Annotated in this window: 56 protein-coding genes and 1 pseudogene (2 of these 57 running past the window's edge); 37 read left to right on the top strand and 20 right to left on the bottom strand. The window is 72.3% G+C overall.

The features are described 5' to 3' along the window. The 5 genes in view from AB0B57_RS01085 to AB0B57_RS01065 are tightly spaced (at most 19 nt apart) and all read left to right on the top strand, a layout consistent with a single transcriptional unit that may run on beyond the window. A protein-coding gene (locus tag AB0B57_RS01085) for an urease subunit beta (RefSeq protein WP_357063684.1) crosses the window boundary here: on the top strand, window positions 1–227 show its 3' portion. 109 nt of this gene lie to the left of the window's left edge; the window shows 227 of its 336 coding nt (coding positions 110–336); its start codon lies beyond the left edge, outside the window; its stop codon occupies window positions 225–227. Continuing rightward, a complete protein-coding gene (locus AB0B57_RS01080) occupies window positions 224–1,927 on the top strand; it encodes an urease subunit alpha (protein WP_357063681.1) in 1,704 nt (567 codons plus the stop codon). Before AB0B57_RS01085 ends, AB0B57_RS01080 begins: the two co-directional genes overlap by 4 nt. Further along, window positions 1,927–2,625, top strand: coding sequence for an urease accessory UreF family protein (locus AB0B57_RS01075; protein ID WP_357063679.1), 699 nt, complete (start codon window positions 1,927–1,929; stop codon window positions 2,623–2,625). The genes AB0B57_RS01080 and AB0B57_RS01075 overlap by 1 nt, the downstream gene beginning before the upstream one ends. Window positions 2,626–2,644: 19 nt before the next feature. Then, on the top strand, window positions 2,645–3,397 hold the full coding sequence (ureG, locus tag AB0B57_RS01070; RefSeq protein WP_357064493.1) for an urease accessory protein UreG: 753 nt from the start codon (window positions 2,645–2,647) through the stop codon (window positions 3,395–3,397). Then, window positions 3,397–4,113 carry an urease accessory protein UreD gene (locus AB0B57_RS01065; protein WP_357063676.1) on the top strand — a complete coding sequence of 239 codons (717 nt, stop codon included), beginning with the start codon at window positions 3,397–3,399 and terminating at the stop codon, window positions 4,111–4,113. The genes ureG and AB0B57_RS01065 overlap by 1 nt, the downstream gene beginning before the upstream one ends. Window positions 4,114–4,365: 252 nt before the next feature. On the opposite strand, the gene AB0B57_RS01060 is transcribed toward AB0B57_RS01065, so the two are convergent. After that, window positions 4,366–4,845 carry a MarR family winged helix-turn-helix transcriptional regulator gene (locus tag AB0B57_RS01060; RefSeq protein WP_357063674.1) on the bottom strand — a complete coding sequence of 160 codons (480 nt, stop codon included), beginning with the start codon at window positions 4,843–4,845 and terminating at the stop codon, window positions 4,366–4,368. 96 nt (window positions 4,846–4,941) lie between these two features. Here AB0B57_RS01060 and AB0B57_RS01055 point away from each other — a divergent pair, with 96 nt between their 5' ends. From AB0B57_RS01055 to AB0B57_RS01005, 11 genes are all read left to right on the top strand, one after another. Then, window positions 4,942–6,024, top strand: coding sequence for a substrate-binding domain-containing protein (locus tag AB0B57_RS01055; RefSeq protein WP_357063671.1), 1,083 nt, complete (start codon window positions 4,942–4,944; stop codon window positions 6,022–6,024). A gap of 413 nt (window positions 6,025–6,437) precedes the next feature. Beyond that, a complete protein-coding gene (urtA, locus tag AB0B57_RS01050) occupies window positions 6,438–7,682 on the top strand; it encodes an urea ABC transporter substrate-binding protein (protein ID WP_357063669.1) in 1,245 nt (414 codons plus the stop codon). Next, window positions 7,661–8,644: an urea ABC transporter permease subunit UrtB gene (urtB, locus tag AB0B57_RS01045; RefSeq protein ID WP_357063666.1), complete on the top strand. Its 984-nt coding sequence runs from the start codon at window positions 7,661–7,663 to the stop codon at window positions 8,642–8,644. The genes urtA and urtB overlap by 22 nt, the downstream gene beginning before the upstream one ends. Next, the gene (gene urtC, locus AB0B57_RS01040; protein ID WP_357063663.1) at window positions 8,641–9,828 is read left to right on the top strand and encodes an urea ABC transporter permease subunit UrtC; all 1,188 of its coding nucleotides are present in this window, start codon (window positions 8,641–8,643) and stop codon (window positions 9,826–9,828) included. Before urtB ends, urtC begins: the two co-directional genes overlap by 4 nt. Beyond that, the gene (gene urtD, locus AB0B57_RS01035; protein WP_357063661.1) at window positions 9,825–10,601 is read left to right on the top strand and encodes an urea ABC transporter ATP-binding protein UrtD; all 777 of its coding nucleotides are present in this window, start codon (window positions 9,825–9,827) and stop codon (window positions 10,599–10,601) included. The genes urtC and urtD overlap by 4 nt, the downstream gene beginning before the upstream one ends. After that, window positions 10,601–11,293 carry an urea ABC transporter ATP-binding subunit UrtE gene (gene urtE, locus AB0B57_RS01030; protein ID WP_357063658.1) on the top strand — a complete coding sequence of 231 codons (693 nt, stop codon included), beginning with the start codon at window positions 10,601–10,603 and terminating at the stop codon, window positions 11,291–11,293. The genes urtD and urtE overlap by 1 nt, the downstream gene beginning before the upstream one ends. Before the next feature lie 17 nt (window positions 11,294–11,310). Further along, window positions 11,311–11,931: a hypothetical protein gene (locus AB0B57_RS01025; RefSeq protein ID WP_357063655.1), complete on the top strand. Its 621-nt coding sequence runs from the start codon at window positions 11,311–11,313 to the stop codon at window positions 11,929–11,931. Between the two features lie 175 nt (window positions 11,932–12,106). Next, entirely contained in the window at window positions 12,107–12,577 is a 471-nt protein-coding gene (locus AB0B57_RS01020) for a molybdenum cofactor biosysynthesis protein (RefSeq protein ID WP_357063653.1), read from the top strand. A 111-nt stretch (window positions 12,578–12,688) separates the two neighbouring features. Next, window positions 12,689–13,387, top strand: coding sequence for a nucleotidyltransferase domain-containing protein (locus tag AB0B57_RS01015; protein WP_357063650.1), 699 nt, complete (start codon window positions 12,689–12,691; stop codon window positions 13,385–13,387). A gap of 5 nt (window positions 13,388–13,392) precedes the next feature. Further along, the gene (locus tag AB0B57_RS01010; RefSeq protein ID WP_357064491.1) at window positions 13,393–14,166 is read left to right on the top strand and encodes a nucleotidyltransferase domain-containing protein; all 774 of its coding nucleotides are present in this window, start codon (window positions 13,393–13,395) and stop codon (window positions 14,164–14,166) included. Window positions 14,167–14,273: 107 nt separating this feature from the next. Next, window positions 14,274–14,795 carry an SUKH-4 family immunity protein gene (locus AB0B57_RS01005; protein WP_357063648.1) on the top strand — a complete coding sequence of 174 codons (522 nt, stop codon included), beginning with the start codon at window positions 14,274–14,276 and terminating at the stop codon, window positions 14,793–14,795. A 6-nt stretch (window positions 14,796–14,801) separates the two neighbouring features. Here AB0B57_RS01005 and AB0B57_RS01000 read toward each other — a convergent pair whose 3' ends face one another. From AB0B57_RS01000 to AB0B57_RS00985, 4 genes are all read right to left on the bottom strand, one after another. Then, window positions 14,802–15,179, bottom strand: a complete 378-nt coding sequence (locus AB0B57_RS01000) for a nuclear transport factor 2 family protein (protein WP_357063644.1) — start codon at window positions 15,177–15,179, stop codon at window positions 14,802–14,804. A 105-nt stretch (window positions 15,180–15,284) separates the two neighbouring features. Beyond that, the gene (locus AB0B57_RS00995) at window positions 15,285–15,704 is read right to left on the bottom strand and encodes an ATP-binding protein (RefSeq protein ID WP_357063642.1); all 420 of its coding nucleotides are present in this window, start codon (window positions 15,702–15,704) and stop codon (window positions 15,285–15,287) included. A gap of 335 nt (window positions 15,705–16,039) precedes the next feature. After that, window positions 16,040–16,876 (bottom strand): SDR family NAD(P)-dependent oxidoreductase, encoded by an 837-nt coding sequence (locus AB0B57_RS00990; protein ID WP_357063639.1) that lies wholly within the window; start codon window positions 16,874–16,876, stop codon window positions 16,040–16,042. A 29-nt stretch (window positions 16,877–16,905) separates the two neighbouring features. Continuing rightward, window positions 16,906–17,289 (bottom strand): nuclear transport factor 2 family protein, encoded by a 384-nt coding sequence (locus AB0B57_RS00985; protein ID WP_357063635.1) that lies wholly within the window; start codon window positions 17,287–17,289, stop codon window positions 16,906–16,908. A gap of 166 nt (window positions 17,290–17,455) precedes the next feature. Here AB0B57_RS00985 and AB0B57_RS00980 point away from each other — a divergent pair, with 166 nt between their 5' ends. Both AB0B57_RS00980 and AB0B57_RS00975 read left to right on the top strand, forming a co-directional pair. Further along, complete coding sequence (locus AB0B57_RS00980) at window positions 17,456–17,842, top strand: DUF2267 domain-containing protein (protein ID WP_357063633.1); 387 nt, start codon at window positions 17,456–17,458, stop codon at window positions 17,840–17,842. 164 nt (window positions 17,843–18,006) lie between these two features. Continuing rightward, window positions 18,007–18,978: a hypothetical protein gene (locus tag AB0B57_RS00975; RefSeq protein ID WP_357063631.1), complete on the top strand. Its 972-nt coding sequence runs from the start codon at window positions 18,007–18,009 to the stop codon at window positions 18,976–18,978. Window positions 18,979–19,029: 51 nt separating this feature from the next. On the opposite strand, the gene AB0B57_RS00970 is transcribed toward AB0B57_RS00975, so the two are convergent. Together AB0B57_RS00970 and AB0B57_RS00965 are read right to left on the bottom strand one after the other, a co-directional pair. After that, the gene (locus tag AB0B57_RS00970; protein WP_357063628.1) at window positions 19,030–21,435 is read right to left on the bottom strand and encodes a ricin-type beta-trefoil lectin domain protein; all 2,406 of its coding nucleotides are present in this window, start codon (window positions 21,433–21,435) and stop codon (window positions 19,030–19,032) included. A gap of 249 nt (window positions 21,436–21,684) precedes the next feature. Continuing rightward, a complete protein-coding gene (locus AB0B57_RS00965) occupies window positions 21,685–22,500 on the bottom strand; it encodes a copper resistance protein CopC (RefSeq protein ID WP_357063625.1) in 816 nt (271 codons plus the stop codon). 124 nt (window positions 22,501–22,624) lie between these two features. Here AB0B57_RS00965 and AB0B57_RS00960 point away from each other — a divergent pair, with 124 nt between their 5' ends. Genes AB0B57_RS00960 through AB0B57_RS00950 form a run of 3 tightly spaced genes read left to right on the top strand, consistent with a single transcriptional unit; the run spans window position 22,625 to window position 25,242 of the window. Then, window positions 22,625–23,089, top strand: a complete 465-nt coding sequence (locus tag AB0B57_RS00960) for a hypothetical protein (protein WP_357063623.1) — start codon at window positions 22,625–22,627, stop codon at window positions 23,087–23,089. A 5-nt stretch (window positions 23,090–23,094) separates the two neighbouring features. Beyond that, window positions 23,095–24,435, top strand: a complete 1,341-nt coding sequence (locus AB0B57_RS00955; protein WP_357063621.1) for a hypothetical protein — start codon at window positions 23,095–23,097, stop codon at window positions 24,433–24,435. A gap of 36 nt (window positions 24,436–24,471) precedes the next feature. Then, a complete protein-coding gene (locus AB0B57_RS00950) occupies window positions 24,472–25,242 on the top strand; it encodes a nucleotidyltransferase domain-containing protein (protein ID WP_357063618.1) in 771 nt (256 codons plus the stop codon). 41 nt (window positions 25,243–25,283) lie between these two features. On the opposite strand, the gene AB0B57_RS00945 is transcribed toward AB0B57_RS00950, so the two are convergent. After that, window positions 25,284–26,177, bottom strand: a complete 894-nt coding sequence (locus AB0B57_RS00945; protein ID WP_357063615.1) for a helix-turn-helix transcriptional regulator — start codon at window positions 26,175–26,177, stop codon at window positions 25,284–25,286. A 171-nt stretch (window positions 26,178–26,348) separates the two neighbouring features. Here AB0B57_RS00945 and AB0B57_RS00940 point away from each other — a divergent pair, with 171 nt between their 5' ends. Both AB0B57_RS00940 and AB0B57_RS00935 read left to right on the top strand, forming a co-directional pair. Beyond that, complete coding sequence (locus AB0B57_RS00940) at window positions 26,349–27,209, top strand: SDR family NAD(P)-dependent oxidoreductase (protein WP_357063612.1); 861 nt, start codon at window positions 26,349–26,351, stop codon at window positions 27,207–27,209. 116 nt (window positions 27,210–27,325) lie between these two features. Then, window positions 27,326–28,075: an alpha/beta fold hydrolase gene (locus AB0B57_RS00935; RefSeq protein ID WP_357063609.1), complete on the top strand. Its 750-nt coding sequence runs from the start codon at window positions 27,326–27,328 to the stop codon at window positions 28,073–28,075. An 18-nt stretch (window positions 28,076–28,093) separates the two neighbouring features. On the opposite strand, the gene AB0B57_RS00930 is transcribed toward AB0B57_RS00935, so the two are convergent. From AB0B57_RS00930 to AB0B57_RS00915, 4 genes are all read right to left on the bottom strand, one after another. Continuing rightward, window positions 28,094–28,273 (bottom strand): hypothetical protein, encoded by a 180-nt coding sequence (locus tag AB0B57_RS00930; RefSeq protein ID WP_357063606.1) that lies wholly within the window; start codon window positions 28,271–28,273, stop codon window positions 28,094–28,096. Beyond that, window positions 28,273–28,629, bottom strand: a complete 357-nt coding sequence (locus tag AB0B57_RS00925; RefSeq protein ID WP_357063604.1) for a hypothetical protein — start codon at window positions 28,627–28,629, stop codon at window positions 28,273–28,275. Before AB0B57_RS00925 ends, AB0B57_RS00930 begins: the two co-directional genes overlap by 1 nt. 58 nt (window positions 28,630–28,687) lie before the next feature. Beyond that, on the bottom strand, window positions 28,688–30,082 hold the full coding sequence (locus AB0B57_RS00920; protein ID WP_357063601.1) for an FAD-dependent oxidoreductase: 1,395 nt from the start codon (window positions 30,080–30,082) through the stop codon (window positions 28,688–28,690). Window positions 30,083–30,253: 171 nt separating this feature from the next. Beyond that, complete coding sequence (locus tag AB0B57_RS00915; protein ID WP_357063599.1) at window positions 30,254–30,985, bottom strand: methyltransferase domain-containing protein; 732 nt, start codon at window positions 30,983–30,985, stop codon at window positions 30,254–30,256. A 174-nt stretch (window positions 30,986–31,159) separates the two neighbouring features. Here AB0B57_RS00915 and AB0B57_RS00910 point away from each other — a divergent pair, with 174 nt between their 5' ends. Then, window positions 31,160–31,723, top strand: coding sequence for a GNAT family N-acetyltransferase (locus tag AB0B57_RS00910; protein ID WP_357063596.1), 564 nt, complete (start codon window positions 31,160–31,162; stop codon window positions 31,721–31,723). A gap of 66 nt (window positions 31,724–31,789) precedes the next feature. Here the strand turns inward: AB0B57_RS00910 and AB0B57_RS00905 are convergent, their stop codons facing one another. After that, window positions 31,790–33,409, bottom strand: coding sequence for a hypothetical protein (locus AB0B57_RS00905; protein WP_357063593.1), 1,620 nt, complete (start codon window positions 33,407–33,409; stop codon window positions 31,790–31,792). Between the two features lie 230 nt (window positions 33,410–33,639). Continuing rightward, window positions 33,640–35,214, bottom strand: coding sequence for a bifunctional NAD(P)/FAD-dependent oxidoreductase/class I SAM-dependent methyltransferase (locus tag AB0B57_RS00900; RefSeq protein ID WP_357063590.1), 1,575 nt, complete (start codon window positions 35,212–35,214; stop codon window positions 33,640–33,642). 75 nt (window positions 35,215–35,289) lie between these two features. Here AB0B57_RS00900 and AB0B57_RS00895 point away from each other — a divergent pair, with 75 nt between their 5' ends. Then, window positions 35,290–35,868, top strand: coding sequence for a helix-turn-helix domain-containing protein (locus AB0B57_RS00895; RefSeq protein WP_357063588.1), 579 nt, complete (start codon window positions 35,290–35,292; stop codon window positions 35,866–35,868). Between the two features lie 414 nt (window positions 35,869–36,282). On the opposite strand, the gene AB0B57_RS00890 is transcribed toward AB0B57_RS00895, so the two are convergent. The 4 genes and pseudogenes from AB0B57_RS00890 to AB0B57_RS00875 form a co-directional block, all read right to left on the bottom strand. Next, on the bottom strand, window positions 36,283–39,297 hold the full coding sequence (locus AB0B57_RS00890; protein WP_357064490.1) for a hypothetical protein: 3,015 nt from the start codon (window positions 39,295–39,297) through the stop codon (window positions 36,283–36,285). Window positions 39,298–40,017: 720 nt separating this feature from the next. Continuing rightward, window positions 40,018–41,004: pseudogene (locus tag AB0B57_RS00885) on the bottom strand (choice-of-anchor A family protein); the annotation flags it as partial. A gap of 303 nt (window positions 41,005–41,307) precedes the next feature. Continuing rightward, a complete protein-coding gene (locus tag AB0B57_RS00880; RefSeq protein ID WP_357063586.1) occupies window positions 41,308–41,637 on the bottom strand; it encodes a TraR/DksA C4-type zinc finger protein in 330 nt (109 codons plus the stop codon). 10 nt (window positions 41,638–41,647) lie between these two features. Further along, window positions 41,648–41,905, bottom strand: a complete 258-nt coding sequence (locus tag AB0B57_RS00875) for a hypothetical protein (RefSeq protein WP_357063583.1) — start codon at window positions 41,903–41,905, stop codon at window positions 41,648–41,650. Window positions 41,906–42,179: 274 nt separating this feature from the next. Here AB0B57_RS00875 and AB0B57_RS00870 point away from each other — a divergent pair, with 274 nt between their 5' ends. The 7 genes from AB0B57_RS00870 (at window position 42,180) to AB0B57_RS00840 (ending at window position 47,893) form a co-directional block, all read left to right on the top strand. Beyond that, a complete protein-coding gene (locus AB0B57_RS00870) occupies window positions 42,180–43,163 on the top strand; it encodes a zinc-binding alcohol dehydrogenase (protein WP_357063580.1) in 984 nt (327 codons plus the stop codon). A 2-nt stretch (window positions 43,164–43,165) separates the two neighbouring features. Continuing rightward, complete coding sequence (locus tag AB0B57_RS00865; RefSeq protein WP_357063577.1) at window positions 43,166–43,564, top strand: 6-carboxytetrahydropterin synthase; 399 nt, start codon at window positions 43,166–43,168, stop codon at window positions 43,562–43,564. Then, on the top strand, window positions 43,564–44,646 hold the full coding sequence (locus AB0B57_RS00860; protein WP_357064489.1) for a glycosyltransferase family 4 protein: 1,083 nt from the start codon (window positions 43,564–43,566) through the stop codon (window positions 44,644–44,646). The genes AB0B57_RS00865 and AB0B57_RS00860 overlap by 1 nt, the downstream gene beginning before the upstream one ends. Continuing rightward, window positions 44,643–45,461: a class I SAM-dependent methyltransferase gene (locus tag AB0B57_RS00855; RefSeq protein WP_357063574.1), complete on the top strand. Its 819-nt coding sequence runs from the start codon at window positions 44,643–44,645 to the stop codon at window positions 45,459–45,461. Before AB0B57_RS00860 ends, AB0B57_RS00855 begins: the two co-directional genes overlap by 4 nt. 66 nt (window positions 45,462–45,527) lie before the next feature. Further along, window positions 45,528–46,466 carry a lysylphosphatidylglycerol synthase transmembrane domain-containing protein gene (locus AB0B57_RS00850; protein WP_357063571.1) on the top strand — a complete coding sequence of 313 codons (939 nt, stop codon included), beginning with the start codon at window positions 45,528–45,530 and terminating at the stop codon, window positions 46,464–46,466. A gap of 57 nt (window positions 46,467–46,523) precedes the next feature. Next, window positions 46,524–47,189, top strand: coding sequence for a GTP cyclohydrolase II (ribA, locus tag AB0B57_RS00845; RefSeq protein WP_357063568.1), 666 nt, complete (start codon window positions 46,524–46,526; stop codon window positions 47,187–47,189). Continuing rightward, on the top strand, window positions 47,186–47,893 hold the full coding sequence (locus AB0B57_RS00840) for a dihydrofolate reductase family protein (protein WP_357063565.1): 708 nt from the start codon (window positions 47,186–47,188) through the stop codon (window positions 47,891–47,893). The genes ribA and AB0B57_RS00840 overlap by 4 nt, the downstream gene beginning before the upstream one ends. 25 nt (window positions 47,894–47,918) lie before the next feature. Here the strand turns inward: AB0B57_RS00840 and soxR are convergent, their stop codons facing one another. Beyond that, entirely contained in the window at window positions 47,919–48,377 is a 459-nt protein-coding gene (soxR, locus tag AB0B57_RS00835) for a redox-sensitive transcriptional activator SoxR (RefSeq protein WP_357063562.1), read from the bottom strand. An 85-nt stretch (window positions 48,378–48,462) separates the two neighbouring features. Here soxR and AB0B57_RS00830 point away from each other — a divergent pair, with 85 nt between their 5' ends. Next, a complete protein-coding gene (locus AB0B57_RS00830) occupies window positions 48,463–49,350 on the top strand; it encodes an NmrA/HSCARG family protein (RefSeq protein WP_357063559.1) in 888 nt (295 codons plus the stop codon). A gap of 5 nt (window positions 49,351–49,355) precedes the next feature. Here the strand turns inward: AB0B57_RS00830 and AB0B57_RS00825 are convergent, their stop codons facing one another. Then, window positions 49,356–50,885: an FAD-binding oxidoreductase gene (locus tag AB0B57_RS00825; protein ID WP_357063556.1), complete on the bottom strand. Its 1,530-nt coding sequence runs from the start codon at window positions 50,883–50,885 to the stop codon at window positions 49,356–49,358. Window positions 50,886–50,954: 69 nt separating this feature from the next. Here AB0B57_RS00825 and AB0B57_RS00820 point away from each other — a divergent pair, with 69 nt between their 5' ends. From AB0B57_RS00820 to AB0B57_RS00805, 4 genes are all read left to right on the top strand, one after another. After that, complete coding sequence (locus tag AB0B57_RS00820) at window positions 50,955–51,839, top strand: TetR/AcrR family transcriptional regulator (RefSeq protein ID WP_357064488.1); 885 nt, start codon at window positions 50,955–50,957, stop codon at window positions 51,837–51,839. 10 nt (window positions 51,840–51,849) lie between these two features. Then, window positions 51,850–52,311 (top strand): GNAT family N-acetyltransferase, encoded by a 462-nt coding sequence (locus AB0B57_RS00815; RefSeq protein ID WP_357063553.1) that lies wholly within the window; start codon window positions 51,850–51,852, stop codon window positions 52,309–52,311. A gap of 70 nt (window positions 52,312–52,381) precedes the next feature. Next, window positions 52,382–55,132, top strand: coding sequence for an Hsp70 family protein (locus AB0B57_RS00810; protein WP_357063551.1), 2,751 nt, complete (start codon window positions 52,382–52,384; stop codon window positions 55,130–55,132). A 37-nt stretch (window positions 55,133–55,169) separates the two neighbouring features. Further along, window positions 55,170–55,382, top strand: partial view of a nucleosidase gene (locus AB0B57_RS00805; RefSeq protein ID WP_357063548.1) — the 5' portion only. It continues 360 nt past the right edge of the window; the window shows 213 of its 573 coding nt (coding positions 1–213); it begins with the start codon at window positions 55,170–55,172; the stop codon falls past the right edge of the window.

Below are 55,382 nucleotides of genomic sequence, written 5' to 3'. Positions count from 1 at the left end.
GCTCGCACTACCACTTCGCCGAGTCCAACCCGGCGCTGACGTTCGACCGGCACGCCGCCTGGGGGCAACGGCTCGCCGTGCCGGCGGGCACCTCGGTCCGGTTCGAGCCGGGCATCAGCCGCAGCGTCGACCTCGTCCCGTTCGGGGGAGCGCGCGTCGTGCCGGGCCTGCGCGCAGAGTGCGCCGGGCCGCTGGACCCGCCGCCGGCCGACGGGTCACCGCGGTGAGTGCCGTGCGGCGGGACCGCTACATCGGCCTGTACGGGCCCACCACCGGTGACCGGATCCGACTGGCCGACACCAACCTGTTGATCGAGGTGGAGACCGACCACTGCGTGGGCGGTGACGAGGCGGTCTTCGGCGGCGGGAAGGTGATCCGCGAGTCGATGGGCCAGTCCCGTGCGACCCGCGCCGAGGGGGCGCTGGACACCGTCATCACCGGTGCCGTGGTGCTCGACCACTGGGGCGTCATCAAGGCCGACGTGGGCCTGCGCGACGGACGGATCGTGGCACTCGGCCGAGCCGGCAACCCGGACACCATGCCCGGCGTCCACCCCGACCTGGTCATCGGCCCGGCCACCGAGGTGATCGCCGGCAACGGGCGGATCCTCACCGCCGGCGCGGTGGACACCCACGTGCACTTCATCTGCCCGCAGATCGTCACCGAGGCGTTGGCCAGTGGCATCACCACGATGGTCGGCGGCGGCACCGGGCCGGCCGAGGGGACCCGGGCCACCACCGTCACCCCGAACGCCTGGCACCTGGCCCGGATGCACGAGGCCCTGGACACGCTGCCGGTCAACGTGCTGCTGCTCGGCAAGGGCAACACCGTGTCCACCGAGGCGCTCTGGGAGCAGTTGCGGGCCGGCGCGGGCGGTTTCAAGCTGCACGAGGACTGGGGCACCACACCGGCGGCGATCGACGCCTGCCTGCGGGTGGCCGACGCGTCCGGGGTCCAGGTGTCGATCCACACGGACACGCTCAACGAGGCCGGTTTCGTCGCCGACACCCTGCGCGCGATCGGCGGCCGGGCCATCCACTCCTACCACACCGAGGGCGCCGGCGGCGGGCACGCACCGGACATCATCACCGTCGCCAGCGAACCGAACGTGTTGCCGTCGTCGACGAACCCGACCCGGCCGTACACCGCCAACACCCTCGCCGAGCACCTGGACATGTTGATGGTCTGCCACCACCTCAACCCGTCCGTGCCGGAGGATCTGGCCTTCGCGGAGAGCCGGATCCGGCCGTCCACGATGGCCGCCGAGGACCTGCTGCACGACCTCGGCGCGATCTCCATCATCGGCTCCGACGCGCAGGCGATGGGCCGGGTCGGCGAGGTGATCATGCGAACCTGGCAGAGCGCGCACGTGATGAAGGACCGGGTCGGCGCACTGCCGGGCGACGGCGCCGCCGACAACCACCGGGCCCGACGGTACGTCGCGAAATACACCATCTGTGCCGCCATGGCCAACGGGTTGGAGGACGAGGTCGGCTCGGTCGAGCCGGGCAAGCTCGCCGACCTGGTGCTCTGGGACCCGGCGTTCTTCGGCGTACGACCGCACCTGGTCCTCAAGGGCGGCATGATCGCGTACGCCCAGATGGGTGACGCGAACGCGTCGATCCCCACGCCGCAGCCGATGTTGCCGCGGCCGATGTTCGGGGCGTACGGCGCGGCGGCCGCCGCCACCAGCCTGGCCTTCGTGGCGCCGGCGGCCCTGGACGCGGGGCTCCGCCTCGACGTGCGACGGCGGGTGGTGCCGGTGCGCGACGTGCGGTCGCGGGGCAAGGCCGACCTGCCGGAGAACAACGCGATGCCGCGCATCGAGGTGGATCCGGACACGTTCACGGTACGGATCGACGGGCAGGTGGTGGAGCCGGACCCGGTGACCCGACTGCCGATGGCCCAGCGGTACTTCCTGTTCTGATGGCGACACCGAGCCTGCTGTTGCTGTTGGCCGACGGACGCTTCCCGGCCGGGGCGCACGCGCACTCCGGCGGTCTGGAGGCGGCCGTCGCCGCGGGCCGGGTCACCGACCTGACCTCGTTGGCGGCGTTCCTGGCCGGGCGGCTGGCCACCGCCGGTCTGGTCGGCGCGGCCTTCGCGGCAGCCGCACACCGGGCAGCGCAGCCCGAAATCGCCGACGTGGCCGCGCGGTCGGGCATGCTTGCCCAGCTCGACGGGGAGCTGGACGCGCGTACCGCGTCGCCGACCCTGCGGGCGGTCTCCCGCCGGCAGGGCCGGGCGCTGCTGCGTGCCGGACGGGCCATCTGGCCGGATGCCTCGTTCGGCGACCTGCCCGCGACGCCGGGCGGCGCACACCAACCGTTGGTGCTCGGGCTGCTCTGCGCGGCGGCCGGGCTGTCCCGTCTCGAAACCGCCACGGTCGCCGCGTACGGGACGCTGACCGGGGCGGCCAGCGCCGGCGTACGGCTGCTCGGCCTCGACCCGTACCAGGTCCAGGCCCTGCTTGTCGGTCTTGCCGACGCCTGCGACGGCACGGCCGCCGAGGCGGCCCGGGCCGCCGACGATCCACCGGAGCGGCTGCCGGCCGCTGCCGCTCCACTCGCCGACATCCATGCCGAAATCCATGCCACCTGGGAGGTGCGTCTCTTTGCGTCCTGAGACTGTTGTGCCGAGCGCTGTGCCCGCCGTCGAGCCGACCACGCCGCCGGCCGACCCGTTCCACGACGAGAGCGTCCCGCACACCCACCCCGAACCGGGTGTCGACCCGCACCCGCCGCTGGCCCGGGCGGGTCGTGCCCTGCGGGTCGGCATCGGCGGCCCGGTCGGGTCCGGCAAGACGGCCCTGGTGGCCGCGCTCTGTCGTGCCTTCGCCGACGAGCTGCGGCTCGGCGTGGTGACCAACGACATCTACACGACCGAGGACGCCGACTTCCTGCGGCGGGCCGGAGTGCTGGATCCGGCCCGGATCCGCGCGGTGGAGACGGGCTGCTGCCCGCACACGGCCATCCGCGACGACATCGGCGCCAACCTGGACGCGGTGGACGAGTTGGCCGACGCGGTCGGCCCGTTGGATCTGGTCCTGGTGGAGAGCGGTGGGGACAACCTGACCGCGACGTTCAGTCGGGGGCTCGTCGACCGGCAGATCTTCGTGGTCGACGTGGCCGGAGGGGACAAGGTGCCGCGCAAGGGCGGGCCCGGCGTCACCGCCGCCGACCTCCTCGTGATCAACAAGACCGACCTGGCGCCGATGGTGGGGGCCGACCTGGGCGTGATGGATCGCGACGCGCGAGCCCGACGTGGCGACCTCCCGACCATCTTCCTGTCCATCGTGGGAGACCCGACGGCGAGCCGGGTCGCCGACTGGATCCGGCACGAGTTGGCCCACCACGCGACCGCGCACCCCCTCGCCGTACCGGTCGGTCCCGTCTGATGCGAGCGCTCGCCCGGCTGGTTGCCCGGGCCGACGGTCGGGGCGGGACGGTGCTCGTGGAGTTGCACGGCGAAACGCCGCTGCTGCTGCGCCAGACCCCGACCGACGCTGGCTTCGCCACCGTGCACCTCGTCGGCGGGGCGGCCGGCCCGATCGCCGGGGACGATCTGCGGCTGGACATCGAGGTGGGACCGGGGGCGGCGGTCCGGGTGCACACCGTCGCCGCGTCGATCGCCCTGCCGGGCCGGCCGGGTGCGGTGTCCCGGATGGCGGTGCGGGCGGTGGTGCGTACCGGGGCGACGTTGCACTGGCTTCCCGAACAGTTGGTCGCCGCGGCCGGCTGCGCGCACCTCGCCGAGTCCCGGATCGACCTGGCCGCCGGGGCGAGCCTGCGCTGGCGCGACGAGCTGATCTGCGGCCGGTACGGCGAGACGCCCGGCGGGGCGGTCGTGCACACCCAGGTCGACTACGCGGGCCGGCCGTTGCTGCGGCAGTCCCTGGCCGTGGGACCGCAGGCACCCGGCTGGGCCGGACCCGCCGTGCTCGACGGCGCACCGGCCACCGGCTCACTGCTGGTGGTCGACCCGTCGCGGCCCACCGCGCCTCCGACCGCCGAGGGCAGTGTCGCCCGGCTGCCGCTGGCCGGCGGTCCGGCGACACTGTGGACCGCCACCGCCCCGGACGCGCACACCCTGCGCGCCCACCTGACCGTCTAGGGAGGCGCGGTCGGGCCGTGTGCTGCCACCAGTAAGGCCGCTCCCGAGGCCAGGTTGGTGCCCAGAACGACGGTGCCGGGCCGGCGGGAACGCTGGAGAGCGTGATGCCGGTGAGTCATCATGGTGACTCACCGGCATCACGCTCTCTGCGGTGTGGGGGGCGGGCCGCGCTCAAGGCCGTGCCGAACGCCCGGAGCCGAACGCCCGGAGCCGGAAGGCCGGGGTGCGCGGAGGCCGGGGAGCGGGGGCGGGTCAGCGGTGTGGGCCGGCCGCGTCGGCGTGCTCCCGCTGCCGGGCCGGGTCGAGGCGGCCGATCAGGTCGTCGAGCTGGTGTACGAGGTTGGCGGTCGGTGGCACCCCCGGCTCCGGGATGCCCAGCTCGGCGAGGCTGGCGCGGACCCGCTCGTCCAGGCGGGCGTGCTCGCGGCGGCCACGAGCGGTCAGGTACGCCCGGATTCGTCGGCGGTCGATCGGATCGATCCGGCGGAAGACGAGGTTACGGTCGACCAACTGGTCGACAAGCTTGGTGAGAGTGCCGGGAGGCAGTGAGGCCTCGGCGGACACCTCGCTCATCGGGTGGCCCTGGCCGTCGGCGAGCAGGCAGAGCACCCGCCACGCCTCGATGGTCAGCGCGTCGTCGGCCAGGACGGCGCCCAGCCGGCGGGAGAGCAGCCGTTCGGCGCGGGTGAGCGAGCGCAGCAGGTCAGCTGGCGCCCCGGGCACATCTGACATGGAACTCCCTGGTCCGGTGGCTCTGTCATGCTACCCAGTCGTCCCGGTCCGTGGTGAGCTCTGGCCTTCCGTCGTGGGCCGGGCAATCATGTGCACATGTCCGCGCCGGCACCGCCGTGGCTGACCGTCGACCGTGCCGTGGTCAGCATCGCCCTGGTCTACCCGATGCGCGGGCCGGCCGGCATGTTCGGCCCGACCTGCGAGCTGTGTGCGCAACTCGCGGTCGAGGAGATCAACAGGTGTGGCGGGGTGCTGGGCCGGGAGGTGCGGCTGGTGCCGGTCGACGGCGGTGCGCCGCCGGCCGAGGTGGCCGCCGAGGTCGAGGCACTGGTGTCGGTGGGGGCCGTGCAGGGGGTGACGGGGTGGCACATCTCGTCGGTGCGCCAGGCGCTGGCGCCCCGCGTCGCGCATCGGGTGCCGTACGTCTACACCGCACTCTACGAGGGCGGTGAGCGTACCGAGGGGGTCTTCCTGACCAGCGAGACGCCGGATGCCCAACTGTGGCCGGCGATGCGGCTGCTCGCCGGCGAGCAGCGGGTGCGTCGCTGGTTCGTGGTCGGCAACGACTACGTGTGGCCGCGTCGTACGGCGCGGGCGGCCCAGCGGTACGCGCTGCGGTGCGGCGGGCAGGTGGTGGGCCAGCACTTTCTGCCGTTGGACGCGCACGACTTCGACGAGGTGCTGCGCCGCATCGAGCACAGCGACGCCGACGCGGTGGTGATGCTGCTGGTCGGTGCGGACGCGGTGCGGTTCAACCGGGCGTTCGCCCGATCCGGGCTGGACCAGCGGTGTCTGCGGCTGAGCACCCTGATGGACGAGAACATGCTGCTGGCCAGCGGTGCCGGCGCGACCCGGCGGCTGTACAGCACCGCGGGTTTCTTCGCCGGGCTGGTGACCCAGGAGAACCTCGACTTCCACGGCGAGTTCGCCAGTCGTTTCGGCATCGAGGCGCCGCCGCTGGGCAGCCTGGGGGAGTCCTGCTACGAGGGCGTGATGTTGCTCGCCGCGCTGATCGGCCAGGCCCGCACCCTCGACGTGCGGGCCATCGAGACGGCCGCCGACACCGTGGCGTACCACGGGCCCCGCGGGCGGTTGCGGCTGCGTCGGCGGCACGTACGTCAGCGCATCTACCTCGCCGAGGCCGACGGGCTCGACTTCACCGTGCTCGCCCAGCTCTGACCGCCGACCGGGCCGACGTGAGCCTTGACAGCCGTACCCGCTGCGGCCCTAAGATACTTCCTGCGTGAAGGATCTGCCCCTGCGGGCAGCCACCACCAATGTGCGTCCCCGATCGGCGAAAGCATTCGCCGACCATTGTGGTGGCAATTTTTCCGAGATTTCCAGCGGCCGACACCGTCTTTCCCTGACGGCGTCGGCCGTTTTTTGCTGACCGTGTCGCGCGGCCGGCGGGAAACACTCAATTAAGGGCCGGGAAACACGATCGCAATGATCCCGGTCGACGCTTTCCCTGCCCGTATCCGCTGCGGTGCCCCGGTGGCGTCCACCCGTCGACCGCGGCATCGCCCACCTCAGATCCACCGGACCGCACCGACCGTCCATTCGCCACTTGAGCGCACCGCAGGGGAGAATTGATGTCATTATTCCGGGGCCGCCGCATCCTGGCGGGTGCCATGACCCTGGTCGCCGCGGCCGCGATGACCGCGTGCGGCAGCAAGACCACCGACGCGGGAAGCGCGACTGGCGTCACCGCCGACGTCTCCGGCTCCACCGTCAAGGTCGGCCTGCTCAACTCGCTCTCCGGCACCATGGCGATCAGCGAGGTCACCGTCCGCGACTCCATCATGCTCGCCGTCGACGAGATCAACGCGGCCGGCGGCGTCCTCGGCAAGAAGATCCAGCCGGTCGGTGAGGACGGCGCCTCGGACTGGCCCACCTTCGCGGAGAAGGCGGAGAAGCTCATCTCCGAGGATCGGGTCGCCGCCGTCTTCGGCTGCTGGACCTCGGCCAGCCGCAAGGCGGTCAAGCCGGTTTTCGAGAAAAACAAGGCGTTGTTGTTCTACCCCGTGCAGTACGAGGGACTCGAACAGTCGCCCTACATCTTCTACACCGGCGCGACGACCAACCAGCAGATCGTTCCCGGGCTCGACTACCTCAAGGCGCAGGGTGCGAAATCGGTCTATCTGGTCGGCAGTGACTATGTGTTTCCCCGGACGGCCAACAAAATCATCAAGGCGTACGCGGCCGCCAACGGGATGACCGTGTCCGGCGAGGACTACGCGCCGCTCGGGTCCACCGAGTTCGGCACGATCGTCAACAAGGTCAAGTCGTCCGGTGCCGACGCCGTGTTCAACACCCTCAACGGCGACAGCAACGTGGCCTTCTTCAAGGAGTACAAGTCGGCGGGCCTGACCGCCACCGCGATGCCGGTGGTGTCGGTGTCGATCGCCGAGGAGGAGGTCAAGGGCATCGGCACCCAGTACCTGGAGGGTCAGCTGACCGCCTGGAACTACTACCAGACCACGCCCGGTGCGGCGAACTCGAAGTTCGTGGCCGCGTACAAGGCCAAGTACGGGGCGGACAAGCCGACGAGTGACCCGATGGAGGCCGCGTACGTGGCGGTGCACCTGTGGAAGGCGATGGTCGAGAAGGCCGGCGCCTTCGACGTGGAGAAGGTCCGCACCGCGTCCGGGGGGATCACCTTCGACGCGCCGGAGGGCACGGTCACTGTCGACGGACCGACCCAACACATCGCCAAGACCGCCCGGATCGGCAAGATCGGCGCGGACGGTCTGATCACCGAGGTGTGGAACTCCGGCAAGCCGGTGCAGCCGGACCCGTACCTCAAGACCTATCCGTGGGCGAGTGGCCTGAGCTGACGATGCCGGCCCGGGCGGGCGCGTTGCCGCGCGGTCCGCCCGGGCCACCCGACCAGCAGTACGGAGTACCCACCGTGACAGTCCTCATCGGTCAACTCTTCACCGGCATCAGCATCGGCGCGGTGCTGCTGCTCATCGCTCTCGGCCTCGCGCTGACCTTCGGCCAGATGAACGTGATCAACATGGCGCACGGTGAGTTCATCATGGCCGGCGCGTACACCACATATGTCCTGCAACAGAGCATCACCGGTGCCGGCCTGTCACTGGTGGTCGCGCTGCCGGTGGCGTTCGTGGTCGCCGGCACCATGGGCGTCCTGCTGGAGATGCTGCTCATCCGCCGGCTCTACGCCCGGCCACTGGACACCCTGCTGGTCACCTGGGGTGTGTCGCTGATGCTGCAGCAACTGGCCCGCGACGTCTTCGGCAGCCCGAACGTGCAGACCCGTGCTCCCGACCTGCTGACCGGCAACGTGGCGCTGCCCGGTGGGCTGACCATCGCCAACAACCGGCTGTTCATCCTGGCCCTGGCGTTGGCGGCGGTCGCGGCGCTCACCCTGGCACTGCGGCTCACCCCGCTCGGGCGTCGCATTCGGGCGGTCGTGCAGAACCGCGACCTCGCCGCGGTGTCCGGCATCCCGACCGCCCGGGTCGACCGGACGACCTTCTTCATCGGCTCCGGTCTGGCCGGGCTCGCCGGAGTGGCGCTCACCCTGCTCGGCCCGATCGGCCCCACCATGGGCACCAACCTGATCATCGACGCCTTCCTGGTCGTCGTGGTCGGCGGGATTGGCCAGCTCAAGGGCAGTGTGATCGTCGCCTTCGCCCTCGGCGTGCTCCAGGCCACCGGGGAGTACCTGACCACCCTCAGCGTCGCCAAGGTGATCGTGTTCGTGGCGATCGTCGCGTTCCTCCAGTGGCGGCCACAGGGCCTGTTCACCCTGCGGACCAGGAGCCTCGCATGACCGCCGTCACCCCCGTGCCACCCAGCACCGCCGTCCACCCGGCACCCGCCGGCGCCGAACCACCGGGCCCGTCCGCGCGCCGCTCCCGGCTGCGGACAGCGGCCGGGTTCGCGTTCGGTGCGGCCCTGCTGTTCGCCGTGGCGCCGCTGGTGCTGTCGGACTTCCGGCTGGCCCTGCTCGCCAAGTACCTCTGCGTCGCCATGGTGGCGGTCGGTATCGGGATCGCCTGGGGCCGGGGCGGGATGCTCACCCTCGGCCAGGGCGTCTTCTTCGGCCTCGGTGGCTACGCGATGGCCATGCACCTCAAGCTCGCCGACGCGGGCCCGGGTGGGATGCCCGACTTCATGCAGCTGTACGGGCAGCTCGACGAACTGCCGCTGTGGTGGCGGCCGTTCGCCAGCCCGTGGTTCGCGCTGCCCGCGACGGTGCTGCTGCCGATGGCTGTCGCGTTCGGACTCGGGTCGCTGGTGTTCCGTCGTCGGGTCCGGGGCGCGTACTTCGCGATCCTCAGCCAGGCGCTCGCGGCGGCGATGGTGATCCTGCTGATCGGGCAGCAGGGCACCACGGGTGGCACCAACGGGTTGACCGACATCAAGGGCTTCTTCGGCTACAACCTCGACGACCCGGTCAACCAGCGGATGGTCTACTTCATCATCGCCGGCACGCTGCTGGCGTTGCTCGCGCTGACCCGCCAACTCATCCAGAGCCGCTACGGGGAGCTGCTGGTGGCGGTCCGCGACGGTGAGGAGCGGGTCCGTTTCCTCGGCTACGACCCGGCGTCGGTCAAGCTCGTCGCGTACGTCGTCGCGGCCGGCATGGCGGGGCTGGCCGGGGCGCTGTTCGTGCCGGCGGTGGGCATCATCTCGCCGGCGTTGATCGGCATCGTCCCGTCGATCGAGTTCGTCATCGGGGTGGCGGTGGGCGGCCGGGCCACCCTGCTCGGCCCGGTGCTCGGCGCGGTGGCGGTGGCCTGGGCGCGTACCGCGTTGTCGGAACGTTTTCCCGGCACCTGGACGTACCTGCAGGGTCTGCTCTTCGTGGTGGTGGTGGCGTTCCTGCCTGGCGGCCTGGCGTCGCTGTGGGCGCTGGCCCGCCGCCGCGACGGCGGCGCGGAACCGGCACGCCGCCGGTGGTCGCCATTTACTCGACGACGCGACGGGCGGGCGGAGGTGCCGGCGGCATGAGTGACGAGCGGCTGGACGGGTTGTCCGTCCGTGACGTGCGGGTCAGCTTCGACGGGTTCACCGCCGTCGACGGGGTCTCGTTGGAGGTGCCCGCCGGTGACATCCGGTTCCTGATCGGGCCCAACGGCGCCGGCAAGACCACCCTGGTCGACGCGATCACCGGCCTGGTCCGGGCCACCGGCTCGGTCCGGTTCGGCGAGCACGAGCTGCTGGGCCGCCCGGTGCACCGGATCAGCCGGTTGGGCATCGGGCGGACCTTCCAGACCTCGACGGTCTTCGAGGAGCTGTCGGTCCTGCAGAACCTCGACATCGCGGCGGGTGCCCGTCGCAGCTGGGCGACCCTGGCCCGTCGTCGCCGGGGCATCCCGGACGAGGTGGCCGCGGCACTGGAGACCATCGGGCTGGCCGGGCGGGCCGGGCACCTCGCCGGGACGCTCGCGCACGGCCAGAAGCAGTGGCTGGAGATCGGCATGCTGCTGGTGCAGGATGTCCGGCTGCTGCTGCTCGACGAGCCGGTCGCCGGGATGAGCCACGAGGAACGCGACGCCACGGGTGCCCTGCTGGAGACGGTGAGCCGGGACCGCACGGTGGTGGTGATCGAGCACGACATGGACTTCCTGCGCCGTTTCGCGCGCACCGTCACCGTGTTGCACGCCGGTCGGGTGCTCAGCGAGGGCACGGTGGCGCAGGTCCAGGCGGACCCGCGTGTGCAGGAGGTCTACCTTGGCCACCCGGTCGACGCCGGGTCGGCCCCCACGGTCCTGGAGGCATGATGCTGACGCTGCGCGGGGTGCACGCCGGGTACGGGCGCTCTCGGGTGCTGCACGGGGTGGACCTCACCGTCCCGCCCGACGGGGTGGCCGCCGTGCTCGGCCACAACGGCGCCGGCAAGAGCACCCTGCTGCGGGTCGCGGCCGGGCTGCTGCGCCCGAGTGCCGGCACCATCGAGCTGGACGGCGAGGACGTCACCCGTCTCGGGCCGCACGAGCGGGTGGCGCGGGGCATGGCGTACGTCCCGCAGGGCCAGCAGAGCTTCCCGCACCTGACCGCCGCGGAGAATCTGCGGCTCGTCGCCGACGGGCGGCGCGACGGTGCGGTGGCCACCGCGGAGGTGCTGGACCTGTTTCCGGCGTTGCGCCCGCTGCTGCGGCGGCGGGCCGGGCTGCTCTCCGGCGGCCAACGCCAGCAACTGGCCATCGCTCGCGCACTGATCACCAGGCCGAGGTTGCTGATGCTCGACGAGCCGACCGAGGGCATCCAACCGTCGGTGGTCGCCGAGATCCAGGAACGGATCGTCGAGCTGACCCGGCAGTCCGGGTTCAGTGTGCTGCTCGTGGAGCAGCACCTGGGCTTCGCGTTGCGGGTGGCGAACCGCTACCACGTGCTGGAGTCCGGCCGGGTCACCTCGCACGGCGACGGGGGTGTCACGGCGGAACGGGAGGTCCGGGCGGCCCTGGCGGTCTGAGTGGCAGGATCTGGACGGTGAGCGGCATCCGGGAGTTCGACGTCGGCGGCACCACCCTGCGCCGCACCGCCGGCGCGTGGAACTGGGCGCCGGTCACCCCGACCAGGTGGCAGTTCACCCACGACCAGGTCATCCTCGCCGAGGCCGGCGAGAGCAGGCCGGGGCCGCGCCGACCCTTCGAGTACGCCGTGCTGACCGCCGGCCCGGCCTGGTCGTCGGCCGAGATCGACGCGTGGGTACGACTGGACACCCCGGTGGAGGTCACCAACCGGGACGTGATCATCGTCTTCGGTTGGCGTTCGGACACCGAGTTCTACTACGCCCACCTCTGCACCGACAACACGATCTACCCGCACAACGGCATCTTCACTGTCGACAACGCCGACCGGGTCCGCATCGACCACCAGTGGAACGGTCACTCCCGTGGCGCGGACCCGGCGATCACCGACGCCGACTGGCACCACGTGCGGGTGGCGCACCTGCCGGCCAGCGGCGAGATCGCCGTCCACGTCGACGGGCACCCCGACCCGCTGATGACCGCGACGGACACCACGTTCGGCTCCGGGCGGGTGGGGTTCGGCTCGTTCGACAACGTGGGCCGGTTGCGCGACCTCACCGTCACCGGCACGCCTGCCTGAACCGGTTGTGGCCCCTTTGCTCTGCACCCGCGGATGCGCCGGGAGAGCGGCGTAGGCCGTGGCCCTTTGCTCTGCACCCGCGGATGCGCCAGGGGGGTGGCGCGCGCCGCCGTCCCCACCGGGTCATCCGCCGACCTGGCCCGCCGGACCCGGTTCGGTTCGTAGAATCCCTGCCATGCCGGAGATCGTCGAGTTGCTGGCCTCGCCCGTGCACCGCTTCCTGGGCCGGCCCGCCGACGGCCCGGCGCCGGCCCCACCCGGTGAGCTGGTCGACGCCGTCCGGATCCGGGCCCACCTCGGCATCGTCGGCGACAGGTACTTCGGCCAACAGGCGCACCGCGACGCCAGCGTCACGGTCATCGCCCAGGAGTCACTGCCGGTCGGCTTCGGCCTGGCCGAGGTGCGGCGCAACATCCTCACCACCGGCATCGCGGTGGACGAGCTGATCGGCAGGGTGCTGGTCCTGGACTCCGGAGACGGCCCGGTCAGCCTGCGGGTCAACCGGGCGGCCCGGCCCTGCGCCTGGATGGACGTCACCATCGGCCCGGGGGCCTGGAAGGCGTTACGCACCACCGGTGGCATCCGCTGCACGCCACTCAACGACGGGACCCTGCGCGTCGGCCCGATCGACGCCGTGGTGAGCTGAGGCGCCGTGGTGAGCTGAGGAAACGACTCGACGGCGGCGCCCCGGGACCGGCATGGTGTGCACCGGACACCGCCCGGTCGGGCGGCCACGCAGCGCCCGGGGGAAGCCGCAATGGAGCAACCGCCTACCGATCAGCAGATCGACGACCTGACGATCCTGCAGGTCGTCGTGGGTTCCCGGGCGTTCGGCCTGGCCGGCGAGGCCTCGGACACCGATCGGCGCGGGGTGTACGCGTTACCCGCCTCGGCCTTCTGGGGGCTGCGGAAACCCGCGTCGCACCACGAGGGGCCGCTGCCGGAGCAGATGCGGTGGGAGGTGGAGCGGGTCTGCGTGCTGGGGTTGGCGGCCAACCCCACGGTCCTGGAGGTGCTGCACTCTCCGCTGGTCGAGACGTGCACCCCACTGGGCGCGGAGCTGCGGGCGCTCACGCCGGCCTTCCTGTCCCGGCGGGTGGCCGACACCTACCTGCGCTACGCCACCGCCCAGTTCGGCAAGGCCGAGCGTGGGATCGCCCGCTCCGGCGCGCCGGTGTGGCGGCACGTCATGCACCTGATCCGCCTGCTGACCGCCGGGGGTGACCTGGTCCGCACCGGCCGGCTGGTGGTGGACGTGGGCACCGACCGGGACCGTCTGCTGGCGGTCAAGGCCGGTGCGGTGCCCTGGGACGAGGTCGTCGCCTGGCGTGACCGGCTGGTCAGCCGCATGACGGAGGCCCTCGCCACCAGCCCGTTACCCGAGCGGCCCGACGAGGCGAGGGTGGAACAGTGGCTGGTCTCGGTTCGGGACCGTTCGGTGCGGTGCGCGGCGTGAGCACCTTGGGGTCCGCGGGTCTGCCGGCCGGCATCGACCTGGCGGCAGTCGTCGACGAGCAGCCGTACCCGCTGGTGTTCGCGACCGTCTCCGGCGCCCACCTGTACGGGTTCCCGTCCACCGACTCGGACGTCGACCTGCGCGGCACGCACCTGCTTCCGGTCGAGGAGGTGATCGGGCTGGCGCAGCCGGCCGAGACGCGTACGGTGATGGCCGACCGCGACGGCGTGGAGCTGGACCTGGTCACGCACGACCTGCGCAAGTTCGTGCGGCTGATGCTGGGTCGCAACGGCTACGTGCTGGAACAGCTGCTGTCACCGCTGGTGGTGCGGAGCACCCCGGTGCACGCGGCGCTTGTCGAGCTGGCGCCGCTGGTGCTGACCCGGCACCACGCCCACCACTACCGTGGCTTCGCCGCCACCCAGCGACGGTTGTTCGGCATTAGCGGTGAGCTCAAACCACTGCTGTACGCGTTCCGGGCGCTGCTCACCGGCGTGCACCTGATGCGTACCGGTCGGGTGGTGGCGCACCTGCCGAGCCTGCTCGACGCCGAGCCGGCGCCGGCGTACCTGGCCGACCTGATCGCCGCGAAGCGGGCCGCCGAACACGGCGGGCTGGGCGACCTCGTCGCCGGCTCGGTCCTGGATGGTGACCTCGCCGAGCTGACGGCACGGCTCGACCAGGCGCAAGACGACACCCGGCTGCCCGAGCGACCCGCCGGGGTGGCGCGGCTCAACGACCTGGTGGTGGCGGCCAGGTTGGCCGATTCGGCGAGGTGACGCCCCCGCGGGCCGGTGCGTGGTAGAACCAACACGCGCACCGGTTCGCGGAGCTGAGGGCAGATCCGGGCCGACCGGACGGACCTGAGGCGAACAGAGGTGGTGGATTGATCCCCGAGCTGCGGCAGCTCATCGAGGAGCTGCGGGTGGACCTGGCCGACCAGCCGGCGAGCGTGGCGTTCGCCGAGTTCGGCGAGGGTGCCGCCATCGACGCCGTTCCGGTCGGGTTGCCGGACGACCTGCGGGATCTGCTGCTGGTCGCCGACGGGCTGCGCGCCGGTCGGGTCGAGTTGGCGAGCACGGCGACCCTCGCGGGAGTCCAGTACCACCTCGACTACGCGCCGGACTTCTCCTCGATCCCGCAGGACCGGGCGGGCTGGCTGGTGATCGGCACCCGCAGCGACGAGCCCATCTTCATGGACCGTGGCACGGGCGCCATCTGGTATTTCCCACCGACCGGCACCGAGTGGTTCATGTCCGACGCGTTCGAGGAGCTCGCCCCCGACCTCGGGTCCTTCGTGGACTACTACGTGCTCGGCCCGGGTTATGCCGAGCTGACCCCCGCCGACGACAGGTGGTTCGCGTTCCTCGACGAGCAGGGCCTGCTCGACGTCGACGACGGGGCCTGACCCGGATCAGACCGGGCTGACGTGTGCGGCGAGGACCCGCCAGCCGTGTGGGTCGTCGTGGACCCAGGTCCGGGTGTAGCGCAGGCGCGCCGCGAACGCCGCCCCCTCGAACACGCCGGACACCCGGCCCAGGAAGAACGTCACACCGGTCTTGCCGACCACGAGCAGGTCCAACTCCTCCTCGACCAGCTCCTGCACCACCGAGCGACGGTCCCGGTGGGCGGCCAGGTCATCCTGCTTGGTGTAGGCACGGCCGTCCGGGCCGATGGCGATCAGCTGGTCGACGAGCAACTGGTCGAGGGCGGCCACGTCGCCGGCCCGCTGGGCGTCCTGCAGGGTCCGCTCGGCATCGAGCAACTCCGCCTCGCGTGCGCTGTCCGGCATCGTGCCGTCCTCCCGATCGGTGTCGGCCCGGCGTCACCGTCGGCCCGGGGCTGTCCGCATTGTGACAGCCGGCGTGGCCCGCAGCGGGTGGATCGCCGGCGGTGTTCACAGGCTCAGGCGAATCCGTACGACGGTCTCGCCGGGACGGGTGAGCACGGCGACCTCGTCGCAGACCTGCTCCACGATCGCCAGCCCGCGCCCCCGTATCGCGTCGGCGGCCGGCATGCCCCGGCCGAACGCCCGCGTCGGCCCCCGGTCGACGACGTCGCAGAACAACTGGCCCGACTCGGCCCAGAGCCGGACCCGGCCGCCGCCGGTGGTGTGCTGCAACGTGTTGGTGGCCAGCTCGCTGACCGCGAGCGTCAGCAGCTCCACCCGCTCCGCCGGCAGACCCCGGGCCAGCGCCCCGACGCTGACGAACGCGCGCAGCGCCCGCACGTCCGTCGCGACCCGGTACGACATGGTGTCCGCGAGGCCGGCGGGGACGCTCTGCTCGGCGACGGCCTCCGGTCGCTCGGGCGGCATCAGCCCACCATCCGCGGGTCGCCGGTGAGCCGCACCACGACCGACCCGGGTGCGGTGGACGTGCGAGCCGCGAAGTGCGCCATCGGGCAGCAGCAACCCTTCTCCTAGCGACAGCTGTTTGTTCACACATCATGTCACCTGTTGGCCCAATGGCCGTCCCGCCCGTTCGGCGGTCGATCCGGCGACGCACGGACACACCGGCCCGTACCCCGGCCCGGTCGCCGCGTCGGTCGGGGAGCCGGGTGTCGGTCCGGGGCCGCGTCGGTCGGAAGGCCGCGTCGGTTGTACGGCCGCGTCGGTCGGAAGGGGCGCGTCGGTCGGAAGGGCCGCGTCGGTCAGGGGGCCGGGTCGAAGGCGATGGACTCGCTCAGCTCGCGCCACCGCGCGTCGGACGCGGCCAGGGCCTCGGCGGCGGCCGTGGCGCCCGCCACGGCGTCGGCGCCGAGCAGCAGCCGCAGGGGCGGGTCGTCGACCTGGGTGATCCGGATGATCACTTGGGCGGCACGGGCCGGGTCGCCCGGTTGGTTGCCGCTGGCCTGGCGCAGCCGCTGCACGGCCGGATCGATGACCGGACGGTACGGGTCGCTGATCGGCAACATGCTCATCGACGAGCCGGCCCAGTCGGTCCGCAACGCGCCCGGCTCGACGCTGGTGATCCGGATCCCGAACCCCTCGACCTCCTTGGCGAGCACACCGGAGAAGCCGCTGACCGCCCACTTGGCGGACTGGTACGCGCCCAGGCCGGTGCTGGCGACCCGGCTGCCGACGCTGGAGATCTGCAGGATGTGCCCGTGCCCCTGGTCGCGCATCGCGGGCAGGGCCGCGCGGGAGAGATTGACCACCCCGTAGAAGTTGGCCTCGAGCTGGGCCCGGAAGTTGTCCTCCGGCATGTCCTCAATCGCGGCGACGTCGGCGTACCCGGCGTTGTTGACGAGGATGTCCAGGCTGCCGAACGTGTCCACGGTGGTGCGGGCGACGGCGTGGGCGGCCGCGGCGTCGGTGACGTCGAGGGCCACCGTCCTGACCTGGTCGCCGTACCTGTCGCGCAGGGCGTCGAGCTGGGCCGGGTTGCGGGCGGTGGCGACCAGGTGGTCGCCGTCGGCCAGCACGGCCTCGGCGAGCGCCCGACCGAGACCCCGGGAACAACCGGTGATGAGCCAGACTCGCGGCACGTGGTCTCCTCCTGGCGGGTGGGCGGCTGCTACGGGCGGATGTCCAGAGCGCCGACCAGGTCGTCGCGCAGAGTGAACCGGTAGCGCAGCTCGATCGGGCTGCCGGGGAAGTCGCCGGACACCCGGGTGAGGACCAGGTACGAGTCGCCCGCCTGCGGTGTGACACGCACCGGCTCGGCGGTGTACGAGTAGGCATCCATCGTCTTCTGCCGCCAGGCGCGGATGGAGGCCCGTCCGTCGTAGAGCCGGTCCTCGTCGGCGACGCTCGCGGTGTCCGCGAAGCAGGCGACGAAGGCATCCAGGTCCCGGTCGTTGATGGCCCGGAAGTACCTGTCGAGCACGTCGGGTAGGTCCACCGCCATCTGCTCCTCCTGTGGCACACCGCCGCCGTCGGGTTCCCGGTCCGATCTCACCGTACGAGAAGGGGACCGTCCCGCGCGGAGCAACGAACAGAACGACCGGGCGGGCGCGCGACGAGGGCTCACCGGCCGTGGGGCCGGTGGGCGTCCAGGTCGGCGGGCGGGGTTTGCCACCGGCCGGCCGGGGTAGGCACGCCTTTCCGAAGTGAAGGGCGGGGGCATGGCCGAGCTGGGGTTCGTCGACAAGGTTGCCGCGCGGGCGGGCATTCCGCCGGCGCAGGCGCGCCCACTGACCGAGGCTGTTCTGCGGACCCTCACCGAGCGCCTCAGTGGTGGTGAGGCGGGCGCGCTGGCCCCCCACCTGGCCGACGAGCTGAGCCCGCTGCTGGTCAAGGGCGCGGAGCCGCCCGAGGCGTTCGGTTACGACGAGTTTCTGCGCCGGGTGGCCGACCGCGCCGGGATCGACCGACCCGCCGCCGAGCGGGGTGCCCGGGCGGTCCTGCAGACGATGCACCGGGTGGTCGGGCACCGGGAGTTCGAGGACGCCCTGGCCCAACTCCCGTCGGATCTGCGGGCGCTGGCCCAGCCACTGCCGCACGGCCCCTGACCCACGCGGGTACGGCCGGACGCCCAGGTATCGATGACCGTTCGGTCCCTGGCGTGCCGGGCGCCATGCCGGCTCTACTGTGCGTGACCGTTTGAACGCACAGTGGTGAGGCCCGGTCGCGCCCGTCCGCGGGCCTTCGCCGCTCCGATGCGAGGAGCGTCCCCGTGGCGTCCGTGCTGTCCCCGCGTTCCCTGCTGACCGTCGCGACGACGACGGTCGTCGCCCTGACCACCCTTGCCCCCGTTCCCGCCGCCGCGTCCCCGCGTACCTACCGGGTCGTCGACCTCGGCACGCTGAGCGGGGGAGACGGCGCCGCGACGGCGATGAACGACCGCGGCGACATCGTCGGCTGGAGCACCGTCGCCAGCGGCGCCCGGCACGCCGTGCGCTGGCGCCACGGCGTCATCACCGACCTCGGCGTGCTGCCGGGCGACACGGATTCCGAGGCCGTGGACGTCAACGAGTTCGGCGACGTGGCGATCACCTCGTTCGGTCCCGACTACCTGACCCGGGCGGTGCTCTGGCGCAACGGTCACCTCCTCGACCTGGGCACCCTGGGCGGGGAGAACAGCGTGGCGATCGGCGTCAATGACCGGCGGCAGGTGCTCGGCACCAGCGAACCCGCCGGCGACATGCCGCACCGGTTCCTGTGGCGCGACGGCACCTTCACCGACCTGGGTCAGCAGTACTTCTACGAGTTCACCGCCGATTTCAACAACGTCGGTGACGTGGTGGGCGGGTGGAACGTGCCGCCGCAGGACTATCCGTGCACCTGTGTCGGCGGCCGGCTGCGCGACGGTGTGCTCACTCGGATCGGCAGCGAGGCCGTCGGCGTCAACAACCGGGGCCAGGTGGTGGGCGCGGCCAACGGGCGGGCCTTCCGCTGGCAGAACGGGACACTGACCGACCTGGGCACCCTCGGCGGCGACTGGAGCCGGGCCACCGCGATCAACGACCGGGGCGTGGTGGTGGGCCGGAGCACCACCACCACGCAGTGGCAGCCGTTTCTCTGGCGCGACGGGGTGATGACCGACCTGACCACCCGGGGCGTGCGGGAGACCGACGTGATCGAGGACATCAACGTCCACGGCCAGCTCGTCGGCGCCCGGGGGAACCGACCGGTGCTGTTGCGCTGAACGAGCGGGGCGCGGCCGACCCGCCGGTCAGACCGCGCCCCTCGTCCGACGTCAGCCGGTCACACCGGCACCGATGACCCACTTCTGGTGGGCGCCGCCCGCGTACGTGCCGAGCTGGATCTGGGTGCCGTTGGCGGTGCTGCCGCCGGCGGCCTCCACGACCTTGCCGGACTGCGGATTGCGGATCGACCCGTCGGCCTGTGGCTGCCAGACCTGCGCGCCGGTGCCGTTGCACGTCCAGAGCTGGACCTTGGTGCCGTTGGCGGTGCCGCCGTTGTCCACGTCCAGGCACTTGCCCAGGACCCGGTACGTGTCGCCGATGCGCAACCACGACTGCGCGCCGGTGCCGTTGCAGGTGTAGAGCTGGATCTTCGTGCCGTCGGCGGTGCCGGCGTTGTCGACGTCCAGGCACTTGCCGCCGACGCCGGTGATGGTGCCGCCGGTGGGCGCGGGAGGGCTGCCGGGGATCGAGTTGAGCGTGTACCACGCCTCGGTGCTCCACAGTGACTCGCCGCCGGTGGCGGTGAACGGGCGCGGTGAACGCAGGTGGACGACCCGTCCGGCCTTGCGGCCGGCGACGGTCAGGGAGACCTTCCGGCCGTCGGCCGAGAGGGTGGCCGAGGTGACGCTCAACGTCTCCTCGTCGATCTTCGGGCCGCCGTAGTTCGCGGTCGCCTCGTACCGCCACTGCTTGAGCTTGTAGTGCGCGGCTAGGTCGGCGGCGGTCTCCGTCGAGACGGGCTGGGTGTACTCCACCTCGAAGCCGGTCGTGGTGGCCCGCATGGCGAGCATCTCGAACGCGGTGGTGCTGGTCGGGGTGAGCTTCTGCAGGCCGTACGACAGCTTGCCGGTCTGACCCCAGTTGCCACCGGCGCCGAGCCCGCCGACGTAGATCGCACCGTCCGGGCCGATGTTGACCTCGGAGACGCCCGCCTCCAGGCCCTGGGTGAGCCGGAACAGGGCGCCCTGGTACTCACCGTTGATCTTCTCCACGTTGGCCCGTTGCAGGCCGCCGTACGTCACGTCGCCGATGACGAACTGGCCGGCGTAACGGCCGCTGGTCAGGTACAGCGGCGTGCTGGGCGAGTTGGCGATCTCGTTCTGCGGCATCCACAGCACCGGCGGCGTGACCAGGGCGGTGTCGAACGGGCCGGCCGGGTTCGTGTAGTGGTTGAAGAACCGGCCCTGCTTGACGTGCACCAACTTCGACGAGGGCAGCCAGCCGCCCTGGTTGTCGGTGACGAAGATGCCGCCCTCCGGGCCCCACCCGATGCCGTGTGGGGTACGCAGGCCGCCCGCGACGTAGCTGACCGCGCCGGTGTCCTTGTTGACCTTGAGGGTGGTGCCCCGGTTGGTGGCGGGTTGCGGGTTGGTGGTGGCGCCACCGGAGTTGATCGACACCGACAGGTTCAGGTAGAAGAACCCGTCCTGGTAGAGCAGCCCGAACGCGAACTCGTGGAAGTTGCCGCCGTACGGCCAGGTGGCGACGGTGTCCAGGCGCTCGGCCACCTCGTCGCCGCCGGTGTTGACCAGCCGGGTCAGCCGCTGCTTCTCCGACACGTAGACCACCCCGTCGACGACCTTGAGCCCCTGCGGCTCCTTCAGGCCACCGGCGATCTTCTTGGTGGTCACGGCGCCCGACGTGGTCGCGCCGCCGGTGTTGCCGAGGATCCAGACCTCACCGTCCTGGGAGGTGCCGGACTGGTCGCTGCCGCCCCAGGTGCAGATGACCAGCCGGCCGTCGGCCAGCCAGTCCATTCCGGTGACCTTCGGCTGGAAGCCGCTGGGCCGCAGGTTGGTCAGCGTGTAGCCGGGGTGCACCCCGGTCAGCGGGAGGCCGTCGCCGGGGGTGTCGGCGATGCCCTCGCACTCCTTGCGGCCCGGCGCGGTCACCCGGACCACCCCGGCGTCGGTGCTCAACGCCGAGTTCGGTACGACCACGAAGGACGACGAGCCGGGCGTCTTCCACTCCAGGGTGATCTGCTGTCCGCCGCCCCGCTCAAAATGGTCGATGCGCAGCGGGTGCAGACCGGCGGTGAGGGTGACGGTGCCCTCCTTGGGCGGGGTGGCACCGTGCAGACCGTCGTGGTTGATCACGACGGTGTTGTCGATCGCCAGCTTGGACCCGTCGTCGCTGCTGAGCCGGAACGTGTAGCTGCCGGCCTGGGTGGTGGTGATGTTGCCGAGCACCTGCGAGACGAAGTTGTCCTCGAAACCGAAGTCGGCCGCCGACGTCCAGTTGATCGTGGACATCAGCTTGTCCACGTTGGGTGTCTGCGCGGGCTTGAGGGTGCAGAGCTCGGAGAGTGGCACCTGCACGTCGAAGACGCGCAGCGTGACGCCCGGTTCCTGCGCGGGGGCGGCGGTGGCCGGAGCGGCCCAGAGGCCGGTGGTGAGGACGAGTGCGAGCGCACCCAGGACGGGATGGTGGAGTCGGCGTTGCAGGCGTGGGCCCATCGTTCCTCCAGGAGGCAGTGGAGTGTCCGACGGCCGGTGCGAGGCAGCGGTGAGGAAGGCCGTCGGGCCCGGCTCCGTAACGTCCTCGACGCCGACGAGTGACATTGCGGAAACATCGGGTTGATGGGTCGAGACATTAAGGCGTTTCGATTTGACTGTCCATGGCTTCGCGTCGATACATCAAAAGTTCCCGATGTCTGTACGAAAGTCCGTGGTGATACGCGGTGAATGCCGGATGTCGGGGCGGCCCTACCGCCGTCCGCGCCGGGCCGGACGACCGGTCTTGCGAGGGGTGGTGGACTGACGCGCCGGGGCACCGGCCTTGCGGGCGGGGCCGGCGGGTCGGCGGCCCGGTGTGGCGGCCGTGCGCGCGGCGGGTCGGCGGCGTGCCGCCACCAGCACGATCGCGGAGACCACGACGACGATCAGGGCCGGGACCAGCCAGGCCGGGAACCCGCCGGACCGCTCCTCGCTGGCGGCGGTCGGAGCGCCGGTCGGGGCCACCGGGCTGTCGGTCGCCGCCGGGGCGGCCGATCCCTCGCCCTCGGCCTGGGCCAGCAGCGCCGGGTCCGGCCCCGCCGTGGGCGCCGTCCAACCGGCCGGCGCGGCCGTGCTGCGCCCCTGGTAGTCGAAGGTGACGGTGCCGCGGACCGTCTCGCCGTCGGAGGCGACGGAGAGGTAGTTGGCGGTGTAGCGGCCCTTCGCCGGCCAGTGCGCGACGGTCACCAGGGCCGGGAAACCGGTGTGGTAGAGCCGTGGCTCGAACACGCCGTTGACCTTGAAGTATTCGGTGACCGGCTTGTCCAGCCGCTTCGGCTCGCCGGCGGACCAGCCGCTGTCCACCCGGGAGCCGTTCGGCCCGGTGACGGTGAAGTGCGCGTTCGCGGCCGGCTTCTCGGTGAAGTACAGGGCCAGTTGGGTCAGCGGCTCGCGCACCACGGTGCCGGTCAGCGGGGTGGAGGTCGCCAACTGGCCGTGCGCGGACGCCGGAGCGGCGGGCAACAGCAGCGACACCACGAGCATCGCGGCCAACGCCGCCACGGCACGACTCAGGGTGTTACGCACAGTGACCAACCTCGATGGCATTCGTTCATCATGGTCATTTCGCCGCCGCCGAACAAGACGTAGAGTTCTCCTCCCCGACGATCACCCCGCCACCCGTCCCCCTCGCGTCGTTCGGAGCCCGCCCGTGTTCGCCCGCACCCCCACCCCCCGCGCCGCTGCCGCCCTCACCGCCGGTGTTCTCACCGCCCTGCTCGTCGCCGGTTGCGGGCACGACGACGACCCGTCCGTGGCCACCCCGACCGCGCCGACCACGTCCGCCGCCGCGCCGAGCGCCGCCACCACCGCGCCGACCCCGACGGCCAGCCCGTCACCCAGCGCACCGGCGGCGGACCGCGAGATCGTCGTGACGATCGCCAAGCGGCGGATCAGTCCGCCGACCGGACGGATCACCGTGGGTAAGGGACAGTTGGTCCGGATCACCGTTACCTCCGACGTGTCGGACGAACTGCACGTGCACGGCTACGACCTGGGCGCGCGACTGCCGGCCGGCAAGCCCGGCTCGGTGGATTTCCGGGCCGACAAGACCGGTCTGTTCGAGGTGGAGACGCACGAGACCGAGCTGGTGCTGTTCCAGCTCGTCGTCCGCTGACCGAGATGAGCGACCCCGCAACGCTGCTGGCACACGGCGTCGGTGGCCGCCAGGACCTGCCGATCACCCTGCCGCAGCTGGTCGTCGCCGCCGCGCTGACCCTCGTCGTCACGTTCCTCGCGCTGGGCCTGCTCTGGCGCGAACCCCGACTCGACCGGGACGCGACAGGCGGCCACCCGGTGCCGCGACGGCTCGCCCGGCTCGTCGACGCACCACCGTTGCGGTGGACGCTGCGTGGGGTCGGCCTGCTCGCCGCCGTCTGGTTCTGCGTGGGTCTGCTGGGTGGGCCGGACACCGCGGACAACCCGAGCGCCGGCGCGCTCTACGTGCTGCTCTGGGTCGGGCTGGCCCCACTGTCACTGCTGCTCGGCCCGGTCTGGCGGGCGCTCAACCCGCTGCGTACGGTGCATCTGCTCGTCGCGCTGGCGGCGCGCCGGGACCCGGACCGTGGGCTCCGTGAGCTGCCAGCCGGTGTGGGGCTGTGGCCGGGTGCCGCCACACTGTTCGGATTCGTCTGGCTGGAACTTGTCGCACCCGAACGGGCCACCCTGCCGGTCATCACCGCCTGGCTCGCCGCGTACGCGGTGGTCATGCTGGTCGGAGCGGCCCTGTTCGGCGTCGGCTGGTTCGACCGCGCCGACCCCTTCGAGGTGTACAGCACCCTGGTCGGTCAGCTCGCCCCGATCGGCCGTGCCGCCGACGGCGTACTGGTCTGGCGCAACCCGCTCGACGGGATCGCCGGCCTGCGGCCCCGGCCCGGGCTGGTCGCCGTGGCGGTCGTGCTGCTCGGCTCGACGATGTACGACAGCCTCTCCAACGCGCCGGGCTGGTTGCGCTTCAGCCAGGAGAACGGCCTGCACCCGGCGGTCACCGGCAGCGGCGGGCTGATCCTGGTCATCGCCGCCGTCGCCGTGGCGTACCTGCTCGCCACCGCGGCCGCGGCCCGCATCGGGCGAGCCGACCCGGCCGAAACCCGAGCGGTGCCGGGCGAGATCGCCCACTCGATCGTGCCGATCGCGGTGGGCTACGTGGTGGCGCACTACTACTCGCTGCTGATCCTGGAAGGCCAACGCACCGTCGCGCTGCTCTCCGACCCGCTGGGCACCGGCGCCAACTGGCTCGGCACCGCCGACTGGGAGCCGCACATCGGGCTGGTCACGCCCTCCGGGGTGGCCAGCCTCCAGATCACCGTCATCGTCCTCGGACACCTGGTCGGCACACTGCTCGCCCACGACCGCGCCCTGTACCTGTTCCCCCGGGCCCGGGCGGTGGCCGGTCAACTCCCGCTGCTGGCCCTGATGGTCGCCTACACCGTCGCCGGCCTGCTGCTGCTCTACGCGGGGTAGTCCCGCCCGGCTCCGACCCGTGCGCCATGATGGCCCGTGGACTCCGCACTTCAGCACTATCTGGACGACCTGGTCGCCGCCGCCCGGGACGTGCTCGGGGCCGACCTGGTCGGCGCGTACGCGGCCGGCTCGGTGGGGCTCGGCGCATACCAGGCCGGCCGCAGCGACGTGGACGTGGCGTTGGTCAGCGCCGGACCGCTCACCGACGCCGTCAAGCGGACGCTGGTGGCGCGGCTACGCCACGAGGCCCTGCCCTGCCCGGCGCGCGGGCTGGAACTTGTCGCGTACCGGCGGGACGTGGCCGCCTCCGGAACCCCCGATCCGGGCTTCGAGGTCGAGCTGAACACCGGGTCCGGCATGCCGTTCCGGTGCACCCTCGACCCCGCCGACCGGCCGGTCGGCGACGGCCGCTTCTGGTACGGGCTGGACCGCAGCATCCTGCACCAGAGCGGGCTGCCGCTGCTCGGCCCGCCGGCGGGGGACACCTTCGCCGACCTCGCCCCGGCCGACCTGCGCCGCCTGCTCGTCGACGCGCTGTCCTGGTGGCTGGCCCTGCCGACCCCGCCGGACGACAGGCCCGCGCCCGGCACGGAGGACGCCGTGCTCGGCGCCTGCCGGTCGCTGGTGCGCCACCGCGACGGCGTCTGGCTGGCCAAGGTCGCGGCCGGTCGGCGGCTGATCGACGCCGGCGACCTGGCCGAGGTGATCGGCCGGGCAATCGCCGCACGCCACGGCGGCCCCCCTCCCACCGGGGCACAGGCCCGTGCCTTCCAACAACGGGTACGCGACGAGATCGCCGCCGCGTAGCCGTGCTCCGCGGCGCTCAGCGGACCGGCTTCGGGTCAAGGTCACACACGAGCAGGTCCCTGGGCGGAAGCGGCCTTGGAGGCGCCGGTCGTTGGGGCGTACCGCTGCTGTGTCGCCCAGAGCGCGAGCAGGCGCAGGTTGTCGTGTGAGCTGCTGCCGGGATCCGTGGTGTAGATGAAGAGCGTCTGGTCGTCGTCGCCGGGTAGTGCCAGCGCCTCGTATCGGATGGTCATCGGTCCCACGACGGGGTGGACCATGTGCTTGGTGCCGTGGGTCCGCTCGTGCACCCGGTGGTTGTGCCACCACGTACGGAACTGCGGGCTCTTGATGGTCAGCTCGCCGACGAGTTCGTTGAGCTGCGGGTCGTCGGGGTTCCGGCCGGCGTAGAGGCGCAGCGTGCCCACGACGTCAGCCGCCACGGTGGCCCATTCGGGGTAGACCTCGCGGGCGCCGGGGTCGAGGAGGACCCAGCGCGTGTAGTTGCGCTCGCGGGGTGGCAGTTGGGTCCAGTCGGTGAGGAGGGCGCGGGCCAGCAGGTTCGACGCGAGGATGTCCGTGCGGCGCCCGACGATGAAGGCCGGGTGGTCGACCATCGAGGCGATCATCTGGTGCATCGCCGGCCGGACCCGCTGGCCCGGCACCTGCCCGGCGCGGTGCCGGGCCGGCCGGGCCAGGTCGACAAGGTGAGCCCGGGCGGCCGCGTCGAGCTGGAAGACACGGCCCAACGCGTCGATGACCGCCTCCGACGGACTGCTGTGGCGGCCCTGCTCGAGTCGGGTGTAGTAGTCGACGCTCACCCCGGCGAGCTGAGCCACCTCCTCACGGCGCAGGCCGCGGACGCGTCGCCCCGACAGCGGGACGATTCCCGCTGCCTCCGGCGTCGTGTCAGCCCGGCATTTCCGCAGGAAGCCGGCCAGTTCTGTACGTCGCACCATGTCGCCAATGATGCCGCGCGCGACAGGCCGCGCCCAGGGGTTGGGTGGGCATGTCGTTCCCAGGTACGGCTGGGCCTGGCCAGGGGTGTTCGGCCCGCCCGCCCGGCAGCAGCATGAAACGCGTCTCCGGCAGGGCACAGCGCTGCCACTCCAGTCACAAGGAGAACACCGATGTCGTACCCCACCACCCGACCCGCCACCTGGTTCGTCACGGGCACCTCCCGGGGCCTCGGCCTGGAGTTGGTCAAGCAGCTCCTCAAGCGCGGTGACAACGTCGCGGCGACGACCAGGTCGGCTGAGCGTCTCGACGCGGCCCTGGGATCCGTGGACCGGGCCCGGCTGCTGCCACTTGAGCTGAACCTCGCGAACGAGCCGGCGGTCGCGGCGGCGATCCGCTCCGCCACCGACCGTTTCGGCGCGATCGACGTAGTCGTGAACAACGCCGGCTACGGCTTCCTCGCCGCCATCGAGGAGGTCACCGACGCCGACGTCCGGCAGATGTTCGACGTGCAGATCTTTGGGCTCTGGAACGTTCTTCGTGCGGTGCTGCCGTCCATGCGCACCCAGCGCAGCGGTCACATCATCAACATCTCCTCGATCCTCGGTCTGACCTCCTTCCCGGGCTGGGGTCTCTACTGCGCCGGGAAGTACGCCCTGGAAGGGCTGACCGAGTCACTGGCCGCGGAAGTCGGCGATTTCGGCGTGCAGGTCAACCTCGTGGAGCCCGGCTACATGCAGACCGATTTTCTGCGTACCCACTCCCTTGGCCTGCCGCCGACCACCGTTTCCGGCTACGAGTCGATCCGGGAGATGACCGAGGCGCACCTGGCGATGCCGGGCACCCAGCTCGGTGACCCCGTCCGAGCCGCAACCGCCATCATCGAGGTGGCGGTCTCGGGAAAGGCTCCTCTGCACCAACTGCTCGGCTCGGACTCCTACTCACTGGTCAAGGCCCGGATCGATGCACTGACCTCCGACGTGGAGGCGGGCCGCGAGCTGGCGTACACGACGGACATCCCGCAGCACAGCTAAGGGCTCTCCGTTAAGTCCTGGCGTTGCCCGGCCTGGTCTCACTGTCCAGGCCGGGCCCGACATCATGAGGGAACCCGGTTCCTGCCCAACCCCCTCGGAGGCTATCTTCCGGACCTATGCGCTTCACCTCGGAGACGATCGCGAACGGCGTCTCGGAACGTCGCTTCACCCTCGGGGACATCCCTGGAGTGCTCTGGTCGCCGGCCGGTGCCGCCAGCGGTCGCCCCTTGGTGTTGCTGGCCCACGGCGGCGGTAACCACAAGCTGGTCTCGGGTCTGGTGGCCCGTGCACACCGCTTCGTCACCGCCCACGGTTTCGCGGTGGCGGCCGTCGATGCACCGGGACACGGTGATCGGTCGGGAACCGAGCTGACCGAGCGGTTCAGGGTCGGAATTCGGGAGCGGATAGCGGCCGGCGAGCCCATCGACTCGCAGCTCCTGCGGCACAGCGCTGAACTCGCCAGACAGTCGGTCCCGGAGTGGCGAACGGTGCTGGACGCCCTGCAACAACTCGACGTCGTCGGGCGGGGAGGGCCGGTGGGGTTCTGGGGATTGTCGCTGGGCAGCGCGATCGGAGTGCCGTTGGTGGCGGCCGAGCCGCGGATCGTCGCCGCCGTCTTCGGCCTCGTGGGCCGGGAGACCTTGGCCGAGGCGGCGGCCCGGATCACCGTACCTGTCGAATTTCTCCTGCAGTGGGACGACAAACTGGTGCCCCGTGACTCGGCTGTCGCGCTGTTCGATGCATTCGCCTCGCCGGAGAAGACGCTGCACGCCAACGCTGGGCCGCACACCGGCGTACCCGCATTCGAGCGGGAAAGCTCGGAGCGCTTCCTCGCCCGTCACCTCGCCTACGGCGGAATCCGCTAGCCGTGGGCCGTGCGACGCTCAGCGGACCGGTTTCGGGTCAAGGTCACGGACGAGCGGATCCATGGGCGGCCCCCACGGCAGGACCGACGCGCCGACCTGCCGCCACCCGTTGTGCGCGTAGATCTCCCGTGCCCGGGAGCGGGGGTCGGAGGCGAGAGTGGCGTACCGCTCCGGCCGGTCGGCGAGCAGCCGGCGCATCAGCTCCGCGCCGACTCTCTCGCCACGGCGCAGCGGGTGGACGATCCACTCCAGGACCGCCAGCTTCGACGACGCACGGATTTGCGCGGGCGGTTCGGTGTCGGCTCGGGACCACCAGTTCCCGGCCGACATGGTCCACCCGTAGGCCGCACCGACCAGGGGGAGCCCTCGGCGACGGTCACGAAGGTGAAACCGGGCCGGGCGGCCTCGCCGGGCAGGTTGTCGCGGAAACGGGCCACCTGGTCGGGGCCCTCCTCGTACGGCGGCTCGGCGTAGACACACTCGTACAGGTCGACAAGCGGCCCGAAGAAGCGTGCCGCGTCGTGGCCGTGGCTTGTCTCGTAGGTCAGGGCCATGCCCGGATGCTAGCCGCGTACCCGGAACTGTGTGAGCGCTCCGACGGAGGGCGCCGGGTCAGCGGACCGGGCGGGGCTTGAGCGAGGCGAAGAGCAGGTTGAGACCCTCGGTCATGGTCGGGTGGGTGATGACCGCGTCGCGCAGGGCGGTCCACGGCATCCCGGCGAGCATGGCCAACTGCACCGAGGTGATCACCTCGCCGGCCTCGGCGCCGAGCAGCGCCGCGCCGAGGATCCGGTCGGTGTTGGTGTCGATGACCGCCTTCCACGTGCCCTGGGTCTGGCGCAGGGTGCGTGCCCGGGGGATCGCGGCGACCGGCAGGTGGGCCACCTCGATGTTGTACCCGGCGCGGCGCGCCTCGGTTTCGGTGAGCCCGACCCGGGCCAGCTCCGGGGTGGTGAAGACGGTGTACGGGATGAGCCGGTCGGCGGTGCTGCGCTGTCCTCCCGCGAGGTTCGCCCGGATGATCCGGTAGTCGTCCAGCGAGACGTGGGTGAACTGCGGGCTGCCGGCGACGTCGCCGGCCGCCCAGGTCCGCTCGGCGCTGGTGCGCAGGTGCTCGTCGACCTGCACGAAGCCGCGCTCGTTGAGGCGTACGCCGGCCACGTCCAGGCCGAGCCCGTCGGTGACCGGTTCCCGCCCGGCCGCCACCAGCACGTCATCCCCGGTCACCAGGCTGCCGTCGTCAAGTGTCACCCGGAGCGTGCCGTCCACGTCACGGTCGACGCGGGCGACGGCGATGCCGACGCGGACGTCGATGCCGTCGTCGAGGAAGACCCGCAGCACCGCGTCACTCACGTCCGGGTCCTCGCGGGGGAGCAGCCGGGGGCCGCCCTCGACAAGCGTCACCGCGCTGCCGAACGACGCGAACATCTGCGCGAACTCCACCCCGACGGTGCCGCCGCCGAGCACCACCAGCCGGGCCGGCAACCGATCCAGGCGCAGCAGCTCGTCGCTGGTCAGCACCCCGGCCTCGGCCATCCCGGGCACCGATGGCAGATGTGGACGCGTACCCGTGTTGATCACCACGTCGTCGCCGCGCAGCAGCCGCTCCCCGCCGTCGGCGAGCGACACCCGTACGGTCCGGGGGCCGACGAACCGGGCCTCGCCGATCACCAGGTGCAGGCCGGAGTCGAGGAACTGCTGCCGGTTGGCGGCCACCATCCCCTCGACGACGTCCTGCTTGTGCGCACGCAGCAGGTCCACGTCGACCCGTCCGCCCTGCACGGTCAGGCCGAGCGCGGACGCGTCGCGCAGCAGGCGGGCCGCCCGAGCGCTGGTGACCAGGGCCTTCGTCGGGATGCACGCGACGTTGATGCAGCTGCCGCCGATCATGCCGCGTTCGACCATGGCGACCCGCTGCCCGGAGCGGGCGACGTCCATGCTCAACGTCTTGCCGGCCTTGCCGCCGCCCACGACGAGCAGGTCGAACTCCTCAGGTCGGTCGGTCACCGGGCGCTCCTCTCGGTCACCGGGCAGGCCGGCGGCCACCGCTGGTGCGCGGCGGCCAGCCCAGCCTGCCAGTTCCGAGGAGACCGGCGACCCCGTTCCGGGCAGAATTGCCCCAGGTCAACAGTCGTTGAAGGGCTGTCGTCCAGGTTTCCGGGTCGGCCGGGTTACGGCTCAGCGGAGCACCAGCAGGTCCAGCGCGTCGACGACCGGGCCGGAGGGCGTTCGGGCGGCATCGTGCAACCGGGCGACGCCCGCCGCGTACGCCTCGTCGCTGATCAGCTGCAGAGGAGTGTGCGCTTCACGGCGAAGTCCGGCGGCGGCGTCGGCGACCGACGGGGCGGTCACCTGTGGAACCGGCTCGCAGCCCGCGATGGTGAACCCGGCGGTGGCGAACGCGGCCTCGACGTCGGCGATGCTCGGGTAGCGGTCCAGCACGGCGACGGCCTCCGGGAACCAGTGGAACAGGCTGATCGCCTCGTGCCGACCGGCGAACGCGGACCGGATCAGCACCGGCGCGCCCGGTATCAGCACCCGCCGGATCTCGCGGGCAGCAGCAGCGAGGTCGGGAACATGGTGAATCACTGTGGAGAGCCAGACCCCGTCGAAACTCCCGTCCCGGAACGGCAGGCCGTCGGCGGCACCCGGCACGACCGGCTGGAACACCGCACGCTCGCGCATGGCCGCCGAGGGGTCCACCGCCACGACACTGACTCCAGGCCACCAGGTGCGGAACGCGTGCGCCCAACTGCCGGTGCCGCAGCCGAGGTCGAGCATGCGCATCCCGGGCCGGGCCTCGAAGTGTCGGCTGATCGCCGTACGCCAGGTCCCGAGATCGGCGTTTCGCAGGTGCCGGGTCGCGTGGAAGGCGGCTGCGTCCACGCTGTCGTAGGAAATCAGGGCCATGCGCCTATCCAAACCGGCAAGCCGTGCGGCGGCCAAGAGGGCGAGCGCCGACTCACACCGGCGGTCGCGTCGATCTGATCCGGTCGTCGCCGTCGCGGGTCGCTCCTCCGCCGCCCCCGAGGTGCCGAGGAAAACCGTTGGGCTGCCCCGACCTGCATCAGACATGATCGACTCGTGGACACCTACCTGGAGACCGAGCGACTGGCCCTGCGCCGTTTCACTGCCGATGACGCGGACCTGCTGATCGAGCTGGACAGCGACCCGGCGGTGATGCGCTACCTGACCGGCGGCAACCCGACCGCGCCGGAGTTCGTCCGGGAGCGCTACCTCCCGAACATCCTCGCCGGGTACGAGAAGTGGGACGGCGACCTTGGACTGTTCGCCGCGCACGAGAAGGACGGCGGCGCGTTCATCGGCTGGTTCATCCTGCGACCCGAGCCGGAGGGCCCGCTGGACGAAGTCGAACTCGGCTACCGTCTGCGGCAGGCGGCTTGGGGCAACGGTTATGCCACCGAGGGCTCGCGGGCCTTGCTGGGCAAGGCGTTCACGGAGCTCGGTGTGCGCATGGTCTGGGCTGAGACGATGTCCGTGAACCAAGGATCGCGCAACATCATGGAGAAGCTCGGCATGACGCTCGCGGCCACCATCCCTACTCCCTCCGACCTGGAGATGATCGAGGGCTCCGAGCACGGAGGCGTACGGTACGAGATCACCAAGGAGCAGTGGGAGCGGCAGTAGCCACGGCGCCCGGACCGTCCCGGGCCCGTGCGAGTTCGCTGCGGGCCCGGACGACAGTGGTCGTGGTCAGTGCCGGGTGGCGCCGTTCTCGCTGACCGGCTGCCCGAAGGCGAGGAACGGCACGGGTGTCGGGGCGTCTGGCCGGGTGAAGATGCGCTCCGGCTCCTGGACGTGCCCGTCCGGGGCGGCGGGCCGGTCGGTGGGCGCGGCCACCGGCTCGTCCACAGTGGTCGGCCCGTCGGCGCGTTCACCGTCGGCGCGTTCACGGTCGGCCGGCTCGGCACCGGACCGGTCGCCCCTCGGCTGCTCGGTAACGGACTGCTCGTCGCCGGACTGGTCGGCGTCGGCCCGCCCGTGACCGGTCCGGTCGACGAAGGGCCGGTCGGCGCTCGGCCGGTCGATGCTGGACCGGGTGCCCACCATCGGGTACTCGGCGGTCTCCGGACCACCGGCTGCCGCCGCCATGACCGCGGCGGCGGCGAGGTCGGCCACCCGCTTGGCCTCCCGCTGCACCCGGGCGCGTACCTCCTTGGCGTGCCGTTCGGCGGAGTCCCCGGCACGGCGGGCCTCGTCCAGCCGGGCGCTCTCGGCGGTGAGGTCCCGGCGGACCTCGCTGAGCCGCTGTTGCATCCGCGACAGCTCGTTCTCCAGCGTCTCGCCCTCCTGCTGGATCTCGGCGAGCTGCTGGCGGGCGGTGTCCAGCTCGGCGTGCAGCTCCTCGGCCTCCTGCCGGCGCTCCGCGATCTCCTGCTGAAGGGCGGTGAGCTGCTCCTGGTGCGTGGCGGCCTGCTCGTCGGCCCGGTTACGTAGCTCGGTCACGTGCTGCTGCGCCTCGGCCAGCAGCGCGGCGATCTGCTGCTCGGTGGAGCTGCGCTGCTCGGCAAGCTCCTGCTCGGCGGCGGCCTGCTGCTCGGCGATGTCCTGCTCGGCGGCCGTGCGCCGCTCGTTGACCTCCCGCTCCACGCTGGCCTGCCACTGGGCCATCTCCTGCTGGTTCTTGGAGCGGGCCGACTGGAGCTCCTGCTGGATCTGGGTACGGGCCGACTTCATCAGCGCGTCGGCGGCGACCCGGGTCTGGTTGAGCTGCTGGGCGCTCTGCTCGGTGATCCGTTTCGCCTCGTGCTGGGCGCGCTCGTGTGCGGCCTCACCGTCGGCGCGCAACTGCTCGGCGTGCTCGCGGATCGCGGTCAACTCGGCCTCGGCCAGGGTGCGCCGCTCCTCGTGCGCCTGCTCCTGCTCGGAACGCCGGGTCGCCAACTCCTCGGACAGGTCCTGCCGTGCCTGCGCGGCCCGCTCACGGGTGTCGGCGAGGATCCGCTCCGACTCGCCGCGCAGTTCGTTGGCCCGGTCGCTGGCCGACTCGATGATCATGGCGGCCTGCTTGTCGGCGAGCGTCATGATCTCGGCGACCATCGGGCCCAGATCGTGGATCGAGGCACGGTCCACCTGCACCGGCTGCTCCCGCATCTCGGCCAACTCGGCGCGCAGGCGCTGCACCTCGGCGGTCAACTCACGGACCCGGACCGCGGAGCGACCGTGCTCGCCACTCAGCATCGCGATCTGACCGTCGAGCTGCTCCAGGTGCCGATCCACCTGGCGTTTGTCATAGCCGCGCAGGGCGAGCTCGAAGCTCGGCCGGGAGGCCGCATCGTCGCGTGCTGCGTGCGGCTCAGCGCCGATGGACATGCACCATCCTCCGTACGATCGGGGGCGTGCGGGTCGGCGGTCGCCTGCCCCGCGGGCCGTCAGTGTGGCGCAACGCTACCGCCGAGCCGACCGCATGCGAAGTCCCGCCCCACCACGTCTCGTAGAGCCCCCTCATCTCGCGTCGATCATGAAGTTGTGGTGGGCGACATAGGTCGTGGACCACCACCATTCCGGCACCACAACTCCATGATCGACGGGGTCGGAGCGGGCTAGCGGCGGCGGGCCAGCAGGACTGCGTCGTGAATGGTTATCTGCTCGCCGGTCGGTGCGGTGGCCGGGCGGGGGCGGGCCTCGGCGGCCAGCACCTCCCAGTCGGACGGGTTCAGGGTGGCGGCTACGTCCTGCGCGGTGAACATCATGTCCGGCATGTGCATCCGGCGCGCCGACGTCCACAGGTCCGACGGGTGATGCCCGACGATCAGCAGCACCCCACCGGGTGCCACCGCCTCGGCCAGCCGGGCGAACAACTCGCCTCGCTGCACCGGGGGCAGGTGCATGAACTGCGCGGACACCAGGTCGTACGCCTGCTCGGCGGGCGGCTTGTCGCGCAGGTCGGCGTGGGTGAACTCGATCCGGTCGCCGACGCCGACGCTGTCGGCGTGCGCGCTGGCTCGGCTCAACGCGGTGGTGGAGATGTCCACCGCCGTCACCCGCCAGCCCCGCTCGGCCAGCCACACCGCGTCGGCGCCCTCACCGCTGCCCACATCCAGCGCGCGCCCCGGGACCAGGTCGGCGACCTCGGCGACCAGTTGTGGGTTCGGCTGGCCACTCCACACCGCGGGCTTGGACCGGTACCGCTCCTCCCACGCCGGCTCCTCGAACGCGGTGGCCACCACCTGCCGGTACGCGGCCACCGCCGCCCGGGTGTCCTCGGCGATGAGATCGGCGTTGATCGCCGCGCCGGCGGTCAGGCCGGCGGCGGCGGACGTGATGACCTGACCGCGGATGTCGGCGATGTTGCCGGCCACCCAGACACCCGGCACGCTCGTCGCTCCGGTCGGGTCGGCCGGGATCTGCGCACCGATCACGACATCACCCATCGTCACCTGCTCCGGCGCGAGGCCCAGCCCCACCAGCAGGCCGGCGCGGGGAGTCAGCCGCGTCCCGACCACGACCGCGTCCAGCGCCACCACCCGCCCGTCGGCGAGCCGTACGCCGGTCAGCACGTCGTCGGTCACCTCCACGGCGGCGACCGGACCCGGCACCACCGCGATGCTGCGGGCGGCGAGCCGCTCGGCGGTCTCCGCATCCGGTGCGGGAGCGTCGTGCAGCAGGAGCAGCACGTCGGAACTCCACTGTCGCCACATCTCGGCCTGGTGGGTGGCCAGCGGCCCGGTGGCCAGGACGCCGATCCGCCGGTCCCGGACCTCCCAACCATGGCAGTACGGGCAGTGCAGGACGTCGCGTCCCCACCGCTGGGCCAGCCCGGGCACGTCGGGCAGTTCGTCGGTCAGCCCGGTGGCCACCAGCAGTCGACGGGCCCGCACCGAGCTGCTGTCGTCGAGGTCGAGGCGGAACCCGTCGTCGTCGCGGGTCACGGCCCGCACCAGCCCGGCGCGGAACTGCCCGCCGTACTCGGCGACCTCGGCCCGCCCGGCCGCGAACAGCTCGCCCGGCGGCGTCCCCTCGCGCCCCAGGTAGTTGTGCACGTGGCCGGCGGGCGCGTTGCGCGGCTCGCCGGCGTCGATCACCAGCACCGATCGCCGCGCCCGGCTCAGCGCCAGGGCTCCGCTGAGCCCCGCGGCGCCGCCGCCCACCACCACCACGTCGTATGTCTCGTCCACCGGTTCTCCCTCATACCTTGTCGGCTGAGCCCACCATCCGTCGTCGCCGGAAAAGTGGCAACTATTCTTGCCGTTATGGCAAACGAGGACACCGCCGCGCTGGCGGCCGTCGGCCCACGGCTGCGCGCCCTGCGCCACCAGCGGGGGACCACGCTGACCCAGCTCGCCGACCTGACCGGCATCTCCGTGAGCACCCTGTCCCGGCTGGAGTCCGGCAGCCGCCGGCCCACCCTGGAACTGCTGCTCCCGCTGGCGAGGGCCTACCAGGTGGCGTTGGACGAGCTGGTCGACGCGCCGGCCACCGGCGACCCCCGGGTACGCCCCAAGCCGATCGTCATCCACGGGGTCACGTTCCTGCCACTGACCCGCCGACCGGGTGGCCTGCAGGCGTTCAAACAGATCTTCCCGCCGGATCCGAGGGCCGGGGAGCGGACCCCGCAAACCCACGAGGGGTACGAGTGGCTCTACGTGCTCTCCGGCCGGTTGCGCCTGCTGCTCGGCGACCGCGACCTGACCCTGACCCCGGGCGAGGTGGCCGAGTTCGACACCCGCGTTCCGCACCTCGTGCTCAACCCCGGGCCCGGTGTCGCCGAGGCCCTCAGTCTCTTCGGCCCGCAGGGGGAGCGGCTCCACGTCCGGGCCCGACCGGCCTGATCAACACGCGATCAGTGAAGTCGGGGCATCCAGGCCGCCGGGACACCCCGACTTCGGCGACCTCGTGTCGATCAGCAGGGAATCTCAGGCTTCTTGCAAGGTTTGTCCAAGACCCCTGACGCACGCTTCTGACACGGGGGACGACGGGTGCCGGGTGACGCGAGACATCCCCGGCACCCGGAGTGCCGGGTGCCGAGCACCCATCTCCGACTCCCACCGGGGAAGCCGGACAACCGCGGCGTCGAAGGGACGGACATGACCGAAGAGACCCTGCCGATCTGGGCCGACGAGCTGATGGCCGGCCGTGCCGCCGACGGCTCCACGCTGTGGAGTGGCTGCCGCAGCGCCGCCTCGTGACACGGCGCGAGGGCCGGACCGGTTCCCCTCCGGTCCGACCCTCGCGACTGTTCCGCGCTAGGCGCGGGCCCTACGCTGCCGGACGATCAGCAGCAATGTGGCGCCGAGGAGCACCGCCAGCAGGCCGGCGGTCATCCAGCCCCCGATCGGGAAGGACTCGCCGGTCACCGGGAGCTTGCCCCGCACCGGAATGGTGATGGTGGACTCGGGGGAGAGCGGTGCCGGACTGTCCGGCGGGGTGCCGGTCGCGGTCGCTGTGTTGCGCAGCGACCCGTGGTGGTAGTCGGCCTTGCTGACGGTGTAGGTCGCCGAGCAGGTGACGGCGGCGCCCGCCGCCAGGGTCACCGCCCCGTTGGCGGTCCGGTCCGGGCCGCAGGTGATCGGGCCGAGGTTCGTCGGCGCGGCCGGCGCGGTGAGGGTGTCGGTGACCGTCACGTCGGTCAGGGCCACCTGCCCGGTGTTGGTGACCACGAACTGGAACGGCACCTGCTGGCCCGGCCGACCGATCTTGTCGGTGCTGCTGGACTTCACCACGGTGATCGCCGCACCCCGGGTGGCCGTGACCTCGGCGGTGGCCGGATCGGAACGTACCGGTCCCGGCGGTTGTTGTCCGGGGATGGTCGGCGGCGTGCCGGCGGCGACGGCGGTGTTGGTGATCCGGCCGGCCGCGATGTCGGCCGCGGTGACGGCGTAGGTCGACGTGCAGGTGGTGCTCGCCCCCGCCGCCAGCGTGACGCTGCCGCTGGCCACCGGCGGCGTGCCGCAGGTGATCGCCCCGGGCGTGCCGGTGCCGGAGAACTCGGTCTCGTCGACCGTCACCGCGCTGAGCGAGGTGGTGCCGGTGTTGGTCACCACGAACTGGTACGTGACGGTGTCACCGGCCGCGGACACCACGCTGGGCGTGACCGCCTTGGTGATGGCGATCTCCGGATGCGGGATCGGAATGTCCAGCGACGACGGCGGGGAGACCGGCGGCGCCCCGATCGGTGGTGTGCCGGTGGCGGTGGCGACGTTGATCAGCGCCGTGCCGGCGAAGTCCTCGGCGGTCACCGTGTAGGTCGCCCGACACTGGATGTCAGCGCCCGGAGCCAGGGTCACCGCACCGTTCGGTGTGTTCTGCGGACCGCAGGTGATCGGCCCGAGCAGGACGCGCTCGGACGGCGGCAGCACGGTGTCGGTGACGGTCACGCCGGTGAGCGTGAGGCCACCGGTGTTGACCACCAGGAAGGTGAACGGCACCTGCTGCCCCGGCGCGGTGATCGCCACCGTCGTGGACGACTTGATCACCTCGATGTCGGCGCTGAGCCCCGCCTCGGGGATGGTCAGCGTCGAGGGCGGCGAGTTCACCGGTGTCCCCCCGCCCGGCGGCGTCCCGTGTGCGGTGGCGGTGTCGGTGACCCCGCCGTTGTCGAGGTCGGCCTGCGTGACCGTGTACGTGGCGGTGCAGTCGGTGGACGCGCCAGGGGCGAGTGTGGTGGTCGTACAGGTGATCGGCCCGAGACCGGCGTTCGACGACGGTGGTGCCTGGACGTCGGTGACGGTGACGGTGGTCAGGGTGAGCCCGCCGGTGTTGACCACGTGGAACCGGTAGGGCACCTGCTGCCCGACCGCGCCGATCGTGACGGTCTCGGAGGACTTGATCACCGAGATCGCGGCGACCAGTCCAGTCTCCGGGATCGTCAGTGTGGACGGTGGGGAGTCGATGGGGGTGTCACTGCCCGGCGGGTTGCCGTGCGCGGTGGCGACGTCGACGACCGCGTTGTTGTCCAGGTCGGCCTGGGTGACGGTGTAGGTGGCGGTGCAGGCGGTCACCGCACCGGGCGCGAGCGTGGTCTGCGGGCAGGTGATCGGCCCGAGGTTCGCGTTCGACGAGGGTGGTGTCTGCGCGTCGGTGACGGCGACGTTGGTCAGCGTGACGCCCCCGTTGTTGATGGCGAGGAACTGGTAGGGCACCTGCTGCCCGACCGTCGTGATCGACGTGGTGGTGGACGACTTGACCACCGAGATCGACGGGGTGACGTCGGCTGCCGGAATGGTCAGCACGGACTGGTCCGAGTCGACCGGCTCCTCCGTGCCGGTCGGGGTGCCGTGCGCGGTGGCGATGTCGGTCACCTCGTCGTGGTCGAGGTCGGCCTGGGTGACTGTGTAGGTGGCGGTGCACACGGTGGTCTCGCCGGGGGCGAGGGTGGTCTGCGGGCAGGTGATCGGCCCGAGGTTCGCGTTGGACGACGGCGGGTCCTGCACGTCTGTGACGTTGACGTTGGTCAGGGTGACGCCGCCGGTGTTGGCCACCAGGAACCGGTAGGGCACCTGCTGGCCCACCGCGTTGATGGTCGCGGCGGTGGACGACTTCACCAGCGCGATCGCCGGCGCGACCACGTCGCCCGGGATCGTCAACGTCGACGGCGGCGACTGCACGGGTGGGCGGCCGCCGGGTGGGGTGCCCTGCGCGGTCGCGGCGTCGCGTACCGCGCCGAAGTCCAGGTCGGCCTGGGTGACCGTGTACGTGGCGGTGCAGGTGGTCTGGACGCCGGGGGCGAGGGTGGTCGCCGCGCAGGTGATCGGCCCGAGGTTGGCGTTCGACGAGGGCGGGGTCTGCACGTCGGTGACGCCGACGTTGGTCAGGGTGAACCCGCCGGTGTTGACCACCTGGAACGTGTACGGCACCTGCTGCCCGATGGTGGTGATCGTGGTGGTCGTGGACGTCTTCACCACCGCGATCGAGGGGACCAGGCCGGTCTCCGGCAGGGTCAGCGTCGAGGGCGGCGAGTCCACCGGCGTGCCGCCGCCGGGCGGGGTGCCGTGGGCGACGGCGGTGTTGGTGACCTGGTCGTTGTCGAGGTCGGCCTGGGTGACGGTGTAGGTGGCGGTGCAGGCGGTCTGCGCGCCGGGCGCGAGTGTGGTGACGGGGCAGGTGATCGGGCCGAGGTTGGCGTTCGACGACGGCGGCGCCTGCACGTCTGTGACGTTGACGTTGGTCAGCGTGAGTCCGCCGGTGTTGACCACCTGGAACGTGTACGGCACCTGCTGCCCGACCGTGGTGATCGACGCGGCGGTGGAGGTCTTCGTCACCGCGATCGACGGGGTCAGCCCCGCCTCGGGGATGGTCAGTGTCGAGGGTGGCGAGGTGACCGGCGGGCCACTGGGCGGCGTGCCCCGCGCGGTGGCGGTGTCGGTGACCCCGTTGTTGTCGAGGTCGGCCTGGGTGACGGTGTAGGTGGCGGTGCAGGTGGTGGTCTGGCCGGGCGCGAGGGTGGTCTGCGGGCAGGTGATCGGGCCGAGGTTCGCGTTCGACGACGGCGGCGCCTGCACGTCGGTGATGCCGACGTTGGTCAGGGTCAGACCGCCGGTGTTGGCGACCAGGTAGCGGTAGGGCACCTGCTGCCCCACCGAGCCGATCGACGTGGTGGTGGACGACTTCAGCACGGTGACGGCGGCGGTGAGCCCCTGCGCCGGGATGGTCAGGGTCTCCGGTTCGGAGACCACCGGGGGACCACCGGGCGGGGTGCCCTGGGCGGTGGCCACGTTGGTGACCCCGTCGTTGTCGAGGTCGGCCTGGGTGACGGTGTAGGTGGCGGTGCACGCGGTCCGCGCCCCGGGGGCGAGGGTGGTGGCGGCGCAGGTGATCGGGCCCAGGTTGCCGTTCGACGACGGCGGGGTCTGGGTGTCGGTGACCGAGATGGTGGTGAGCGGGACGCCGCCGGTGTTGACCACGTGGAACGAGTACGGGACCTGCTGACCGACGCTGGTGATCACCGTGGTGGTCGACGACTTGACCAGGTCGATGTCCGCCGGGGTGCCGCCCGCGCAGGCCAGCGTGGTGCTGAACGGGAAGTAGTGGATCTCGCCGCCGCGGTGCTCCAGCGTACGGGTGATGACGCTGCCCTCGGTGTTGCTGGCCGAGAGGTCGGTGAGGCTGGCGTTGGGGGCGTAGATGGTGCCCTCGACCGTGGCCGCCCCCGGGGTGAGGGTGAGCGCGGTGGCGGTCGGGAAGTTGAACAGGATGTAGGACGCCTGCGGGCCGCCGATGCCGGCGAAGTTCGGGGCGGTCCAGGCGAAGTCGTTGCCAACGCCGCTGGTGTCCACGTTGACCAGTAACGGGGTGTCCGCGGTGGGCTGGCTGGCGAAGGTCAGCGTCTGAATGTTGTTCAGATCGCCCGCGCTGAGGTTGAGCACGTTCGTCACACCGGGGGTCAGGGTGACCACGGCGTTGCTGCCCGCCGGGATCGGCCGGGGCAGCACGTCACCGTTCGGTGTGCGCAGCACCACCGTGTTGTCGCAGGTGGCCAGGCCGGCGGTGGTGTCGCGGAAGCTCGCGAAGGCTCCGGCGAAGTTGATCGGGGAAGCGGGCCCGACGCTGGCGACCGGCTGCCGGGTGACCAACTCGACCCGAGGGGCGGCGTCGTAGTTGTCCGACGGCAGGATCCGGGTGTTGACCTGGGCGCCGTTGTTGTCGGTGTCCCGGACGAACGTGCCGGTCAGGTCGCCGACCTTGGCGTACCCGCTGTTGAGCACCTGGAGCCGGCTGCCGCCGACGCTGCCGGCGAAGTTCACCCGTCCACCCACGACCAGCGCGGTCGGGTTGGCGTCGCCCGGCACGACGAACGACCCGGCGGTCGCCCCGGCCAGCTGGTAGCCGCCGAAGGTGAGGTCACCACCGACGGCGAGGGTGCCCTCGTTCTCGTTGTCGAACACGCCGGCGTTGCCCTCGGTCATCACCCCGAAGCTCAGCGCCTCGGCGACCGGGTTGATCGGCCCGATGGCCTCGGCCGCGACCAGGACCCGGTTCAGCGGGGGTTCGGGTGGCATCGGTGCCAGCAGGGTGTTGACTGCCAGCACGCCGCCGACGGCAACCAGCGCCGCAGCCCGTGACCTGCGACCACCCCACGAAGAAATCCTCATCACGCCCCCGTTGTGTCCGATGTGCCAGGGGAGCGTATAGGGGCAAAAGAGAATTTAATGGGCTTTTGTCCGTTTGGTGGGTCGACTGGCCGCAGCCGGGATCGTCCCGGGTGGCAGGCCGCGCGGGCCGGACCGGTTCATCTCCGGTCCGGCCCGCGCGCGTTCGCACCAGCCCAGGTGTCACCCCTTGTGCTTCTCCTGGCACGGCACGCAGAAGCGGACATGCGGGAGGACTTCGAGGCGTTCGGCCGGGATGCTCTTGCGGCACCTCTCGCAGGCGCCGTAGGTACCATCCGCGATCCGGCCCAGCGCGCCGGTGATGTGCTCGATGTGGCGGCGGGTGGCCACCAGTAGAGCGGCCAGGTTGTGGGCCTCGCCCGGGTCGCCGGTGTCCGCGGTGAGTTCGGTCAGTTCCCGTAGCCGAGCCGTCTGCGTCGCGAACTCGTCCGCCAGGGACGCTCGTAGATCAGCCAGCCAGCCGTGCTCGACAGCGCGTTGATCGATGCTCATGGTCTGCCCTTCAGAAGAACGAGGAAAAAGAAAAAGGGCCGAAGCTTGAGTAGCTTCGCCCTGCGGTCGTTTCGGGATGCAACGATTCCGCGGGAGGGCCTCGGCCGGTGCGCGCCAGGCTCGACGTCCCGCGCGTGGGCACGATGTACAAGGCGCCGACGACCGGCACTCCCATGCAGGCCTTGCCGCGCGGAACCGTCACGACGCGGACAGCACTGCCAGCCGTCACGTCAGTGACGGCTGGCGAGCGGAAGGTCACCCACGGCATGCCCCCACCATAGGGCGGCGGATGCCCTAAAGCCAACGTCCCCTGATCCATGATCAACGCATCGGGACGGGCGATGGCACCCCGGGCGGCATCGGACTTCTGAGCACAGTCGAGGCACGGGACTGGTGACGCGTCACCAGCACGGCGAGCCGTCCTCGGCCGATCACCGGAGAACGTCGAACTGTGGACGCGGTACCTCCGTGTTTATGATCGACGGCCCCGACCGGGGACGGCCGCGCTGTTCGGCCGGGAGTAAGAGGTGAGGTGCGCGACGGTGATCCGCGAGGCGTACGCCTGCTGGGTGCGCGAGCCCGGCACGGCGGAGATCCGGCCGGTGTCGCTACCGACGCCCGGCCCCGAGGACGTGCTCGTCCGGGCCCGCTACTCCGGGGTCAGTCGGGGCACCGAGACGCTTGTCTTCGCCGGCCAGGTGCCCCCCGACCAGTACGCCGCGATGCGCGCGCCGTTTCAGGAGGGCGACTTCCCCGGCCCGGTCAAGTACGGCTACCTCAGCGTCGGCGAGGTCGAACAGGGCCCGCCGGAGCTGCTCGGCCGCACCGTGTTCTGCCTGCACCCGCACCAGAGCGCGTACGTCGTGCCGGCCACCGCCGTGGTGCCCGTACCGGACGGGGTGCCGCCCGCCCGCGCGGTGCTCGCCGGCACGGTGGAGACCGCGATCAACGCGCTGTGGGACGCCGCGCCGCTCGTCGGCGACCGGGTCACCGTGATCGGCGCGGGCATGGTGGGCTGCTGCGTCGCCGCCCTGATAGCCCGGTTCCCCGGCGTGCAGGTCGAGTTGGTCGACATCGATTCCCGCCGGGCCGGGGTGGCCGGCGCGCTCGGCGTCGGGTTCGCCCAACCGGCCGACGCCAGCGGCGACCGGGACCTGGTCGTGCACGCCAGCGCCACCGGCGCCGGCCTGCAACACGCACTGGACCTGCTCGCGCCGGAGGGCACCGTCATCGAGCTGAGCTGGTACGGCGACCGCCCGGTACAGGTGTCGCTGGGTGGGGCGTTCCACTCCGGTCGACTCACCGTACGCAGCAGTCAGGTCGGCATGGTCGCTCCCGCCCGGCGGGGACGGCGCAGCTACCGCGACCGGCTGGCCCTCGCCCTGGACCTGCTCGACGACCCGGCCTTCGACGCGCTGATCACCGGCGCGTCCCGGTTCGCGGAACTGCCCGACGTGCTCGCCAGACTGAGCACGGGCGACCTGCCCGCCCTCTGCCACCTCATCACCTACGACGACGGGGAGTGACCGTGTTCAGCGTGACCGTTCGGGATCACATGATGATCGCCCACAGTTTCCGGGGCGACGTGTTCGGTCCGGCCCAACGCCTGCACGGGGCGACGTTCGTGGTGGACGCGACGTTCCGCCGCGCCGACCTGGACGCCGACGGCATCGTCGTCGACATCGGCCTGGCCACCGAGCAGCTGCGGGCCGTAGTGGGGGAGCTGACCTACCGCAACCTCGACGACGAGCCGGCCTTCGCCGGGGTGAACACCACCACCGAGGTGCTGGCCCGCACCGTCGCCGACCGGCTGGCCGAGCGCGTGCACGCCGGTGACCTGGGCGCGGGCGCCCGCGAGCTGGCGGGAATCACCGTCACCCTGCACGAGTCGCACGTCGCCTGGGCCAGCTACGAGCGGGCACTGTGATCGATGCGGGCCGGGCGGCACCCACCGCCGGCTCGGGTAGCACCGGCCGTACGGTGCACGTCGTCCTGCCCGGCGACATCGACGACCCGGCCACACCCAGTGGCGGCAACACCTACGACCGGCGCGTCTGCGCGGGCCTCGGCGAGCGTGGCTGGGCGGTGTACGAGCACGCGGTGCCCGGGGCCTGGCCGAGCCCCGAGCCGGCCGACCGGGCGGCGCTGGCCGGGGTGCTGGCCTCCGCGCCGGACGATGCCGTGGTGCTGCTCGACGGTTTGGTCGCCTCGGCCGTGCCGGACCTGCTCGCCCCGCACGCCCGCCGGTTGCGCCTGGTCGTTCTCGTGCACATGCCGTTGGGCGACGAGGTGGAGGGCCGGGCGCTGGCCGCCGCGCGGGCCGTCGTCACCACAAGCGAGTGGACGCGCCGCCGCCTGCTGCTGCGCCATCCGCTGCGGCCCGACCGCGTCCGGGTCGCCCGACCGGGGGTGACGTCGGCGCCGCCGGTGCCTCCCGGCCCGACTGCCGGCAACCGGCTGCTCTGCGTGGCCGCGGTCACCCACCACAAGGGACACGACGTGCTCGTCGACGCGTTGACCGTGCTGCCCGAGGTGCCCTGGACACTTGTCTGCGCCGGCACCCTGACCCGGGAACCCGAGCTGGTGCACCGGCTACGCGACCAGCTCGCCGGCGCCGGCCTCGCCGACCGGGTCCGGCTGGCCGGCCCGCTGACCGGCGCGGCACTCGACGCCGCGTACGCCGCCGCCGACCTGCTGGTGCTGCCGTCCCGGGCGGAGACGTACGGCATGGTCGTCACCGAGGCGCTGGCCCGCGGCCTGCCGGTGCTCGCCACCGAGGTGGGTGGCCTCCCCGAGGCGCTCGGCCGCGGCGCCGACGGCGATCTGCCGGGACTGCTGGTCCCGCCGGACGACCCGGCCGCGCTGGCCGGCGCACTGAGCTGGTGGTGGGGCGACGACGTGCTGCGGGCCCGGCTGCGGCGGGCGGCTCTCGCCCGGCGCGACACCCTGACCGACTGGACGGTGACCGCCGCGTCGCTGGCCGCCGTGCTGGAGGAGGTGGCGCGATGACCGTCGAGGAGACCCTGCCGTTCGCCGACTGGCTGCGGCTGCGCGAGCCGGCCGACGCGGCGGCGCGGGCCGAGGACCTGGTGGACGCCGTCCGCCCCCGGCTCACCGGTGCCGCCCCGACGGTGGTCCACGACCTGGGCAGCGGCACCGGCTCGATGAGCCGCTGGCTGGCCCCCCGCCTGCCCGGCCCGCAGCACTGGGTGCTGCACGACCGCGACGCCGACCTGCTCGCCCGCGCCGCCGAGGGCATGACCGGGGTGACCGCCGCCGACGGCGCCCCGGTCACCGTGACTGTCCGGTGCGGCGACCTCACCCGGCTCAGCGCCGCCGACCTGGCCGACGGGTCCCTGGTCACCGCGTCCGCGCTGCTGGACATGCTCACCGCCGAGGAGATCGAACGGGTGGTGGCCGCCTGTGTCGGCCGGCCCACCCTGTTCGCCATCTCGGTCACCGGCCGGGTCCTTTTCACCCCGACCGATCCGCTGGACGCGGCGGTCGAGGCCGCGTTCAACGACCACCAGCGGCGTACCGTCGGCGGCCGGCGACTGCTCGGCCCGGACGCCGTCGCCGCCACCGCCGCCGCGTTCGCCCGACACGGCGTGGACGTGCGGGAACGGCCCAGCCCGTGGCGGCTCGGCCCGGAACAGGCCGACCTGGCCGCCGAGTGGTTCCGGGGTTGGCTGGGCGCGGCCTGCGCGCAGCGTCCCGACCTGGCCGGCCCCGCCCAGGCGTACGCCGAGCGTCGGCTGGCCGACGCGGCGGCCGGTCGGCTCAGCGTGCTGCTCGAACACACCGACCTCCTCGCGGGTGGATGAACTGTTCACGCCCTGGGTACGTGGACTAGGGCAAGAGAACGATCTTCAAGGGGAGGGCCGGCGTCGATGTTCTGGGCCTGGGCACGAGTGGTCGGTGGGGTGGGTCTGCTCACCGTCCTGTTGTGGCAGGTGGGCACCGGCCCGTTCCTCGCCGGGGTGCGGTTGATCGACGCGCCCGCGTTGGTCGCGGCGCTGTCCATCGGGGTGCTCACCACGGTCTGCGCGGCGTGGCGGTGGAGCCTCGTCGCCGGTGGCCTTGGCGTGCGGCTGCCGCTGGCGACCGCGGTGGCGCACTGCTACCGGGCCGTCTTCCTCAACGCCACCCTGCCCGGCGGGGTGCTCGGCGACGTGCACCGGGCGGTCCGCCACGGCCGGGACGCCGGGGACGTCAGCCGGGGCATCCGCGCGGTGGTCTGGGAGCGTACCGCCGGGCAGGTGGTGCTTGTCGGCGTCGCGCTGGTGGTGCTCGCCGCCTTCCCGTCCCCGGTGCGGACGTATCTGCCCGTCGCCGCCGCGCTGCTGGTCGCGGCCGGACTGGTCGCGGTGCTGCTGGCCCGGGCCGTACCCAACGCCGGCCCGTCGCGCTGGGCGCGGGCGCTGCGCACCGCCGGGGCGGACGTGCGGTCCGGGCTGCTGTCCCGGCGCACCTGGTTCGGGGTGCTGATCGCCTCCACGGTTATGGTCGCCGGTCACCTGGCCACCTTCCTGGTGGCGGCCCGCACCGCCGGATCCGACGCCCCACTGGCACGGCTGCTGCCGTTGACGCTGCTCGCCCTACTCGCCATGGGGCTGCCACTGAACGTCGCCGGCTTCGGCCCCCGCGAGGGGGTGGCCGCCTGGGTGTTCGGCGCGGCCGGCCTCAGCGCGGCCGAGGGCGTCGCCACCGCCACCGTCTACGGTGCCCTGATCCTCGTCGCCAGCCTGCCCGGAGCCGCGGTGCTGCTGGTGCGACGGAACCGACACCCGGTCGCCGCCCGGGAAGCCGTCCCCGACGGCGGCTGTTGAGTCGGTGGTGAGGAACACGCGTCGCCGCGCGTCGGTGGCGCCGGACAGAGGAGTCCCATGCCCGCAGCATTGCCGGTTGCCACGATCCGTACGCAGGTCACGGTGCCGTTGACGTTTCCCGACGGCTACACCACGACCGTCCGGGTGTTCTCCTTCAAGGGCCTGGTGGACGCTCGGGAGCACCTCGCCCTCGGCCTGGGTGACTGGGCGGGCGCCCTGGACCGGCTCGCCGCCGGGGGAGAGCCGCCGCTGGTCCGCCCGCACAGCGAGTGCCTGACCGGCGACGTGTTCGGCAGCCAACGCTGCGACTGCGGGCCGCAGTTGCGCGAGGCGGTGCAGCGGATCGCCGCGACTGGCGGTTTCCTGCTCTACCTGCGACAGGAGGGACGCGGCATCGGCCTGTACGCCAAGCTCGACGCGTACGCGTTGCAGGACGCCGGGCTGGACACCTACCAGGCCAACGTGGCGTTGGGGCGGGGTGAGGACGAGCGGGACTACACCGCCGCCGCGCAGATGCTCGCCACGTTGGGCGTGCCACGGATCCGACTGCTGAGCAGCAACCCGGACAAGGCCGCGCAGTTGACCCGCCTCGGCGTGGACGTCGCCGAACAGGTGCCCACGAGCGTCTTCCTGTCCCCGGCCAACGCCGACTACCTGGCCGCCAAGGCCGCCAAGGCGGCGGAGGTCATCTCGGCCGCGCCCGACCTGCCTGTCGACAAGTGAGCGGCACACCGGCGCCGAGGCGGCCGTACGTGCTGCTCAGCTGCGCCACCTCGATCGACGGGTACATCGACGACGCCTCTGACCAGCGGCTGCTGCTGTCCAACGACGACGACCTGGACCGGGTCGACGCGGTGCGGGCCAGCTGCGACGCGATCCTCGTCGGGGCCGGCACCGTTCGCCGCGACGACCCCCGGTTGCTGGTGCGTTCCGCTGACCGCCGGGCCGAACGGGTGGCGTGTGGTCGGCCCGCCTCGCCCACCAAGGTCACCCTGACCGCCCATGGTGACCTCGACCCGACCGCCCGGTTCTTCACCGCTGGTAACCCCACCCGGCTCGTCTACTGCGCCACCGGCGCGTTGGAGAAGACCGAGGAACGCATCGGTCGACTGGCCACCGTGGTGGACGCGGGGGAGCCGGTCGACCCGGCCTGGCTGCTGACCGACCTGTACGCGCGGGGCGTACGGCGGCTGATGGTGGAGGGTGGCGGGACGGTGCACGCCCAGTTCCTCGCCGCCGGTCTCGCCGACGAGCTGCACCTGGTCGTCGCCCCGTTCTTCGTCGGCGACGGCCGGGCGCCCCGGTTCGTCGGCGAGGGGCGCTTCCCCTGGCACCCGGGCCGGCGCGCCCGGCTGGCCGAGGTCCGCCAGATCGGCGACGTGGTGCTGCTGCGCTACGCCCTCTCCGACCGCTGCACCGAAAGCTGACGCCGGCTGCCATGCCGGAGGCGCGTCACCGGGGCGTTGGCAGGCGGCGGGCGCCGGGGCCCTCGCGGCCCAAGACGTCGCGGGGGTTGGTCAGGTGGCAGGCCCGCAGGGAGAGGCAGCCGCACCCGATGCACGCGCTGAGGTCGTCCCGAAGTGCCCGCAGGTGCGCGATCCGAGCGTCGAGGACGCCGCGCCAGGCGGCGGACAGGCGAGCCCAGTCGTCGCGGGTGGGGGTGCGCTCGCTCGGCAGTCGATCGAGGGCCTCCCGGATCACCGTGAGCGAGATGCCGACGTGTTGGGAGGCCCGGATGAACGCCACCCGGCGCAACGTGTCGCGGCTGTACCTGCGCTGGTTGCTCGGCGTCCGGCTGCTGCGGATCAGGCCCTTGCGCTCGTAGAAGTGCAGCGCGGAGATCGCGACGCCGCTGCGGTCGGCGACCTGGCCGACGGTGAGTTCGTGGAATGTGGTGCGAGCCCTGGGCATGAGACCAAGCCTAGGGCTTGACCTCAATTGAGGTTGAGGCCAGAGAATCGGCGGCGTCCAGAGCCGCGAATCAGGGAGCACCCTCATGGCACACGTTCTCGTCATCGGCGCCACCGGCAAACAGGGCGGTGCCGTCGCCGACCTGCTGCTCCAGCACGGCCACGACGTCGTCGCCTACGTGCGGTCGCCCGCGTCGCCCGCCGCGGTGGCGCTGTCCACCGCCGGAGTCCGGCTGGTCACCGGCGACCTGGCCCACCCCGAGGGCCTGACCGACGCCGCCAAGGCAGTCGACGCGATCTTCGGCCTGTCCGTACCGTTCGGAACCGGCGGTAGGGACGAGGAGGTCGCCCAGGGACGCCACCTGGTCGATGTCGCGGCCCGCGCCGACGCGCACCTCGTCTACTCGTCGGTGCGCGGCGCCGGCCGGTTGGCGGCTACCGACCTCGACCACGCCGACAGCAAGCGACTCGTCGAGGCGTATCTGCGGGATCAGCAGGTCAGGGCGACGGTCCTCGGGCCGGTGTACTTCATGGAGAACGCGCTCAACGTCGGGTTCAGCCGCCTGACCGACGGTGTCCTGGCCAACCCGCTCACCGCCGGCAAGCCGCTGGACCAGGTGACCGTCCGCGACATCGCCGGCCTCGCCGTGCACGCCATCGAGCACCCGGACCGGTTCGTCGGCGAACGGATCGACGTCGCCTCCGACCGGGTCACCGGCGACGAGGCGGCCCGCATCCTCGGCGACGTGCTCGGCCGCGAGATCCCGTACCAGCAGATGCCGTTGGACCAGGTCCGGCAGTGGGCCGGCGACGAGATCGCCGACATGTTCCAGCGCTTCGAGGAGAACACCGACTTCGTCGACATCGACGGGCTGCGCGCCAGGTACCCGGAGGTGACCTGGCACCGCTACGCCGACTGGGCCCGGACTGTCGACTGGGACCGCGTCCTCGCCGCCCGGCCGAGCTGGCAGTAGTCCGCCTACTGGCCGGGTGGGCGTACCGACAGGTCGTGGTGGAAGACGTCGCGGGGGTCCCACCGGGCCTTGACCTGTTGCAGTCGCGGGTAGTTGGGGCCGTGGTAGAGGGCGGGCCAGGCCCGGGTGTCGGTGCGGAGGTCGACGTCGGGGTAGTTGATGTACGCGCCGTGCGGGGGTACGCCGCCGGTGTCGGCGTACATGTCCCGGTAGAACTCGCGGATCCAGGCCACGGCGGCGGTGTCGGCGGCCGGGTCGGCCCAGCCCGCGAGGTAGAACAGCAACATCGACGCGTCGCGGTGGCTGGCGGCGGTGGCGGTCGGCGGCACGGCGTTGATCGCCCCGCCGTAGGTGTTGAGGCTCAGCGAGCCGGTCAGGAGGCTGTCGTCGGCGCGGGTGAGGTGGCGGTAGGCGACACGCAACTGGCGGTCGGTCAGGGGTGTGCGGTGGAAGGCGGACTTGACCTTCAGCCGCCAACCCTTGCCGTCGTCGTCACTGTGCAGTGTCGCGGCCAGCCAGGGGAGCGTCTGCGCGGAGACCGTCGGGGTGACGCCGACGCCGTCGCCGAGCGCCACCACGAGCTCGTCGAGCAGGTGTCTGCTGTCGTGCGGGACCTGGCCGGCGAGGGTGTGACCACCGGCCTGCGGGCGGAACAGGATCAGCTCCCCGTACAGGTGTCGTCCCCGCGAGTCGGGTGCGCTGTTGCGGGCGCACCACCTGCCGAAGTTGCCGGCGAGCCGGCAGAAGCCCGCCTCGTCCATGCCGGCCCACGGCCAGGTGACGGTGAAGTCCACCACCCGCGCGGGCGGCGTGGGCAGCGACCGGAACCAGTACCTGGTGACGACGCCGAAGGTGCCTCCGCCCGCGCCGGTGTGCGCCCACCACAGGTCGCGGTGCGGATCCGTCGGCTCCCGGGTGGCCACCACCGCACGGGCGGTGCCGTCGCGGTCCACGACGACCACCTCGATCGCGGACAGGTGGTCGGCCGCGAGCCCGTGCAGGCGGGAGAGCCGACCGTAGCCGCCGCCCGCGACGTGGCCGCCGACGCCCACACCCGGGCACGATCCACCCGGGATGGTCACCCCCCAACCGAGAAAGAGCCGGCGGTACGCCTCACCGAGCGTCGCACCCGCCTCGACGGCGAAGCCGTACCGTCGCGGGTCGTGGTAGACAGCGGTCAGGCCGGACAGGTCGATCACCATCCGGACCGCCGGGTCGTCCACGAACCCCTCGAAGCCGTGTCCGCCGCCGCGTACCGCCACCCGCCGGCCGGCGCGGACCGCGTCCTGCACGGCGGAGACGACCTGTTCGGTGGAGCCGACCACGCGCACCTCGTCCGGTGTGCCCACGAACCGTCGGTTGCCGCGACGGACGAGGTCCGCGTACCGGGGGTCGTCCGGCAACACCCGGACCGGTCCGAGTGGGGGCGGACAATCCGTCGGCGCCGCGGAGGCGGAGGCCGGGGACGGACAGAGAACGGCCGCGGACGCGACCGCGCCGGCGCGGAGCAGATCCCTGCGACTGGGCTGATTCATGCCGTCGATCCTGGGTGTCCGCCGTGGACGACGTGGAGTACTTTCGTCACACCGTGTGCCGTGACGAAAATGGGGGTGGCCGTGCTCAGCGGCCGGTGTGTCGAGTGCGACGCCGACCTGCCCGGCGGCTCCGGCCGGGGCCGCCCCCGCCGCTACTGCTCGCGCCGCTGCCAGGCCCGCGCGTACCGCTGGCGTCGCGACCACGGTCCCACCGCGACGTCGCGTCGCGTCCCCGGTCCCACCGCGACGTCGCGTCGCGAGCATGGTCCCACCGCGACGTCGCGTCGCGTCCCCGACCTGCCCACGCCCAGCGGCGGCGACCCCCGCGACCGGCTGGTCGGCCTCGCGGTCGAGCTGGCCGACTCCGAGGGCCTCGACGCGGTGTCCATGCGGGTGCTCGGCCAGCGCGCCGCGATGCCCGTCCACACCCTGTACCGGTACCTTCGCAACCGGGGCGAACTGCTCGCCGCGATGGCCGAGCGCATCACCGCCGCACGGATGCCCGGCGGCGCACCCGGGTGCGACGACCCGCGCCAACAGCTCGAACGGCTGGCCCGTGACGAGTGGACGATGTACCGGCGTCATCCCTGGCTGCTGGCCGTCCTCGCCACCGACCGGCCACCCACCGGGCCGGCCGTCCTCGCCATGGTCGACCGGTTCGTGGCGGCGTTCACCAGCGCCGGCTACGACGCCGCCGAGGCGTTCCGCTCCTACCTGGTGCTCAGCGGCTACATCCAGGGCATGGCCCTGCTCATCCGGCGCGATCCGACCGACACCACCTACCCCGCCTGGTGGTCGGCGACCCGCGTCCGGCTGGAGCGGACCGGCCGCACCCAGCGGCGACCCTGGCTGGTCGCGGCCGGACAGAGCAGCCCCGAGACGGCCCTGGACACCTGGTTCCAGTTCGGCCTGCGCCGGCTGCTCGACGGCCTGCTGTCCGGCCCGGCCCGATAGGGTGGCCGGCGTGCCGCGACTCGTGCAGATCACCCCGGACAACGTGGAAGCCGCCTGCCGGGTGAGCGTGCGACCGGACCAGGAGAAGTTCTCGTCTCCGGTCGCCTGGTCCCTCGCCGAGGCGTACGCGCAGCCCGACGTCGCGTGGCCACGGCTGATCGTCGAGGGTGACGAGATCGTCGGCTTCCTGATGGGCTTCTTCGACATCGTCTGGGACCCGGCTCGCCCCGACGACAGGCGCTCGGGCCTGTGGCGGCTGAACATCGCCGCCGAGCACCAGGGTCACGGGTACGGCCGCTTCGCGGTTCGGGCCGTCTGCGCCGAGGCGCGCGAACGCGGGCACGACCGCGTGTTCACGACGTGGGAACCGGGGGCGGGCGGCCCGGAGCCGTTCTACCTGAAGCTCGGCTTCCGTCCCACCGGGGAGACCAGCGGCGGCGAGGTCGTCGGCGAACGGCACCTGACCGACTGATCAGCGGTGCGGCGTTGCCTGCGTACGATGCGGGGTCGAGTTCCCCTCGTCGCGCGGAGGTATCGGGCAGATGGCAGGCCAGCACGAGGGTTTCGCCCTCGGCGTCGACCTCGGTACGTCCAACACGGTCGCGGTGCTGCGCTGGCCCGACGGGCGGACCCGCCCGCTGCTGATGGACGGTCAACCACTCAGTCCCTCCGCCGTGTACGCCGACCCGGACGGCACCCTGCACACCGGGTGGGACGCCCGGCGGTTGGCACAGACCGACCCGGGCCGGTTCGAGGCGAACCCGAAGCGCCGGGTGGACGAGCCGACAATCGTGCTCGGCGACCGCTCGTACCCGCCGGCCGACCTGCTCGCCGCGGTGCTGGCGGCGGTCGCGCGGGCCGCGGTGGGCGCCGTCGGCTTCCTGCCCCCGGCCGTGCTGACCTGCCCGGCCGCCTGGGACGCGACGCGGCGGCAGGTGCTCGCCGACGCCCTGCTGCTGGCGGGCTGGCCGCAGGTGGCCGAGCACACCCTCGCCGGGCCGACACCGCCGGGCACCCGGCTGCTGCGGGAGCCGGTGGCCGCCGCCCGCTACTACACGCAGGTGCTGCATCGTCCGGTGCCCGTCGGCGACGCGATCGCGGTGTTCGACTTCGGCGGCGGGACGCTCGACGTCGCGGTGCTGCGCAACGAGGGCGCGGACCCGTGGGGTGACTCCGGATTCAGCGTGGTCGCCGACGGTGGTCTGCCCGACCTGGGCGGGCTGGATCTCGACGCCGCCCTGGTGGGTCGGGTCGGCGAGCTGCTCGGGGAACGCCACGCCGCGCAGTGGGCCCGGCTGCTCCGGCCGGCGGACCCGGCGCAGCGCCGCGACCAGGTGCGGCTCTGGGACGAGGTACGAGGTGCGAAGGAGACGCTGTCCCGTTCGACAGTGGCGCCGGTCGCGGTGCCGGGGGTGGCCGAAGCCGTCCAGCTCACCCGGGCCGACGTCGAGCGGGTGGCCGCGCCGCTGCTGCGCCGCGCGGTGGACCGGGCCCGGGAGGTGATCGCCGCCGCCGGGCTCAGCCCCGACCAACTCGCCGGGCTGTTCCTGGTCGGTGGCTCGTCGCGGATCCCGCTGGTGGCCCGGATGCTGCACACCGAACTGGGGGTGGCGCCGACGGTGCTCGACCAGCCGGAGCTGCCGGTGGCCGAGGGCGCGCTGACCGACCTGCCGCTGCGCCGACCACTGCCGGCGTACGCCGGGCCACAGCTCGCCCCGCCGACCCCGGTGAGTCCGCCCGCACCGGCTGGGTCGGTCGGAGCGGCTGGGCCTGTCGGGCTGGCTGGGCCTGTCGGGCTGGCTGGGCCGGCTGGGTCGGGCGGGGACGTGCCGCCCGTACCGTCGCAGCCCTGGCCGGGCCCACCCGCGCCGGCGGGCCCGGGTTGGGCGGGCGCACCGCCGGCGGGACCGCCCACGCCGGGCCGGGCGGGCGCGGCGCGCTGGCGGCGGGCGCGTTGGGTGGTGCTGGGCGCGGTGCTGGCCCTGCTCGGGGTGGGCACCGCCGCCACGCTGTACCTGACCCGGGACCGCTACCCCGATCTGGAGTTCGCGTCGCTGCGCGAACTGTCCCGGCCGAAGGCCGGCGGCGAGCGGCCGGCCGGCATGTGGACGGCGGTGCTCGGCGACCGGGCCTACCTCGGGTACCCGCTGCCGGACGACCGGCTGGAGGTGGTGGCGGTCGACACCGGCACCGGTGACGAGCTGTGGCGCAGGGCGACAGACGTGCGGGCCGACGACTGGGAGGCGATCATCGCCGTTCCCGGGGCGGTCGCGGTCCTCGCCGACGCACCGGGCGACAACACCCCACGCCCGCTGGCTGTCCTCGACGGTCGGTCGGGCACGCAACGCTGGCAACGCGCGGTCCGGGGCGACGACGAGATCTACTTCGCCGACGACACGGCGGTGCTGGTGGACCGTGCCGCGGCCCAACTGGTCGGCCTGCGCCTGAGCAACGGCGCCCAGAAGTGGACCCAGGCCAACCCCCGCGACCAGTACGACAGCAGCCGCACCGTGGTCCGGCCGGTGGGCAGCGACGAGGCGGCGGGCGGACCGGCCTTCCTCGACGGCACGCCCCGCAACCCGTGGACGAGCAAGGGGCGGCGACTCGTCCAGGTGGGTGCGGACCGGTCCGTGCGGCTGCTCGACATGACCTCCGGCAGGGTGCTGCGCCAGTGGGGCAGCGTCGCCGACCTCGACGATCTGGTGGTCGCCCACGAGGACCGCCTGTACGTGGTCGCCAACGAGGGCGGGTACCAGTTGCTGGCGTACGACCTGGGGTCCGACGCGGAACCGGTGGTGCTCTACCGCTCCGGGAACGACGAGCAGCGCGCGAAGGCACTTGTGGCGTGCGGTGAGCGGCGGGCCTGCCTGTTGCAGGTGCCGAACAACGACGTCCAGCGCACCGAGGTGGTGGCGGCCACCGAGGGTGAACGCACGGCCCACTGGCCGGCGCCGGGCGTGACCGACCTGGTGCCGGTGGGGGAGCAGGTGCTCGCCCAACGGGAGTACCCGGAGCCGACAGTCACCCTCTTCGACGCCGCCGGCAAGCCGGTGTTGCGCGACCGGGGTGGGGTGGCGGTCCGGCTGGACGAGGGCAACCTGCTGGTCTTCGCCAAGGCACCCGGCACGGTCGCGGACAACCGCGTACTGGCCGGGGTGTGGACCGAGTCCGGCGAGGTCGACGAGTTGGGCGAGCTGAAGGACGTCCGCAGCGCGTCCTGCTCGTGGAACACGCACGTGATCGCCTGCGGCGCGGACGAGGACTTCGTCCTGTACCGCTTCACCAAGGACTGACCCCACCGGTGCGGCGGTCACCTCGTACGATGCTCCGGTGAATCTTCGGGGTACGGTCCGCGCCGATCGTCCGTTGGTGGTGCTCGCCGTCGGGGAGGAAGCCCGCTACCTTCCGCCCGGGTTGCCGGTGCTGCTGACCGGCATGGGCAAGGTGAACGCCGCCAGCGCGGTGGCCGCCGTGCTGGCTGCCGGGCCGCGCCCCAGCCTGCTGCTCAACCTGGGCACGGCGGGTGCGCTGCGCCCGGGGTGG

The organism is Micromonospora sp. NPDC049101 (assembly GCF_040648675.1).
In the GTDB taxonomy this organism is placed as follows: domain Bacteria; phylum Actinomycetota; class Actinomycetes; order Mycobacteriales; family Micromonosporaceae; genus Micromonospora.
This window is presented reverse-complemented; position numbering and strand designations above follow the sequence as displayed.

Coding starts and splice junctions, on each gene's coding strand:
- AB0B57_RS01075 (WP_357063679.1), top strand. CDS start 1,927: ATGGCGACACCGAGCCTGCTGTTGCTGTTGGCCGACGGACGCTTCCCG.
- AB0B57_RS01065 (WP_357063676.1), top strand. CDS start 3,397: ATGCGAGCGCTCGCCCGGCTGGTTGCCCGGGCCGACGGTCGGGGCGGG.
- AB0B57_RS01060 (WP_357063674.1), bottom strand. CDS start 4,845: ATGTCAGATGTGCCCGGGGCGCCAGCTGACCTGCTGCGCTCGCTCACC.
- AB0B57_RS01055 (WP_357063671.1), top strand. CDS start 4,942: ATGTCCGCGCCGGCACCGCCGTGGCTGACCGTCGACCGTGCCGTGGTC.
- urtA (WP_357063669.1), top strand. CDS start 6,438: ATGTCATTATTCCGGGGCCGCCGCATCCTGGCGGGTGCCATGACCCTG.
- urtC (WP_357063663.1), top strand. CDS start 8,641: ATGACCGCCGTCACCCCCGTGCCACCCAGCACCGCCGTCCACCCGGCA.
- urtD (WP_357063661.1), top strand. CDS start 9,825: ATGAGTGACGAGCGGCTGGACGGGTTGTCCGTCCGTGACGTGCGGGTC.
- urtE (WP_357063658.1), top strand. CDS start 10,601: ATGCTGACGCTGCGCGGGGTGCACGCCGGGTACGGGCGCTCTCGGGTG.
- AB0B57_RS01020 (WP_357063653.1), top strand. CDS start 12,107: ATGCCGGAGATCGTCGAGTTGCTGGCCTCGCCCGTGCACCGCTTCCTG.
- AB0B57_RS01015 (WP_357063650.1), top strand. CDS start 12,689: ATGGAGCAACCGCCTACCGATCAGCAGATCGACGACCTGACGATCCTG.
- AB0B57_RS01000 (WP_357063644.1), bottom strand. CDS start 15,179: ATGCCGGACAGCGCACGCGAGGCGGAGTTGCTCGATGCCGAGCGGACC.
- AB0B57_RS00995 (WP_357063642.1), bottom strand. CDS start 15,704: ATGCCGCCCGAGCGACCGGAGGCCGTCGCCGAGCAGAGCGTCCCCGCC.
- AB0B57_RS00980 (WP_357063633.1), top strand. CDS start 17,456: ATGGCCGAGCTGGGGTTCGTCGACAAGGTTGCCGCGCGGGCGGGCATT.
- AB0B57_RS00970 (WP_357063628.1), bottom strand. CDS start 21,435: ATGGGCCCACGCCTGCAACGCCGACTCCACCATCCCGTCCTGGGTGCG.
- AB0B57_RS00955 (WP_357063621.1), top strand. CDS start 23,095: ATGAGCGACCCCGCAACGCTGCTGGCACACGGCGTCGGTGGCCGCCAG.
- AB0B57_RS00945 (WP_357063615.1), bottom strand. CDS start 26,177: ATGGTGCGACGTACAGAACTGGCCGGCTTCCTGCGGAAATGCCGGGCT.
- AB0B57_RS00940 (WP_357063612.1), top strand. CDS start 26,349: ATGTCGTACCCCACCACCCGACCCGCCACCTGGTTCGTCACGGGCACC.
- AB0B57_RS00935 (WP_357063609.1), top strand. CDS start 27,326: ATGCGCTTCACCTCGGAGACGATCGCGAACGGCGTCTCGGAACGTCGC.
- AB0B57_RS00930 (WP_357063606.1), bottom strand. CDS start 28,273: ATGCGCCGGCTGCTCGCCGACCGGCCGGAGCGGTACGCCACTCTCGCC.
- AB0B57_RS00925 (WP_357063604.1), bottom strand. CDS start 28,629: ATGGCCCTGACCTACGAGACAAGCCACGGCCACGACGCGGCACGCTTC.
- AB0B57_RS00915 (WP_357063599.1), bottom strand. CDS start 30,985: ATGGCCCTGATTTCCTACGACAGCGTGGACGCAGCCGCCTTCCACGCG.
- AB0B57_RS00905 (WP_357063593.1), bottom strand. CDS start 33,409: ATGTCCATCGGCGCTGAGCCGCACGCAGCACGCGACGATGCGGCCTCC.
- AB0B57_RS00895 (WP_357063588.1), top strand. CDS start 35,290: ATGGCAAACGAGGACACCGCCGCGCTGGCGGCCGTCGGCCCACGGCTG.
- AB0B57_RS00880 (WP_357063586.1), bottom strand. CDS start 41,637: ATGAGCATCGATCAACGCGCTGTCGAGCACGGCTGGCTGGCTGATCTA.
- AB0B57_RS00875 (WP_357063583.1), bottom strand. CDS start 41,905: ATGCCGTGGGTGACCTTCCGCTCGCCAGCCGTCACTGACGTGACGGCT.
- AB0B57_RS00855 (WP_357063574.1), top strand. CDS start 44,643: ATGACCGTCGAGGAGACCCTGCCGTTCGCCGACTGGCTGCGGCTGCGC.
- AB0B57_RS00850 (WP_357063571.1), top strand. CDS start 45,528: ATGTTCTGGGCCTGGGCACGAGTGGTCGGTGGGGTGGGTCTGCTCACC.
- ribA (WP_357063568.1), top strand. CDS start 46,524: ATGCCCGCAGCATTGCCGGTTGCCACGATCCGTACGCAGGTCACGGTG.
- soxR (WP_357063562.1), bottom strand. CDS start 48,377: ATGCCCAGGGCTCGCACCACATTCCACGAACTCACCGTCGGCCAGGTC.
- AB0B57_RS00830 (WP_357063559.1), top strand. CDS start 48,463: ATGGCACACGTTCTCGTCATCGGCGCCACCGGCAAACAGGGCGGTGCC.
- AB0B57_RS00825 (WP_357063556.1), bottom strand. CDS start 50,885: ATGAATCAGCCCAGTCGCAGGGATCTGCTCCGCGCCGGCGCGGTCGCG.
- AB0B57_RS00820 (WP_357064488.1), top strand. CDS start 50,955: ATGGGGGTGGCCGTGCTCAGCGGCCGGTGTGTCGAGTGCGACGCCGAC.
- AB0B57_RS00810 (WP_357063551.1), top strand. CDS start 52,382: ATGGCAGGCCAGCACGAGGGTTTCGCCCTCGGCGTCGACCTCGGTACG.